This is a genomic window from Neisseria zalophi (assembly GCF_008807015.1).
In the GTDB taxonomy this organism is placed as follows: Bacteria; Pseudomonadota; Gammaproteobacteria; order Burkholderiales; family Neisseriaceae; genus Neisseria; species Neisseria zalophi.
In genome coordinates, this window is sequence record NZ_CP031700.1 from 807144 (window position 1) to 864814 (window position 57671).

At 43.5% G+C, this 57671-nt stretch carries 50 protein-coding genes (2 of these 50 cut by a window edge); 11 read left to right on the forward strand and 39 right to left on the reverse strand.

The window, feature by feature from the left end:
• From rpoD to D0T92_RS03740, 9 genes are all read right to left on the reverse strand, one after another.
• A protein-coding gene (gene rpoD, locus D0T92_RS03700) for an RNA polymerase sigma factor RpoD (protein ID WP_151050330.1) crosses the window boundary here: on the reverse strand, window positions 1-1770 show its 5' portion. The gene continues 207 nt to the left of window position 1, outside the view; 1770 of the gene's 1977 nt are visible here — the first part of the coding sequence; its start codon is at window positions 1768-1770; its stop codon lies beyond the left edge, outside the window.
• A gap of 129 nt (window positions 1771-1899) precedes the next feature.
• Entirely contained in the window at window positions 1900-3675 is a 1776-nt protein-coding gene (gene dnaG, locus D0T92_RS03705) for a DNA primase (protein ID WP_151050332.1), read from the reverse strand.
• Between the two features lie 124 nt (window positions 3676-3799).
• A complete protein-coding gene (locus tag D0T92_RS03710; RefSeq protein WP_151050334.1) occupies window positions 3800-4246 on the reverse strand; it encodes a GatB/YqeY domain-containing protein in 447 nt (148 codons plus the stop codon).
• Between the two features lie 199 nt (window positions 4247-4445).
• Window positions 4446-4658, reverse strand: coding sequence for a 30S ribosomal protein S21 (gene rpsU / locus D0T92_RS03715; protein WP_151050336.1), 213 nt, complete (start codon window positions 4656-4658; stop codon window positions 4446-4448).
• 393 nt (window positions 4659-5051) lie between these two features.
• Window positions 5052-5822 (reverse strand): peptidyl-prolyl cis-trans isomerase, encoded by a 771-nt coding sequence (locus D0T92_RS03720; RefSeq protein ID WP_151052959.1) that lies wholly within the window; start codon window positions 5820-5822, stop codon window positions 5052-5054.
• A 21-nt stretch (window positions 5823-5843) separates the two neighbouring features.
• The gene (locus D0T92_RS03725; RefSeq protein WP_151050338.1) at window positions 5844-6719 is read right to left on the reverse strand and encodes a peptidylprolyl isomerase; all 876 of its coding nucleotides are present in this window, start codon (window positions 6717-6719) and stop codon (window positions 5844-5846) included.
• A 48-nt stretch (window positions 6720-6767) separates the two neighbouring features.
• A complete protein-coding gene (locus tag D0T92_RS03730) occupies window positions 6768-7037 on the reverse strand; it encodes a BolA family protein (protein ID WP_151050340.1) in 270 nt (89 codons plus the stop codon).
• A 1-nt stretch (window position 7038) separates the two neighbouring features.
• On the reverse strand, window positions 7039-7329 hold the full coding sequence (locus D0T92_RS03735; RefSeq protein WP_151050342.1) for a YciI family protein: 291 nt from the start codon (window positions 7327-7329) through the stop codon (window positions 7039-7041).
• A 7-nt stretch (window positions 7330-7336) separates the two neighbouring features.
• Entirely contained in the window at window positions 7337-7870 is a 534-nt protein-coding gene (locus tag D0T92_RS03740; RefSeq protein WP_151050344.1) for a septation protein A, read from the reverse strand.
• Between the two features lie 289 nt (window positions 7871-8159).
• Between D0T92_RS03740 and D0T92_RS03745 the strand changes: the two genes are divergently transcribed.
• Entirely contained in the window at window positions 8160-10718 is a 2559-nt protein-coding gene (locus tag D0T92_RS03745) for a FimV/HubP family polar landmark protein (RefSeq protein ID WP_151050346.1), read from the forward strand.
• A gap of 123 nt (window positions 10719-10841) precedes the next feature.
• Here D0T92_RS03745 and D0T92_RS03750 read toward each other — a convergent pair whose 3' ends face one another.
• Window positions 10842-11648, reverse strand: a complete 807-nt coding sequence (locus D0T92_RS03750; protein WP_151050348.1) for an RNA methyltransferase — start codon at window positions 11646-11648, stop codon at window positions 10842-10844.
• A 185-nt stretch (window positions 11649-11833) separates the two neighbouring features.
• On the opposite strand from D0T92_RS03750, the gene D0T92_RS03755 reads away from it, so the two are divergent.
• Window positions 11834-12622: an inositol monophosphatase family protein gene (locus D0T92_RS03755; RefSeq protein ID WP_151050350.1), complete on the forward strand. Its 789-nt coding sequence runs from the start codon at window positions 11834-11836 to the stop codon at window positions 12620-12622.
• 78 nt (window positions 12623-12700) lie between these two features.
• Here the strand turns inward: D0T92_RS03755 and D0T92_RS03760 are convergent, their stop codons facing one another.
• From D0T92_RS03760 to sdhC, 16 genes are all read right to left on the reverse strand, one after another.
• Complete coding sequence (locus D0T92_RS03760; protein ID WP_151050352.1) at window positions 12701-13561, reverse strand: IS3 family transposase; 861 nt, start codon at window positions 13559-13561, stop codon at window positions 12701-12703.
• Window positions 13501-13848, reverse strand: coding sequence for a helix-turn-helix domain-containing protein (locus D0T92_RS03765; RefSeq protein ID WP_151049971.1), 348 nt, complete (start codon window positions 13846-13848; stop codon window positions 13501-13503). The genes D0T92_RS03760 and D0T92_RS03765 overlap by 61 nt, the downstream gene beginning before the upstream one ends.
• Before the next feature lie 79 nt (window positions 13849-13927).
• Complete coding sequence (locus D0T92_RS03770; protein WP_151050354.1) at window positions 13928-16387, reverse strand: heavy metal translocating P-type ATPase; 2460 nt, start codon at window positions 16385-16387, stop codon at window positions 13928-13930.
• A 686-nt stretch (window positions 16388-17073) separates the two neighbouring features.
• The gene (locus D0T92_RS03775; protein ID WP_191963664.1) at window positions 17074-18672 is read right to left on the reverse strand and encodes a peptide chain release factor 3; all 1599 of its coding nucleotides are present in this window, start codon (window positions 18670-18672) and stop codon (window positions 17074-17076) included.
• Window positions 18673-18890: 218 nt separating this feature from the next.
• Entirely contained in the window at window positions 18891-19331 is a 441-nt protein-coding gene (locus tag D0T92_RS03780; protein WP_151050358.1) for a DNA polymerase III subunit chi, read from the reverse strand.
• A gap of 128 nt (window positions 19332-19459) precedes the next feature.
• Complete coding sequence (gene serS / locus D0T92_RS03785; protein WP_151050360.1) at window positions 19460-20752, reverse strand: serine--tRNA ligase; 1293 nt, start codon at window positions 20750-20752, stop codon at window positions 19460-19462.
• Between the two features lie 236 nt (window positions 20753-20988).
• The gene (lpdA, locus tag D0T92_RS03790) at window positions 20989-22419 is read right to left on the reverse strand and encodes a dihydrolipoyl dehydrogenase (RefSeq protein WP_151050362.1); all 1431 of its coding nucleotides are present in this window, start codon (window positions 22417-22419) and stop codon (window positions 20989-20991) included.
• Between the two features lie 198 nt (window positions 22420-22617).
• Entirely contained in the window at window positions 22618-22881 is a 264-nt protein-coding gene (locus D0T92_RS03795; protein ID WP_151050365.1) for a hypothetical protein, read from the reverse strand.
• A gap of 106 nt (window positions 22882-22987) precedes the next feature.
• Window positions 22988-24181, reverse strand: coding sequence for a 2-oxoglutarate dehydrogenase complex dihydrolipoyllysine-residue succinyltransferase (gene odhB, locus D0T92_RS03800; RefSeq protein ID WP_151050367.1), 1194 nt, complete (start codon window positions 24179-24181; stop codon window positions 22988-22990).
• Between the two features lie 68 nt (window positions 24182-24249).
• On the reverse strand, window positions 24250-27090 hold the full coding sequence (locus D0T92_RS03805; protein ID WP_151050369.1) for a 2-oxoglutarate dehydrogenase E1 component: 2841 nt from the start codon (window positions 27088-27090) through the stop codon (window positions 24250-24252).
• 212 nt (window positions 27091-27302) lie between these two features.
• Window positions 27303-28586 (reverse strand): citrate synthase, encoded by a 1284-nt coding sequence (gltA, locus tag D0T92_RS03810; RefSeq protein ID WP_151050371.1) that lies wholly within the window; start codon window positions 28584-28586, stop codon window positions 27303-27305.
• Window positions 28587-28674: 88 nt separating this feature from the next.
• Window positions 28675-28923: an FAD assembly factor SdhE gene (locus D0T92_RS03815; RefSeq protein WP_151050373.1), complete on the reverse strand. Its 249-nt coding sequence runs from the start codon at window positions 28921-28923 to the stop codon at window positions 28675-28677.
• A 2-nt stretch (window positions 28924-28925) separates the two neighbouring features.
• Window positions 28926-29633 (reverse strand): succinate dehydrogenase iron-sulfur subunit, encoded by a 708-nt coding sequence (locus tag D0T92_RS03820; RefSeq protein WP_151050375.1) that lies wholly within the window; start codon window positions 29631-29633, stop codon window positions 28926-28928.
• Window positions 29634-29654: 21 nt separating this feature from the next.
• Complete coding sequence (sdhA, locus tag D0T92_RS03825; RefSeq protein ID WP_151050377.1) at window positions 29655-31418, reverse strand: succinate dehydrogenase flavoprotein subunit; 1764 nt, start codon at window positions 31416-31418, stop codon at window positions 29655-29657.
• Complete coding sequence (gene sdhD / locus D0T92_RS03830) at window positions 31415-31762, reverse strand: succinate dehydrogenase, hydrophobic membrane anchor protein (RefSeq protein WP_151050381.1); 348 nt, start codon at window positions 31760-31762, stop codon at window positions 31415-31417. Before sdhD ends, sdhA begins: the two co-directional genes overlap by 4 nt.
• Window positions 31756-32133, reverse strand: a complete 378-nt coding sequence (sdhC, locus tag D0T92_RS03835; protein ID WP_151050384.1) for a succinate dehydrogenase, cytochrome b556 subunit — start codon at window positions 32131-32133, stop codon at window positions 31756-31758. Before sdhC ends, sdhD begins: the two co-directional genes overlap by 7 nt.
• 571 nt (window positions 32134-32704) lie before the next feature.
• Between sdhC and D0T92_RS03840 the strand changes: the two genes are divergently transcribed.
• The gene (locus D0T92_RS03840; RefSeq protein WP_151050386.1) at window positions 32705-33685 is read left to right on the forward strand and encodes a malate dehydrogenase; all 981 of its coding nucleotides are present in this window, start codon (window positions 32705-32707) and stop codon (window positions 33683-33685) included.
• A gap of 122 nt (window positions 33686-33807) precedes the next feature.
• On the opposite strand, the gene D0T92_RS03845 is transcribed toward D0T92_RS03840, so the two are convergent.
• The 13 genes from D0T92_RS03845 to D0T92_RS03900 all read right to left on the reverse strand — a co-directional run bounded on the left by D0T92_RS03845 (window position 33808) and on the right by D0T92_RS03900 (window position 45077).
• Window positions 33808-34482, reverse strand: a complete 675-nt coding sequence (locus D0T92_RS03845; RefSeq protein ID WP_151050388.1) for a tetratricopeptide repeat protein — start codon at window positions 34480-34482, stop codon at window positions 33808-33810.
• Between the two features lie 7 nt (window positions 34483-34489).
• Window positions 34490-34891: a cytochrome c-type biogenesis protein gene (locus D0T92_RS03850; RefSeq protein ID WP_151050391.1), complete on the reverse strand. Its 402-nt coding sequence runs from the start codon at window positions 34889-34891 to the stop codon at window positions 34490-34492.
• Window positions 34884-35303, reverse strand: coding sequence for a DsbE family thiol:disulfide interchange protein (locus D0T92_RS03855; RefSeq protein WP_263641694.1), 420 nt, complete (start codon window positions 35301-35303; stop codon window positions 34884-34886). The genes D0T92_RS03850 and D0T92_RS03855 overlap by 8 nt, the downstream gene beginning before the upstream one ends.
• 125 nt (window positions 35304-35428) lie before the next feature.
• Complete coding sequence (locus tag D0T92_RS03860; RefSeq protein WP_151050394.1) at window positions 35429-37330, reverse strand: heme lyase CcmF/NrfE family subunit; 1902 nt, start codon at window positions 37328-37330, stop codon at window positions 35429-35431.
• Between the two features lie 241 nt (window positions 37331-37571).
• A complete protein-coding gene (ccmE, locus tag D0T92_RS03865) occupies window positions 37572-38078 on the reverse strand; it encodes a cytochrome c maturation protein CcmE (protein ID WP_151050396.1) in 507 nt (168 codons plus the stop codon).
• Window positions 38030-38176 carry a heme exporter protein CcmD gene (gene ccmD, locus D0T92_RS11340; RefSeq protein ID WP_191963665.1) on the reverse strand — a complete coding sequence of 49 codons (147 nt, stop codon included), beginning with the start codon at window positions 38174-38176 and terminating at the stop codon, window positions 38030-38032. The genes ccmE and ccmD overlap by 49 nt, the downstream gene beginning before the upstream one ends.
• Window positions 38176-38913: a heme ABC transporter permease CcmC gene (ccmC, locus tag D0T92_RS03870; RefSeq protein ID WP_151050398.1), complete on the reverse strand. Its 738-nt coding sequence runs from the start codon at window positions 38911-38913 to the stop codon at window positions 38176-38178. Before ccmC ends, ccmD begins: the two co-directional genes overlap by 1 nt.
• A gap of 34 nt (window positions 38914-38947) precedes the next feature.
• Window positions 38948-39616 (reverse strand): heme exporter protein CcmB, encoded by a 669-nt coding sequence (locus tag D0T92_RS03875; RefSeq protein WP_151050400.1) that lies wholly within the window; start codon window positions 39614-39616, stop codon window positions 38948-38950.
• Complete coding sequence (gene ccmA / locus D0T92_RS03880) at window positions 39613-40248, reverse strand: heme ABC exporter ATP-binding protein CcmA (RefSeq protein WP_151050402.1); 636 nt, start codon at window positions 40246-40248, stop codon at window positions 39613-39615. Before ccmA ends, D0T92_RS03875 begins: the two co-directional genes overlap by 4 nt.
• Complete coding sequence (gene torD / locus D0T92_RS03885; protein ID WP_151050404.1) at window positions 40249-40908, reverse strand: molecular chaperone TorD; 660 nt, start codon at window positions 40906-40908, stop codon at window positions 40249-40251.
• Window positions 40909-41072: 164 nt separating this feature from the next.
• On the reverse strand, window positions 41073-43613 hold the full coding sequence (gene torA / locus D0T92_RS03890) for a trimethylamine-N-oxide reductase TorA (RefSeq protein ID WP_151050406.1): 2541 nt from the start codon (window positions 43611-43613) through the stop codon (window positions 41073-41075).
• A 15-nt stretch (window positions 43614-43628) separates the two neighbouring features.
• Window positions 43629-44861, reverse strand: coding sequence for a pentaheme c-type cytochrome TorC (gene torC / locus D0T92_RS03895; RefSeq protein ID WP_151050408.1), 1233 nt, complete (start codon window positions 44859-44861; stop codon window positions 43629-43631).
• Between the two features lie 54 nt (window positions 44862-44915).
• On the reverse strand, window positions 44916-45077 hold the full coding sequence (locus D0T92_RS03900; protein WP_151050410.1) for a periplasmic nitrate reductase, NapE protein: 162 nt from the start codon (window positions 45075-45077) through the stop codon (window positions 44916-44918).
• Window positions 45078-45847: 770 nt separating this feature from the next.
• Between D0T92_RS03900 and gltB the strand changes: the two genes are divergently transcribed.
• From gltB to D0T92_RS03940, 8 genes are all read left to right on the forward strand, one after another.
• On the forward strand, window positions 45848-50311 hold the full coding sequence (gene gltB / locus D0T92_RS03905) for a glutamate synthase large subunit (protein WP_225315134.1): 4464 nt from the start codon (window positions 45848-45850) through the stop codon (window positions 50309-50311).
• Between the two features lie 78 nt (window positions 50312-50389).
• Window positions 50390-51817, forward strand: a complete 1428-nt coding sequence (locus D0T92_RS03910; protein ID WP_151050413.1) for an FAD-dependent oxidoreductase — start codon at window positions 50390-50392, stop codon at window positions 51815-51817.
• Between the two features lie 120 nt (window positions 51818-51937).
• Entirely contained in the window at window positions 51938-53356 is a 1419-nt protein-coding gene (glnA, locus tag D0T92_RS03915) for a type I glutamate--ammonia ligase (protein WP_151050415.1), read from the forward strand.
• Between the two features lie 403 nt (window positions 53357-53759).
• Window positions 53760-54365: a lytic transglycosylase domain-containing protein gene (locus D0T92_RS03920; RefSeq protein ID WP_151050417.1), complete on the forward strand. Its 606-nt coding sequence runs from the start codon at window positions 53760-53762 to the stop codon at window positions 54363-54365.
• Between the two features lie 85 nt (window positions 54366-54450).
• On the forward strand, window positions 54451-54795 hold the full coding sequence (locus tag D0T92_RS03925; protein WP_151050419.1) for a hypothetical protein: 345 nt from the start codon (window positions 54451-54453) through the stop codon (window positions 54793-54795).
• Between the two features lie 11 nt (window positions 54796-54806).
• On the forward strand, window positions 54807-55205 hold the full coding sequence (locus tag D0T92_RS03930; RefSeq protein ID WP_151050421.1) for a VirB3 family type IV secretion system protein: 399 nt from the start codon (window positions 54807-54809) through the stop codon (window positions 55203-55205).
• A complete protein-coding gene (locus D0T92_RS03935; protein WP_151050423.1) occupies window positions 55147-57567 on the forward strand; it encodes a VirB4 family type IV secretion/conjugal transfer ATPase in 2421 nt (806 codons plus the stop codon). Before D0T92_RS03930 ends, D0T92_RS03935 begins: the two co-directional genes overlap by 59 nt.
• 87 nt (window positions 57568-57654) lie before the next feature.
• Window positions 57655-57671 carry the beginning of a type IV secretion system protein gene (locus D0T92_RS03940; RefSeq protein ID WP_151050425.1) on the forward strand. 649 nt of this gene lie beyond the right edge of the window, so the window shows 17 of its 666 coding nt (coding positions 1-17); it begins with the start codon at window positions 57655-57657; its stop codon lies beyond the right edge, outside the window.

Consider the following 57671-nt stretch of genomic DNA (forward strand, 5'->3'; position numbering starts at 1 on the left):
TAGGCTTTCCAGCACTTCTTTGGTTACTTCGTGCAGGCTGGAATACATCGCGGCATCTGCCGGCGCAATATTGTTGAGGTCTTCGATAAAGTCGCCCAAATGCGAATCGTCGTCATCGCCGATAGGGGTTTCCATCGAAATCGGCTCTTTAGCGATTTTCATGATTTTGCGGATTTTATCTTCGGGCATTTCCATCAGTTCGGCCAATTTGGCAGAATCGGGATCCTCTCCGTTTTCTTGCAGATACTGGCGCGAAATACGGTTCATTTTATTGATGGTTTCAATCATGTGAACCGGAATACGGATGGTACGTGCTTGGTCGGCAATCGAGCGGGTAATGGCTTGGCGTATCCACCAAGTGGCATAGGTTGAAAACTTATAGCCGCGGCGGTATTCGAATTTATCTACCGCTTTCATCAGGCCGATATTGCCTTCTTGAATCAAGTCTAGGAATTGCAGGCCGCGGTTGGTGTATTTCTTGGCAATAGAAATTACCAGACGCAGGTTGGCCTGAATCATTTCTTGTTTGGCAGCAGCGGTTTCTTTTTCGCTGATGACCATGTTTTTATTGATTTCTTTCAGTTCTTCAATGGAAATGCGGGTTTCAGTTTCCATTTCGGCAAGTGCGGTTTGTTTTTCAACAATGGCATGGCGGAAACGGTCGAGAGCATCGCTCCATACTTTGCCTTTGGCAATTTCTTCTTCAACCCAATTTAGATTGGTGATTTGCGGTAAGAAGTAGTGGATGAAATAGTCTCTATCCATGTGGACGCGGTCTAAGCAGATATCACGTATTTCACGCTCCATTTTGCGGATATTGTCCACTTTTTCACGCAGGCTGTTGCTCAGGCTTTCGATTTGGCGTGTGCCGAAGCGTACTTCCAATAGTTTGGATGCAATGGCATCGCGGTATTTGAGGTAGTCTTCATGGCGGCTGTCGTGTTTGGACAGTGCGGCAATCATTTTGTCGTAGTCTGCTTGGATAAGGTCAAAGTGATCCAATACTTTTTGCCTTAATTCGGCAAGATTGGTTGCGGCGATGGCTTCGGCGCTTTCTTCTTCCTCTTCATCGTCGCTGTCATCATCGCTGTCGTCGCTATCGTCATCATCGGAAACATTGCTGTCGGCAGTTGAGGAGGACGACGCGGTTTCCAAGTGTCCTAATCCCAATTCATTCAGTAAAACTTCATTAGGATCAATAATGGCTTCGACCACTTCGTCAACCTTGATTTCATCTTCACGGATGCGTTGGATGAGTTCGAGGATTTCGGCAATTGATCCCGGGCAGGCGGAAATGGCCTGAACCATGTTTTTCAGGGCATTTTCGATTTTTTTGGCGATAATGATTTCGTCTTCGCGCGTGAGCAGGTCAACCTGTCCCATTTCGCGCATATACATACGCACGGGGTCGGTGGTGCGGCCGAATTCGCTGTCTACGCTGGATAAGGCGGCTTCGGCTTCGGCAACGGCATCGTCGTCGGTAATGGCGGCGGTGTTGTCGCTCATCAGCATTTCTTCAGCATCGGGCGCCTGTTCGGTCACTTGGATGCCCAAGCCGGCAATCATGCTGACAATATTGTCGATTTGTTCGGCATCCGACATATCGTCGGGTAAGGCATCGTTAATTTCTGAATAGGTAATATAGCCGCGCTCTTTACCCATAATAATGAGCTGACGTAAACGGGCCCGCTGTTCTTCGAGGGTCAGCGGGCGGGAATCGTCTTGCTCTTCATATTCGTTATCGCGGTTATCAGTATTTTGGTTAGACATAAAAATGGATCTCGTTTGAAAACGGTTTAATGGGGGAGGCCGTCTGAAACAATAAAAGGGTATTCTGCGGAACAGTATGTGATTCTTCGCAGCAAGGTTGGGTTTTCAGACGGCACACCTTTTTAATATTTAGGGTTTGGCCGGTGTTAGTAAAACCAGCAGTAGTTTTTTTTCACTTTCGCTCAGACTACCATGCTGGTTTTTTTCTTTTAAAATTTCAATTTGGGCGTATTTTAACTCATTTAACAACTTTTTCATGCCGATTCTGAAATTTTCACAATCTTCCGCACTATCGCTCTCTAATGCCTCCGGCTCTTTCATGGCATTTTGGAAGATGCGGTTAACAGTGCTTTCATAGGGCGTACCGCGCATGTGTTCTAAAATTTGTGCACTACCCGGTATCTTCGGCTGGTTTTTAATCATTTCGGCAAGATTGGCCAAACAGGCAAAATCACCGGTTAGGGTCAGATATTCGGGTATTTCTATATATGCTGCCCATGACGGATTTATCAAGAGGCTTCGTATCTGTCTTTCTGCCAATGTAGACATTTTCGGTTGTTTAAAGGTTTCTTTCGGCAGTTTGTAGCTTTTTTGTTTGGCTTGGCGTTTCGGTATTTCTTCACCTAATAAACGTGCCAAGTTTTCAGAATCAATGCCGACCAGTTCGCTTAATTGTTGTTTGAGCAGAAAAGCCAAAGCAGGGGCTTTGATTTGTGCCAATAAGGGGGAGCTGGTTTTGATTAATTCTGCTTTACCTTCTTGTGTGTTTAGGTTGAGGCCGTCTGAAAGAGCATCCCAAAAATAGGCTGATAAAGGCTTGCTTTGGTTTAACAGGGCATCTTCAAATTGTGCTTTGCCGTAGGCGCGTATATAGCTGTCGGGGTCGTGCTCTTCGGGTAGAAATAAAAAATGCAGGGCTTTATCGTCTTTGAGTTGGGGCAGGGAGTTTTCCAGTGCCCGCCATGCGGCTTTGCGCCCGGCACGGTCGCCGTCGAAACAGAAATAAATGCTGTCGGTTTGGCGCATCAATATTTTAACGTGATCGGCGGTGGTGGCCGTGCCGAGTGCGGCAACGCTGTATCCAATGCCGAATTGCGCCAGTGCGACCACGTCCATATAACCTTCGACCACTAAAATGCGTTGGGCGTCTTTAATGGCGGCACGGCCTTCGTGTAGGCCGTAGAGGTTTTTGCCTTTATCAAACAAGGGGGTTTCAGGTGAATTAAGGTATTTGGGCTCGCCTTTATCCAATACCCGCCCACCAAAACCGATGACTTGTCCGCGTTGGTTTCGGATAGGGAACATAATACGGTCGCGGAAACGGTCGTAATATTTGCCGTCTTTTTCAATCACCATGCCGCTTTCGACTAACGGCGTGTTGGGGTACGGCTGGAAAACTTGTGCCAAAGGCTGCCAACTGTCGGGCGCGTAGCCCAAGCCGTAATGCTCGATAATTTCCGCACTTAATCCGCGTTTTGCCAAATATTGGTTTGCGCGTGTATCTTGTTTCAGACGGCCTGCATAGAAAACTGCGGCGGCTTCGGTGGTTTCTTCCAGTGTTTGCTGTTTCTTTTTGCGTTCCGCCCGCTCTTGCGGGTTTTCCTGTCGGCCGGCGGTACGCGGTACGGTCATGCCGACACGGTCGGCCAAATATTGTACGGCTTCGGTAAAACTCAAACCCTGATATTCCATAATGAAACCAATAGCCGAACCGTGGGCACCGCAACCGAAACAGTGGTAAAACTGTTTTTGCGGGCTTACCGAAAAAGACGGTGACTTTTCTTTGTGAAAAGGGCAGCAAGCCATATAGTTTGCACCGCCTTTTTTGAGCGGAACATGTTCGTCGATAATATCGACGATATCGACTTTAGCCAGCAGTTCGTCTATAAATTCACTGGGTATCATGGTGTTTTACATTAGAGGCCGTCTGAAAAATCATATAGCCCTATTCCATAGTATGGCTATAAACAACAAATATAGAGCCAGTTATGGGAGTAGTAAATTTATCGGCTATTGATTCTTCAAATTATCAGGCAGTTAGCACGGCTTTGAGGATTTTATTAACTTGCCCCATATCGGCTTTACCTGCCAAGCGGGTTTTGAGTAGGCCCATTACTTTGCCCATATCCGACATGCCTGAAGCGCCGGTTTCGGCTACTGCCGAAGTGACGGCGGCACGGATTTCGTCTTCCGACATCATTTGCGGCAAATAGTGTTTCAATACTTCGATTTCGGCATTTTCTTTATCCGCCAGATCGGCTCTGCCGGCTTCGGTATAAATTTTTGCGCTGTCATTCCGCTGTTTGACCATTTTGGTAATAATGGCAATCACTTTGGTGTCGTCCGCTTCGGTACGTTCGTCAACTTCAAATTGTTTGATGGCAGCATTAATCAGGCGGATGGTGGAAAGTTTGACACTCTCTTTGGCGCGCATTGCTGCTTTCATATCTTCGGTTAATTGTGCTTTCAGGCTCATGGTGATATCGCTTTAAAAAGTGAGAGATATTATGTGAATGGTGCTATTTTGGTAAAAAACAAGCGTCAAGCTGTCTATATTGCCGGGTTTGTCAGTAATTATTTATGGGTGCTAAAACCGATTCGATTGAAAAATGCCAAAACACCGTAAAGCAATGGCTTTACGGTGCATACTGCGTCTATTTAATAAAAGTATTAAATTAATAGTATTTCGGCGGCAGTTGTTGGCTGCGTAGGCGTTTTTGCAAACGTTTTACAGCAGCTGCTTTTTTACGTTTACGCTCGGTTGTTGGTTTTTCGTAAGCTTCGCGGGCACGTAATTCAGTCAACAGACCGGTTTTTTCAACAGCACGTTTGAAACGGCGCATAGCAACTTCAAAAGGTTCATTTTCTTTAACACGAATTGCAGGCATTGAACTTCCTTTAATCATTAAATGTATATAAATTAGGCTTCATGCCGTCTCGAAAAGCAATATGCAATATTTCAGACGGCTTCAATAGGTTTTTATTGTATCACTGTTTGCTCTGATGGCTTGGTCGGATACCCACCGTGATGAAAACATCACCTCCTGACAAACGCGGATAAGTTTCTTTAAAATGGTTACCGCAAAATATATTCAGCCGCATAGCTGAAAAATGAATTTTTTGATTATCTTATTCATGGCTTTTTTTGTCAACAAAACCTTCGGGTTTTTCATTGATTCGAATATTACTTATCGAAAGCAGTGGGTAAGGTTATCGGTCTTTAGTCGAATGAAAGGCCGTTTGAAAAAGTTTCAGACGGCCTTATATTATGAAGCTATATTTTACTGTTGAACTTCAATACCATTGTCTTTCAGCAAGGTTTCAATTTGTTGCTGTACTCTTTGCTGTTTGAGTTGTTGGGCAACTAAATCTCGAACCTGATTAAATGGTTGTGCATCCGGGTTACGTTCTGCGGCGGCAAGTTTGAATAGATAAAATTGGCCATTCATTGCCACTGGATCGGCAGTAATTTGACCTCGTGTCATTTTATTCACAATACCAGCCAATTCAGGAGGAAGCATTTGGGGAGGAATAAACTGATCCATTTGCTGTTGGTCAGGATTCGGATAGCGTTTCATTAAATCATCAAAGGATAAGCCTTTTAATAATAATTCCTGCGCTTTACGGGCTTCATCTTGTGTTGCAAAACCTACTTGTTGGAGTTTTACGAGACGGGTCTGTTGGTCATAAAACGTCCGCAAGTCGGCTTCACTGACTTCTGTATTGTTTTCAAGGTAACGTACATATTGTCCTGCATAAAACTCGGCTTCTGCATTTTTAAATTGGCTTTGAACTTCAGGAAGTTTTTCCAAACCTAATTTAAAAGCTTCGTTTTTTAGCATTTCAACAGTTTGAAGATGGGTAGTCACGTTTTTGCGTAATGTTTCCCCATCGGGTCTTTCGGCGGCAGGTAATGCATCCGCCCGTTGTAGTTCTTGTGCAACCATGCTGTCAATACGGGCACGATCAATTTCGGGAGGGGTTCCTGCTGCCAATAGTCCGGTAGTGGTTAAAGCAACAGCTAAAGCTGTAAATATATATGTTTTTTTCATCATAGCTAACATTCTTTTCGCTTAGTTGGCTGGTTTGATATCGGCTTTACGGAGTAGTGTTTCAACAGCTTGGTCGATACGTTCAGCTTGCAATTGGTTGCCTAGTCCGTTTTTGGCAGCTTCATAAGAAGGGATTTTTGCTGCACGTTTGTCATTAATATAAAACACACCGAATAAACCATTGCCATCTTCTAGCGGAGAAGCTGTATAACCACCTTTATTTAATTGGCGGATTGCTGCATATATGACAGGCGCGCCTTGTTCCAGATCTTTCAAATTAACATAATCTTCGTTTACGCCACCGTTTTGTTTGCTTTCCGGATCAATAGAATATTGGGTTGCAACGGTTTTGAAGCTTTTTTTGGCTTTTAAATCAGCAATGGCTTTTTCCGCATCAGAACGGCTGCGGGTAATGATTTCGCCTAATTGTACTTCATAGCTTCCTTGATAAAATTTCTTGAAATCATTATAAGCAGTTTGAAGGTCTTTTTCGCTAATCGGATTAGTACGTAGTGTGTGTGCAATGAAAGCACGGTTAAGCATTTCATTTTCAAAACCCGCCCATTGTTGTTTGAATGTGGCTTGTTTGTCGGCCCCATCTTTTTTTGCAGCAGCGCGTGCGTCTGCTATGGCTTTTTTGTATTCGGCAGATTGGTCTAATTTTAAGCGTTTTGCTTCTTGTGCAACCACGGTTGTCATAATCTGGCGCTCAGTTAGTTCTTGACGAAGCGCAGGGCTGTCTGGAATTTGTGGGTTTTGGCTTTGTAAAATTTTGACTTGTCCGTCAATTTCGGTACTGTCGATTTTGGCACCGTTGACGGTAACTAGGGTTTTTGCCCATAAGCTGCCTGATATTAAAGTGGTTAACAAGGCTAACGCAAAATAAGATTTTTTCATGGTTTTCTCAGTATAAATAAAAGGTTAGTTTGGGGATGCTAAGGTAAGTTAATGGAAGTATTCTTCAGGGGTGGCGGCTTTGATACTTAATGCATGTATCAGGCCGTCTGAAAATAAATCTTGAAGCATATCTTTAATTAAACGTTGACGGTTAAGACGGCTAACGCCGTCGAATGCTTCGCTAACGATAAGTAAGGCGTAATGACCGCCTCCGGTATTGCCGGCATGACCGGCGTGAAGATGGCTGTCATCACGATATTCGAAGTGTATAGGATTGAGTTCTGCTAATCTTGCCTCAATGGTTTTTTGCATATCCATTTTACTTAAAAACCGCCTTAAAAGGTTTAATCAAAATTTCATCATAAACACCGGCATCTACATAAGGGTCTTGCTCGGCCCATGCTTGTGCATCATCTAATGATGCAAACTGGGCGATGATTAAGCTGCCTGAAACCCGTTCAGGGTTGTCAGGTAAAGGATTGGGGCCCGCTGTTAACAAACGGCCTTCCGCCTGTAGGTTTTCTAGACGCTTGAGATGTTCAGAGCGTGCGCTCATTCGTGCTTCATGTACATCTTCGCCATCTGTGGCCAATAACATAAAATATTCCATAAATAATCTAATCCTTCTGGGGTAAATGGCGACTTAAATAAATACCTTGTGCCAATGCAAAAAGAATCATCAAGCCGGTTGAACCGAATAGTTTGTAATTTACCCATTGTGCTTCTGAAAGCATATAGGCCGCAGCAAGGTTGGCTAAGCCCATAAAAATTAAAAAAAGCACCCAGGCAATAGTAAGCCGGCGCCAAACATGGTCTTCAAGTTCAATTTCTTTACCCAGCATTGCTTTTAAGCCATTTTTCTTCCAAAACAAGCTACCACCTAAAGCTAATGCGCCAGCCCAAAATAGTAATGTCGGTTTCCACATGATAAAACGTTTATCATGTAGCAATATGGTTGCCCCCCCTAAAACCGTAATCAATATAAGGCTGACCCATTGCATGGTATCTAATTTTTTGTATTTCAGCCAAATAACAGCGGCTTGAATAATACCGACAATCAAAGCCACAGCCGTGGCCCAAATAATATTTTTAGTAACCGTATAAGTAATAAAAAACAAAATAACGGCGATGAAATCACTTAATATTTTCATCTGCGTATATTATCCCGATTATTTCTAATTGCTCAATAATACAGTGAGACGAACTCTTTTGCATCATTTATGTCAATCAACATAAAAAATAGGCAGGCTATCTTAAAAATAAGCCGATTGTCTGATTTTTTACAAAGAGGATGCCAAGAGTGGTTATAAAGTTGCAATTTCCAGCTTGTTATTTACATAAATTAGCAGATTTGCTTGGCAGGGTAGGCTATTCGCATATATGATGCAGCCTGTATACTAAAAGGCAGTTGGACTGCAAAACTTGGACAGGGGATATAATTTGAAAAACAATCATAAAATCAAACTAATCGCGGCTTCCGTAGCTTTCAGTACATCATTATCGGCCATGGGCGGTTTGGGTGGTCTGAGTGTTCAATCGAATCTTGGCGAGCCTTTTTCCGGTTCTGTTACGGTAACAGGTGAGGAAGCTCAAATATTATTGAATGGCGGCAGTGCTTCCCTTTCAAACAATAACTTGCGGACCAGTGTTAGAAAATCAGGTGATAATGCCGTTATCAGCATTCGTTCGAATGCACCAGTTAATGACCCTGTTTTGGTTTTCCAAGTCGGTGTAGGTGCACAATCACGTCAATACACCGCCATTATTGATCCGCCTGATTATTCTGCAGGGAAGGGTTCGAGTTCAAATAATACTAATACTGAAAAAGCTGTTGTTGCAGATAAAACAGGTGAACGTCCGCAAGAACAGCGTAGTTCATCTGCTCAAGCAAATTTAAGAGATAAAAAAGCACAAGAGCAAGCGAAAACTACACGTCAGAAATCAGCAGTTGTTATCCAGGCAGATAAAAAACGTAATGCTCGAAATACACAAGCTGTATCAGATAATAATCAAAAAGTATTATCTGGGGACTATACTGTTCGCCATGGCGAAACATTGACCTCTATTGCAGAGAAAGTACGCCCGAGCGGATTGAGTACTCATGACACGATTAATGCGTTGGTTGCTGCTAACCCTAAACTCTTTCCAAATCAAAATCCTAACCTTATTAATGCCGGTAAGGTTTTAAGTATTCCTTCTGCGCAGGAATTAAAGCGCCTTGCACAACAGCCAGTAGCTACCGGTGAAGTGAAAGAGTCTTTGCCATCTAAGCCAGAGCAGGTTGAAAAAACAGTATCTGCTTCAGCAGAAGCTACCGACCAGTCAGTAGAAACGCCTTCAGTTACCGTTGAGAATAAGACACCTAACGAAACACAAGATACAACAGTGATTGCCAGTGCGCCTGTTAATACTGCTTCAGAAGTGTCTGAGATGGCGAGTGAGGCTGTTGCAGAAGTATCTACCGAAGAGACTGCTTCGCAATCTCAACAAATAGTACCCACAGATACCGTACAGGAAGAACAGCCTGCTTCTTCTGATGAAGATAGTGGTTGGTGGCGCTGGTTGTTATTTGCTGGTATTGCTGCTATTGCCTTATGGTTGTTATTGAAAGCGGTCGGCAAGAAAAAGCAAACACCAGATGTGGTTTTTGCGGATGATGTGGAAGTAGAAGATGATATTGTTTTAGATAATGATATCAGCCAAGACAGTAATATTTTTACAGATACCGCCAAGAGTCATGAAAAAGAAGTGTCTTCGGTAGGTTCTGAAGTAGCAAAAGATAATACCGGATCGGCGACCAAAGCTGCATTGGTGACAACTGCCACCGCTACTGCTGCTGATGCCACATCTAAATCGGATGACACATTGAATGTGGAAGATGATTTTGATGATGATATCTTCTTTACTGAAACCGAGGTGGTTCCGGTAGAAAAATCAGGTCAGGATTTCAATTTGGATTTGGGTGCTATTGATAAAGAGCAAGGAGCCATTGTTTCTAGTTCTTTAACCCAAGACGAAGAGACTCGAAAACGTCAAAATGCTGACTGGGACAAAATTGAATCCACAGAAAGCGTATACGAGCCAGACCCTGAAAGTGAATATCAGCATATTGCTGTTGAGTTTGATGCGAATGCTAACAAAGCTGATAAACCTGAATCGGGTGCCGAAGAACAAACGGATATCAATCTTGATACTGAAACAGTAGAAGCTGATTCAGTTGAAGCACCTAAAGATGGTTTACAACCATTAGTTGAGTCAGCTCAAAAACCGGTTGAACTTGAATATGAACAACCTGCTACTGAGATAAGTGGAACGACGGATACGCTTTCAGAAGATAATACATCTGATATTACAACGGATAGAGCAGACACCACTTCATTTGCTGAAAGTAGTACGCCTATTACAGCAGATCAAGATGACAATGCACTTGAATTTGAAATAGTAGGCGACCAAACATCTGAAAATGTGTCAGTGCAAACTGCGCAGCAGGCAGAAGAAGATGTAGAAACACCGTTGGAGTTTGATATTGCTGAAACATCAGCAGCATCAGATAGTGCACAGATTGATAATACATTTGAAAAAGCTGATATTCATAATGAATCGATTGAAGATGCCAACTTAGCTGCTTCAACACAAGATACCGTACAAGTGGCTAAAGATGATTTAGGTTGGACACCGGATCAGCAAGAAGAGGGCATTTCTTTCCAAGATTCTGAAGATTTAAGTAAGCCGATTGAGTTGGCTACCGCTGAGGATACAGAAACCATCGAGTGGGAAAGTATCAGCGTTGATGAGGAAGATAGCCAAAGTGATGATGGATTCATTTCCGAATCTGTAGGTATGACTGCACCGCTTGAAGCTAAATATGAATTGGCGCAAATGTATATGGAGATTGGTGATCCTGATGCAGCACGTGAAACGCTTCAAGAACTTTTAGAAGAATCAAGCGGGGATATTTTGGAAAAAACCAAAGAAATGCTTGCCGAACTGAATAAATAGTTTTGAGAGTGTAATAAAAAAATGCCGTCTGAAGACGGCATTTTTTGTTGCTCATAATAAACGGCAAATAATGAAATTTAACATTTAAGATATATTAAATTTTTGATATTTCATTTGTAAGCTTTATTTTTTCAACTGGCGTTTCACGGTATTAAAAAATCCCCTAAGAATATCAATATCCTCTTGTTGCGTATTGGCACTGAAAAAGAGATTTTGCATACGCCGCATTAGTCGATCACTGTTGCGTCGGTTGAAAAAGCCGACATCATTCATCACACTTTCCATGTGGTTAACCATGCCGAGAATTTGATTGTGTGTTGCCGGATTATTTTCTTGTTCTAAATGCGTCATCGGCATATCGGTTTGACTGAATAATTCATAACATACCACTTGCACGGCTTGTGCCAGATTCAGGGAAAAGTATTCGGGGTTTCCATTAATCGTCATCAATCTATTACAGTTTTGCACTTCTTCTATACTCAAACCAAATGTTTCGTTACCGAACACTAAAGCGACCTGATGGCCGTCTGAAGCGGCTTGAAGCAGCTCCGGAACCAATTGGTGTGGTGTTTGTAGGGGAGCGGTTAACTCACGTTTACGGCTGGTTAGTGCGCAGCTCAAAGTGGTTTCTGCCAAAGCTTCTTTTAGTGATCCGACAATACGGGCGTTTTGAAGAACGTCCGCAGCACCGGATGCCAGCACAAAGCTCTCTTCTGGCAGTTTAAATTTTTCCGGTTGTTCAGCATCAAAAACCGGTGGTTGTTCGGTCATTGGTGTGGCGATTAATTGCGGTGCGACCAGCGTTAGACGGTGTAATCCCATGGTTTTCATGGCGCGTGCAGCCGAACCAATATTGGCCGGATGGCTGGTTCGGGTTAAAACAATGTGGATGTTATCAAGATAGGCAGGTAAAGTAGGTATGGGGCTCATGTTTTATTTTCGTAACAAGGGTATAATAATAGCTTGATATTTTTTCAGATGACTTATTCGGATTGTGTTCGAAAAACAGCATTTAAAGCCAAAGGCCGTCTGAAAAGCTCTTTAACAACATTGGAAACAGCGTAAACACTGTGTTTTTACGTTAAGACTTATTGTACCTGATTAGAAAGAATGCCATGAACCCGATTTTAAATACTGCTTTTAAAGCTGCCCGTAAAGCAGGCGATATGATGATTCGCGCCGCCAATAATCTGAATGCGGTAAAAACCGACAGCAAAGCGTTTAATGATTTTGTTTCCGATGTTGATCGTACGGCAGAAGCCATTTTGGTTGATGCATTGAAAGAGGCTTATCCGCATCATAGAATTCTGGCTGAAGAAAGCGGCGCTCATGGTAAAACAACAGCGGAATACGAATGGATTATTGATCCGCTGGATGGTACAACCAACTATCTGCACGGTCATCCGCAATATGCGATTTCTATGGCGCTCCGTCATAAAGGTGTTTTGCAGGAAGCATTAGTTTACGCGCCTGAGCGTAATGATTTATACATGGCTTCTCGCGGGCAGGGCGCATTGTTGAATGACCGCCGTATCCGGGTTTCTAATCGTATTGAGTTAAACCGCTGTTTGATCGGCACGGGTTTTCCAGTGGTTGATCAGAGTATGATGGATACTTATCTGGCTATTTTAAAAGATTTTTTAGCAAAAACTGCAGGCGGTCGCCGTGAGGGTGCTGCTGCTTTGGATTTGTGTGCCGTGGCCTGTGGGCGCTTGGATGGCTTTTTTGAATTTAACCTTAAGCCGTGGGATATTGCGGCGGGTGCGTTGATGGTTCAGGAAGCAGGCGGCATTGTAACGGATATGCAGGGCAATGAGCATTGGCTGGAAAGCGGCGATATTGTTGCAGGTAATCCGAAAGTGTTGGGTCAGATGTTGCAAATTATTGCACCGCATGTGAAATAAAATACGTATTTAAAGTTTAAAAAGGCCGTCTGAATAATTGATCTGACCCCCAAATCTTGGACAAACATAAAAGCCTTTTCAGGCTGCCTTTTCGAGCTGGGTTCTGTATGCCACAGGACTCAGCTTTTTCAATTTCAAACTACATCTGTCATGATTGTAGTATCGTATATAGTCATCTATTGTCTGCATCAGCTCTGTTGTCGAAAGTTTGCCTTCTTGATAAAAGCATTCCGTCTTCAGTATCGCAAAGAAGCTTTCCATCGGTGCATTGTCCCAACAATTGCCTTTACGCGACATACTCTTCACTATGCCGTGTTCCGCCAACGTGCGGCGGTAAGCTTCCGTACGGTATAGCACACCTTGATCGGAATGCAGCAGCACTTTATCTGCCTTTGTCAGTTTGCAGACCGCATCATTCAGCATTCTTTCCACCATCTCGCTGTTCGGGCGACGGCTCATCGCATAAGCGACGATTTCGCGGTTAAATACATCCAATATCGGTGACAGATACAGTTTACCATTGCTGCACTTGAATTCGGTGGCATCTGTCAGCCATTTCTCATTGGGTTTTTGCGCCTCAAAGCGGCGGTTCAGAATATTATCCGACGGTTCTCCCATTGCCGGATGGCGGTAGGCTTTTTTCGGACGCACTTTGGCTTTCAATTGCAGCAGTTTCATCAAACGGGCAACCTTTTTCTTATTCCATGACAAAGTGGCGGCAATCCGCCTGTATCCGTAACGCCCTTGATGGCGGGCATAAACTTCGGCAACGGTAGCTTTGTCCTGTTCGTCCGGATCGGGTCGGCCGTGGTGGTAATAAAAGCTGCTTTTGGGCAGTGCAGCACTGTGCAGCAGGTATTTAAGCGGATGTTTTGCCCTCAGTGCTTGGACGGCTTCGCTTTTTTGGCGACCGCTTCTTTCTGCCTGAGGGCTTTTAATTCCTTTAGATAGTCGTTCTCCGCCCGCATATAGCGCAACTCTTCGATTAGTTCCGCCTGTGTTTTTTCGTGGTCGGGTTTATCGACGATAAAGGGGTTTTTGCGTTTGATGATCATAATGGCCTGCGGATGCTCAAGTGCGCGGATGCCGCCTTGGTTGTATGCGGCTATCCAACGGCGTAAATGGGTACGGGAAATATTAAAGTGATCGGCAGTACGCTGTTGGCTGCGTACGCGCTGATAATATTGTACGGCTTGGTATTTAAAGTCTAATGTATATTTGCTCATAAGAAAACTGCACCTTAATGGGTTGGAGGAGTGTCCAACTTTTGGGGTGCAGTTCATAATATTCAGACGGCCTTTTTGTTTACTTTCTTTTTAATAATCTTAGAGCATTGGCAACGACGATAATCGAGCTGAAACTCATGCCGGCCGCTGCTATCCATGGTGTGACATAGCCGAAAACAGCCAAAGGCACAACGATAATATTATAGACCCCCGCCCAAACCAGATTTTGGCGGATAATCATTCGGGTACGGCGTGCCTGCTCGATCATTTTAGGCAGCACGCGCATATCTTCGTTTAATAAAATAACGTCGGCACCGTCACGGGCTACATCCGCACCGCCGGATACCGCCACCGATACATCGGCTTGTGCTAAAACTGGGGCATCGTTAATACCGTCGCCAACCATCAGAACCGTACATTGTTGGTGCTGGAGTGTGTCTACATAAGCGAGTTTGTCTTCGGGTGAAGCTTCGGCTCGATAGATATCCAATGCCAATTCTTCGGCTAAATGCCGTACGGTTTCGGTGCGGTCACCACTGAGCAGGTGCAGGCGCATACCTTGGGATTTTAAAGCCGACAGCATTTCGGCAATACCGTCTTTCACTTCGTCTTCTAATAAAAAGGCCGTCTGAAAACCTTGGCTGTTGCCGAGATAGACAATGCTGCCGTTGTGTTGGATATCGGCCTGTTCGGGTGGATTTCCGGCAATTTCGGCAACAAAATCGGCTTTGCCCAAGGCCCAGATATCGGTTTCGCCATGAATATTGAGTTGTGCGCGCACACCGCTGCCGACATGGTTTATCCGCTGTTCCGCTATCGGATGGGCCATCTCGTTTTCCGGCAAAATCTGTTGTGCGTAGGCTAGAATGGCCTTGGCTATCGGATGTTCCGATTGGCTTTCGAGCATTTGTGCGGCCATAACGGCATCTTCTTCGTTCAGATGGCCTAAAGAAACGGTTTGGATAACGGATAAGGTACCTTTGGTCAGCGTACCGGTTTTATCGAATACAACATCATTGATTTGCGCTAAGGCTTCCAAACTGCCGCTACCGGATACTAAGATGCCGTCTGAAGCCAAGCTGCCGGTAGAGGCGGCTAACGCGGCGGGGGTGGCTAGGGAAAGCGCGCATGGGCAGGTGATAACCAAGAGCGAAACCGTGATCCATAATGCCGTTACCGGATCCGCATAAATGGCCCAGCCGATAAAAACGGGAATAGCGAGTATTAACAAGCTCGAAATAAATGATGCAGCATAGCGGTCGGCCAGCTCGGCCAATTTCGGTTTTTGTGCCAGAGCACGGTCGAGCAATTTGACGATATGTGATAAGCGGGTATTGTTGCCGATTTGTTCGGTGCGGATAATCAACGGGCTTAATGTGTTTAAGGTGCCGGCAACCACTTGATCACCTTGTTTTTTCGATACGGGCAGGCTTTCTCCGGTTAGCATGGCTTCGTTGACTTCGCTTTCCCCCGACAATACTTCTCCATCAATAGGGATTACCTCGCCCGGATAAACGGCTACGGTATCGCCGACGGCCAACTGCACAACCGCAGCTTCCCGAACCTGTTCACTTTCCGGATAATCGGGCAGACGGTGGCAGAATGCCGGTATCAGTTTTACCAGTCTTTCCGCCGCATCGCCTGCTTTATGCCGCGCCACCTGTTCCATATAACGGCCGGCCAGCAAAAAGAAGATAAACATTGCCACCGATTCGAAATACATACCTTGCCCCGAATCGCTGATTAAGCTGTACACTCCGGCAATAAAAGTGAGGGTAATCGCCAGTGCAACCGGTGTATCCATACCGGTACGGCGGTTTTTGATATCGCGCCGCATACCTTTATAAAACGGAACCGCCGAATAAAACATAGCGGGTAAGACCATTAGGAATGCGCCCCAATGTAACAGGCTTAAAAACAACGGCTCGATTTCATCGCTGTAAAGATAAGTGGGTATGGCAAACATCATGGTTTGCATCATGGATAGTCCGGCCACGGCCAAACGGATTAATGACTGCTTACGTTCCGCCTGTATCTGCTCTTCCATTTTTTGAGCATCGTAAGGAACGGCGGTATAACCAGTTTGTTGAATCAGCAGCAAAATGGAGGAAAGCGACAGTTTAACCGAGTCCCAAGCGATACGTACGCGACGGGTACTGTAATTTAAGTCGGCTCTTACTATGCCATCAGTGCGTAGCAACCGTTGTTCAATCAGCCAAACACAGGCGGCGCAAGTGATGCCGCCGAGCATCAATACCGCTTCACGCTCACCATCGGCACTTTGTTCGACAAATTCTGCCTGTACTTCGGGTAAGTCATAGAGTTTTAAACGGTCTAAAATTTCTTGCGGGGGCAGGGCGGCTTTTTCGGCATCGGCGGTACGCTGTTTATAGTAGTTTCCCAATCCCGCATCAATAATACTTTGTGCCACTGCTTGGCAGCCGGCACAACAAGTATCGTGTGATTCGTTTTCATAAATCACCGGAAAAGAAAGATTGTCGGGCACATCAAGCCCGCAATGGAAACATGTTTTTTTCATGGCAGCGATTGTACGCGCACGACTTTTAAGGGGCAACGGAAAAGAAAAGTAGTAGGCGTAAGCAGAGGATTATACTGATCAATGGTTAAAAAATTAAATATTAATGCATACAATTTATTACGTAAATTTACAACATAATTTTACTGGAAATAATTTTAACATCAAATTTTTAAACAAAGTTCTTTTAAAAAAAAATTGATTACCATATAATATTTCCCATAATATGATTTTTTCATTAAAAAAAATTAACAAATAAAACACATTTAAAAACGTTTTTCACTTGGAGTAAATATGATTGATCGTCTGATGCCGATTTTTGCTTTAATTGGGGTGCTTTCTACATTTTGCTATGCAGGTTTGGCGGTATGGGCTGTATATAGCAATATTAACGAACTCAAGAAAAAACGAAACCACTCAAAACATCATACGATCAAGGGCTCCCTAGATTGTTGGCTGAGATAATATCTGTTGCAGATAACTTTAAATAACTATTATTTATTTTTTAGTTAGAACAGTATTGATTTTATTGGGTTATCGGGAATCCAATGGGGGGATTGTTTCTCGGTATCAATAATATTATCGGTATACTTATTTACGAGGCTGTATAGATGTTTGTAAATGAATATCGGGCGGTTATAGAAATCAATCTGTAACCGCCCGATATTTTTTTCAATTAAAGGCTTCGATTAGGCATTTAAGTTGACGGAGTGCTCGCGCGTTTCATGGAAAACAATATCGGGCCAGCGTTCTTGCGTTAGGCTCAGATTAACCCGATTGGGTGCCAAATAAGCCAGATTGCCGCCGGCATCTACGGATAGGTTGTTGGCATTGGCTTTTTCAAATTCGGCCAGTTTCTTCTTATCGCTGCAGGAAACCCAACGTGCCGACCAAATGGCTGCATTGTCGAATACAGCTTCTACACCATATTCTGCTGCCAGTCGGGAGGTAACGACTTCAAATTGCAAAACACCGACCGCACCTAAAATCAAATCCGAACCGTTGTGTGGTTTGAAAACCTGTACGGCACCTTCTTCGCCCAGTTGCTGCAAGCCTTTTTGGAGTTGTTTCATTTTCAACGGGTTTTTAATACGCACGCTACGGAACAATTCGGGGGCAAAGAATGGAATGCCGGTAAAGGCCAGTGTTTCGCCTTCGGAGAAACTGTCGCCGATTTGGATATTGCCATGATTCGGAATACCGATAATATCGCCGGCGTAGGCTTCTTCAACCAATTCCCGATCATGCGACATAAAAGTCACCACACTGGAAGCAGCAATTTCACGATTGATACGCAAATGTTTTATTTTCATACCGCGTTCGAATTTGCCTGAACAAACGCGTAAAAACGCGATACGGTCGCGGTGTTTCGGATCCATATTGGCTTGAATTTTAAACACGAAGCCGCTGAACTGGTTTTCATCGGGGGAAACCATGCGCACGGTGGCATCACGGTTTTGCGGAGCAGGCGCCCAGTCGATAAGGGAATTAAGAATTTCTTGAATGCCGAAATTATTAATCGCCGAGCCGAAGAATACGGGGGTTAATTCGCCGGATAGAAATTCTTCGAGTGAAAATTCATTAGAAGCCGCCTGAACCAGTTCGATTTCCGCGCGCAGGTTTTCCATATCAAGCGGAAACAGTTCGTCTAGGCGCGGGTTATCAAGGCCTTGAATCACTTCAAATTCGTGCGGTAGTTTTTCGCCGCCGGCATCGAATAAATACACTTCGTCATTTAATATATGGTAAACACCCTTGAAGTTTTTCCCCATACCGATCGGCCAGGTAACCGGTGCACAGCGGATATTGAGGATGTTTTCCACTTCGTCGAGCAGCTCAAGCGAATCGCGTACTTCACGGTCGTATTTATTCATAAACGTCACAATCGGCGTATTGCGCAAACGGCAGACGTTTAATAACTTGATGGTTTGTGCTTCCACACCTTTGGCCGCGTCGATGACCATTAAGGCGCTGTCTACAGCGGTAAGCACGCGGTAGGTATCTTCGGAGAAGTCTTGGTGCCCGGGGGTGTCGAGCAGGTTGACGATATGGTCTTTATAGTCGAACTGCATCACAGATGAGGCGACGGAAATGCCGCGTTGTTTTTCGATTTCCATCCAGTCTGATGTGGCGAACTTCCCGGTTTTTTTCCCTTTGACGGTACCGGCACTTTGAATGGCGCCGGAGAATAACAATAGTTTTTCGGTGAGCGTGGTTTTACCGGCATCGGGGTGGGAAATAATGGCAAATGTACGGCGGCGGCGTACTTCTTCTAGAATATGGGACATAATGACTCTTCGTTGGAATAATGGTTTTCAGACGGCCTAAGCAGTATGCTATCGTTTTTACTTTGCTTGGTTCGCGGCGCTGTTGTCATGAGGATTTACAGCTTATTTTTTCATAGACCGTCTGAATAAGAAAGAGGGCGGATTGTACAAAAAAATGCTTGGTTTTTCAATGTTTAGAAAGCATTAAGGCCGTCTGAAAAAAAATTGAGCTGCCTGTTTCAGGCTTTCCCCTGCATATTGTGATGTTCGATTTGAAAGCCTTTTTGCCGATAGGCTTTAAAGCGTTCGCGGGCTTCGGCCAACTCTTCCAAATCGTTGCCGACAATTTCCAATACTCTGGTAGGCAAAACGGCAGCATCACACCAAAAATCGGGCGAGTAATTCAGCACAACGGTTTGTTCGGGCACTGTCGGCACCTCATTTCCGCCTGCCAACACCAAAGGCACATGCTGCGGAAAACTTTCGTTGGATAACCATATTTCATGCGCTAAAAAACTTTCTGCTTCAAATTGCCACAAAGCGGTATCGAATTGTGACACAGCTTCGGCAGATTCTACCCACAATAAAACCGGTGTACGGCCTTGTGTGGCACGGGCAGCCAAACGGCAGACGAAAGCAGCCGGGTCGGCAACATGGGTATAAAACGTGGCTTGAGGCATATTGGTTTAGTGTGTTTGTTGGGCAGGGCGCTATGATTGGCGATTATTACGATAAACAAAAGCTGTTAAATAGCATCATAGTTTTCAGACGGCCTTATGCGATAGCACAAAGGCCGTTTGAAACAGGGTTATGGTTTTAATACGCTGATGCCGCCCATATACGGTTGCAATGCGGCAGGGATATTGATGCTGCCGTCGGCATTTTGATGGTTTTCTAAAACTGCGACCAAGGTGCGCCCTACTGCCAAGCCGGAGCCGTTGAGGGTGTGTACCAAGCGGTTTTTGCCGTTTTCATCTTTAAAACGTGCTTTCATACGGCGGGCTTGGAAATCTTCACAGTTGGAACAGCTGGAAATTTCGCGGTAGGTATTTTGTGCGGGCACCCAAACTTCCAAGTCGTAGGTTTTGGCCGCGCCAAAGCCCATATCGCCGGTACAGAGGGTAATCACACGGTAGGGCAGTTCTAAAAGTTGTAGGATTTTTTCGGCATGGCCGACCATTTCCTCCAAAGCGTCATAAGATTGATCGGGGTGAACGATTTGTACCATTTCCACTTTATCAAACTGATGTTGACGGATTAAACCGCGTACGTCTTTCCCATAAGCACCGGCTTCGGAACGGAAACAGGGGGAATGCGCCGTGAGTTTGAGCGGTAGGTTTTCAGACGGCACAATGCTGTCGGCAACGGTGTTGGTTAAGGTTACTTCGGCAGTGGGAATCAGATATTGCGTGGTTTTGCTTTCGTCGCCGCCACGGGTAACGTGAAACAGGTCTTCACCGAATTTTGGCAGTTGGCCGGTGCCGAATAGGGTGCTGTCGTTGACAATATAAGGTGTGTAGCATTCGGTATAGCCGTGTTGCGTGGTGTGGGTATCCAACATAAATTGGGCTAATGCACGGTGTAAGCGGGCAATGCCGCCTTTCATCACGGTGAAACGTGCGCCGGAAAGCTGGGCGCCGGTTTCAAAATCCAAACCTAATGGCGCGCCCAAATCAACATGGTCTTTGATATCAAAATCGAAGTTTTTCGGGGTGCCGTTTTTGCGGACTTCTACATTTTCGGTTTCGTCGGCACCGATAGGAACGCTTTCGTGTGGCAGATTAGGGATAGTAGCCAGCCATGAATCCAATTCTGCCTGAATGGCCTCATATTTCGCTGCGGTTTGTTCCAGATCAGTTTTAATTTTTGCAACCTGAGCCATCACTTGTTCGGCTTCTTCATGTTTGCCTTGCCCTTTGAGCATGCCGATTTTTTTAGATTCGCTATTGCGGGCTGCTTGTAATTCTTCAGTGTTTACTTGGAGTTGTTTGCGCTCATTTTCTAATTTTTCGAAACGGGCTGTATCAAATTCATAACCGCGTGCTGCCAGACGGGCGGCAACGTTGGCGGTATGGTTACGGAGTTGCTGGATATCTAACATAGATTTTTTCTCAAGCTGATGAATAAAATAATAATGGTGCTATTGTAAACCAAAATCAGTGCTTTCAGGCCGTCTGAAAATGGATATTAAAAGGGAATATTATCGGATTATTTTTTATTGGCAGAAAACAAGATATTGCAAAAAGTATTTTGAGAGATATTAAGGTATAGCATCAGTATAAAAAACGCTCCGGCTATAGCTGACCGGAGCGTATGTTTTAGTTCGCAGCAAATAACTTAGCCGTGTAAAGCACGTTTATCAACAGCTAAAGCAGCTTCATGCAAGACTTCGGATAAGGTCGGATGGGCGTGAACAATGCGGGCGATATCTTCGCTGCTCGCGCTGAACTCTAAGCTCATCACACCTTCTGCAACCAATTCGGAAACAATCGGGCCGATCATGTGAATACCTAAAATACGGTCGGTTTTGGCGCAGGCCAATACTTTTACCGTACCTTTGGCTTTGCCCAAGCCTAAAGCGCGACCGTTGGCAGCGAAGCCTGAAGTCCCTTTTTTGTATTCCACGCCTTCGGCTTTCAATTGCTCTTCGGTTTTGCCTACCCATGCGATTTCGGGATCGGTATAAATCACAAAAGGAATGTTGTTGAAGTCTAAATGGGGTTTTTGGCCGGCAATACGTTCGGCAACGGCAACACCTTCATCACTGGCTTTGTGTGCCAACATCGGGCCGCGTACTACGTCACCGATGGCCCATACGTTGGGCAGGTTGGTGCGGCATTCGTCATCCACTTTAATAAAGCCGCGTTCGTCTTTTTCCAAACCAACTGCTTCGGCATTCAAACCTTCGGTATTGGGGATGCGGCCGATAGAAACAATTAATTTATCGAATGTTTCCGTTTTGGTTTCGCCGCCTACTTCATAAGATACGGATACATTTTTTTTGGTGCTTTTAATTTCATTGATTTTTACACCCAACTCAATCGCCAAGCCTTGCTCTTTAGTGAAGACTTTAAAGGCTTCTTTGGCAATTTGTTGATCGGCAGCGGCCAAAAAGGTTGGTAATGCTTCAAGAATGGTGACTTCCGAACCGAGACGGTTCCATACGGAACCCATTTCCAAACCAATTACACCCGAACCGATCACACCAAGTTTTTTCGGTACGGCAGTTAAGTTTAAAGCACCTTCGTTGTCGAGAACATTAACGTTATCAATGTCAATTAAAGGTAACGGACGTGGCACGGAACCGGTAGCAATAATCACATGCTTGGCTTCGACAACAGATTTATTACCTTTATCGTCAACTTCAACCTGCCATAAATCACCATTGCGGCCTTTAAGAGAACCTTTGCCAAACAGGCTTTCCACTTTGTTTTTTTGGAAGAGGAATTTAATACCGCCAGTTAATTTGGTTACGATAGCATCTTTACGCTCAATCATTTTTGCAGCATTGAATTTTACGCTGCCGACTGTAATACCGTGTTCGGCAAAGTCATGTTGTGCAGCGTGAAAATGTTCTGAAGATTGCAGCAATGCTTTAGAAGGAATACAACCTACATTCAGACAGGTACCACCGAGTGCGGGTGCATCACCAGCTTTATTAACACCTGCATCAATACAAACGGTTTTAAAACCTAATTGTGCGGCACGGATGGCGGCAATATAACCGCCGGGGCCGGCACCGATAACGACTACGTCGAATTGTGACATTTTTAATCCTTTTCTTTGTGTTGTTTGTCCGTCAGGTAACATGCGTGAAAACATCTGGTTTTCAAGGTTATGGACGGATAATCATTTATTTCCATTATGCATTACCAGGCATGCCGTTTGCTATTTATGATTTCAACCTTTCATAGTAGGTTGTAGGGGCAGCTCATATATATGTGTATAGCAAAGTTTTCAGACGGTTTACCGTTTATTACGGCATGAATATGGTTGATAATTTTTGGCCAGTTGTTTGTTTGCTTTATTATGCACTCTAATAATGGCATTAGGGTGCGTTTTGCATAAAGTATCACGAACCAGTGGAATACCGGCTTGATTACTGCCCAATTCAATACGTTTATTCAATAAACGCCCCTTTTGGTCATACGCAGAAACCAAATATTCTTCATTAGCGGTTGCTGCGCAGGCACTCAGCATACATGCTGATAAAATCAGAAAGTATTTCATGTTTTCCCTTATTCATTTGTATTTTTTATATGGATAATGAGTTTCAGACGGCATTCATATTCAATGAATAAACAGGCCGTCTGAAACTTTGCACTTGTCGTTTGAATTATAAATCAAGAAGCAGGCGGGCAGGATCTTCAAGCAGATCTTTAATCGCAACCAATGTTAATACTGCTTCGCGACCATCAATAATACGGTGGTCGTAAGACAGTGCCAGATACATCATCGGACGCACAACAACTTGGCCGTTTTCTACAACCGCACGCTCTTTAGTAGCGTGCATGCCGAGAATGGCAGATTGAGGTGGGTTGATAATCGGGGTAGACATCATTGAGCCAAAAGTACCGCCGTTGGTGATGCTGAATGTACCGCCGGTAAGGTCTTCTAAAGCGATTTTGCCGTCTTTGGCTTTTGATGCATAATCGATAATGGCTTTTTCAATGTCGGCAATGCTCATTTGATCAGCATCACGAAGGATGGGTACAACCAATCCGCGCGGGCTGCCGATGGCAATACCGATATCGAAATAACCGTGGTAAACGATATCGTTGCCGTCAACAGAGGCGTTCACAATCGGATATTTTTTCAGTGCGGCTACGGTAGCTTTAACAAAGAAAGACATAAAGCCCAGTTTGACACCATGCTCTTTTTCAAATTTTTCTTTGTATTTTGCACGTAAGTCCATAACCGGTTTCATGTTAACTTCGTTAAAAGTGGTTAGGATGGCGTTTTCTTGTTGTGATGCCAATAGGCGTTCGGCGACACGTGCGCGCAGGCGGCTCATCGGTACGCGTTGTTCTGGGCGTTCACCAGCAGGAATCGGTGCAGCAGGTGCGGCTGCTTTAGCTGCAGTACCGGCATTTTGTACGTCTTCTTTCAATACACGTCCGCCACGTCCTGAACCTTGAACATTATTCACATCCACGCCTTTTTCTGCAGCCAGTTTAGCGGCAGCGGGCATTGCAACACCGGCTTGGGCATTGCTGCTAGGTGCCGGAGCAGATTCTGCTTTAGGTGTTTCTGCTGGTGTTTCAGCAGGTGCTGCAGAAGCTTCGGCTTTTGCTTCGGTGTCGATTTTTGCCAGCAATTGTTCTGCAACAACGGTCTCACCATCTTGGGCAATAATTTCTACAACCACACCTGCTTGTGGTGCAGGTACTTCTAAAACAACTTTGTCTGTTTCGATATCAATCAGAATCTCATCGCGTTCTACATATTCACCGACTTTTTTGTGCCAAGACATTAATGTGCCTTCAGACACGCTTTCAGACAACATAGGTACTTTTACTTCTATAATCATTTTATTCTCCGAGTGGTTTTGGGCCGTCTGAAAATAATGCATGAAATATTCAGACGGCCTGAAGGTTGTTAGTTTTGGTTGAATGACATTGCATCTTCAACAAGCTGCTTCAGTTGGGCAGCGTGTTTGCTCAAATAACCAACCGCTGGTGAGGCACTGGCGGGGCGGCCTGCATAGCTGAGTTTTTGTTTGTCATCCAATATTTTTTCGATACGGTGGCGTAATTGATGGAAAGCACCTTGGTTACGCGGCTCTTCTTGAGCCCACATAATATCGTGGGCATTCGGGTATTTTGCCAATTCTGCTTGTAACTCTTCGTATGGGAACGGATACATTTGCTCCACACGAATGATGGCAATATCTTTTTCCAGCTTGCGTTCGGCTCGCCCGGCTGCCAAGTCGTAATAAACCTGACCGGCACATAAGATAACCCGTTTAACCCCCTTGCCGTTGGTTCGTTTGACCGTATCCGGAATAACCGGGCGGAATGTAGAACCTTCGGTAAAGTTTTCCAAAGCGCTCATAGAGTCTTTGAAGCGTAATAATCGTTTAGATAAGAAGATAACCAATGGTTTACGATAAGAACGCAATGCTTGTCTACGCAAAATATGGAAGATTTGTGATGCTTCAGACGGCATAATAATTTGCATATTTTGCTCGGAACACAATTGCAACCAACGTTCTAAACGTGCTGATGAGTGTTCCGGACCTTGGCCGTCATAACCGTGTGGCAAAATGGTAGTCAAACCACATAAACGACCCCATTTAGTCTCACCGGAAGAGATGAATTGGTCGATTACAACTTGTGCACCATTGGCGAAGTCACCAAATTGTGCTTCCCAAATAGTCAATTTGTCTGGAGCAGAACATGCATAACCATATTCATAAGCCATAACGGCTTCTTCATTCAAAATGGAATCGATAACCAAGAAAGAAGCTTGATTTTCAGACATGTTGCGCAAAGGCACATAAGCACCGTCATCTGATCTTTCGCGCTTTTGATCGTGCAGAACAGCATGGCGGTGTGAGAATGTACCGCGACCGGAGTCTTCACCGGAAATGCGAACACCGGTACCGTTTGTTACTAAAGCTGCATAAGCCAATGTTTCTGCCATACCCCAGTCAATAGGTTGTGAACCGGTTGCCATGGCTTTACGGGCTTCAAGTACGCGTTTGGCGGTATTGTGTAGAGCAAAGCCTTCGGGCACTGCTGTAAATTTGTCGGCCAGTCGTTTGATATCGGCAGCAGGCAAACCACTTTCTACTTGTTCGCGCCAGTCTTGGCCTTGGTATTTAGACCAATCTACGCGATGTTTGCTTTCATAATCAGTCAGACGGGTTTGTTCGACATGTTCGCCTTTATCAAGCGCATCACGGTAAGTTTGAATAAAGCCTTCAGCTTCATCTGCTTTTATAACACCTTCAGCTACCAATTGCTCTGCGTAAAGTGCACGCGCACCCGGATGTTTAGCAACTGATTTATACATCATAGGTTGTGTTAATGTGGGGTCATCGCCTTCGTTATGCCCCAATTTGCGGTAACAAACCAAATCAATCACAACGTCTTTATTAAATTGCTTACGGTAGTCCAAGGCAGCTTTTACTACGAAGCAGACGGCTTCAGGATCATCACCGTTAACGTGGAAAATAGGAGCATCCACCATTTTGGCAATATCTGTACAGTAAACAGTTGAGCGTACGTCTCGGCTATCAGATGTTGTAAAACCGATTTGGTTGTTGATAACGATATGTACGGTACCACCGGTTGAGTAACCACGTGTTTTAGAAAGGTTGAATGTTGCTTGGTTAACACCTAAGCCGATAAATGCAGAGTCACCATGAATCAAAACAGGCAATACTTGTTCTTGTCCGTTATCACCTCTACGGCGTTGTTTTGCACGTGTAGAGCCTTCTACAACGGGGTTAACAATTTCGAGATGAGACGGGTTAAATGCTAAAGTGACATGGATGGCACCATCCGGCGTAGCAATATCTGAACTGAAACCCATATGGTATTTCACGTCACCGCTAGGTAGGGTTGCTGCGGCACGACCCTCAAACTCAGCAAATAAATCACCCGGCTGTTTACCTAATGTATTAACCAATACATTCAGACGGCCACGGTGCGCCATGCCGATAATGACTTCTTCAATACCGTCTTTAGCGGCGTTTTGTACCAGATAGTTAAGGCCGGCAATGGAGCTTTCACCACCTTCGACGGAAAAGCGTTTTTGACCGACATATTTGGTATGCAGATAACGTTCTAAAGTTTCAGCGGCTGTGAGCTGTTTGAGAATATACCGCTTTTCATCGGTACTAAATTTGGGTGTAGACAATGTACGTTCGAAATAGTCACGAATCCAACGACGTTCTTCGGTATTGGCGATATGCATATATTCGATACCGATATGTCCGCAATAGGTTTGCTTCAATTTGCTGATAATATCAGCTAATGTCAATTTTCCACTATTGGCAAAATCACCTTCACCAATGCTAAATTGAACAGCCATATCAGAAGCATCTAAACCATGGAACTGAGGATCTAATGCATCAATATTGCGTGGTGGCATGCGTTTGAGCGGATCAAGCTGTGCTGCACCTACACCTTGAATCCTATAAGCAGAGATGAGACGTAATACACCAACTTGCTTTTTAAGCATACTTTCATCTAAACCGCCTGATACTGCCGAGATCGCTCTTCGTTTTGCCAGATTGGCAAAAGATTCTTGAATAGGGTGGTGTGCAATATCTTTTTCAACGAAACCGGGTTGTGCGGCAAGTTCCGCAAAATATTGTTTCCAGTTGTCTTCAACAGAATCAGGGTTATTCAAATAACTTTCGTATAGTTCTTCAATATATGGTGCGTTGGATCCAAATAGATACGAGAAATTAAGCTTTTCTTCCATCATAGGGTTTGCCCTTTGCTTATAAAATTAAAGAGTAGAATTTACTATTCTCAAGACACCATTAAATGAATGTCTTTCGAGATATGTTTATTCTACTCTTTGCATTTTGAGTTCGCTAATATTTCCTAATTTGATTTTGCGAAGTAATAAAGTTACAAGCTAATCAAGTTCTGCAAATAATGTTAATTATATATTATTTGCAGAAATATTAGTTATCAGCGCTTGTCTACATCTACAAAATCACGGCGTGTGGGGCCTGTATAAAGTTGACGTGGACGGCCGATTTTTTGGTTAGGATCACTGATCATTTCATGCCAATGTGAAATCCAACCTACAGTTCTGGCTAAAGCGAAGATTACAGTGAACATAGATACAGGAATACCCAGTGCTGATAAAACAATGCCTGAGTAGAAGTCTACATTCGGATAGAGCTTGCGTTCAACGAAATAAGGATCGTTCAAGGCAATTTTTTCCAATTCCATAGCCAGTTTGAATTGTGGATCATTTTCTAATCCCAATTCTTTCAGCACTTCATAGCAGGTTTCACGCATAATACTGGCACGAGGATCCATATTGCGATATACACGGTGTCCGAAGCCCATTAGGCGGTATTTGCGTTCTTTTACGCCTTCCATGAAAGAGGCTACATTAGAAACATCACCGATTTCATCTAACATTTTCAACACAGCTTCATTGGCACCACCGTGTGCGGGACCCCATAAGCTGGCAATACCAGCAGCAATACATGCAAACGGATTTGCTCCCGAAGAGCCAGCTAAGCGTACGGTTGAAGTTGAAGCATTTTGTTCGTGGTCTGCATGCAAAATGAAAATACGGTCTAATGCTTTAACCAATACTGGATTGGGTTCGTATTCTTCACAAGGCGTTGCAAACATCATGTGCATGAAATTTGCGGTGTAAGAAAGATCATTGCGCGGGAAGTTGAATGGCAAACCGTTTGAATAACGGTAGCACATAGCAGCAATAGTCGGGATTTTTGAAATCAAACGATAAACGGCTACTTTACGGTGTTCTGGATTGGTAATATCTAAACTGTCTTGATAGAAAGCAGCTAATGCGCCTACTACACCCACCATCATGGCCATGGGGTGGGCATCGCGTCGGAAGCCTCTAAAGAACCAAGTAAGTTGTTCGTGAACCATGGTATGACGAGATACGGTGTGTTCGAACTTGGCTTTTTCTTCTGCTGTCGGCAGCTCGCCGTAAATTAACAAATAGCAGGTTTCCAGATAATCACTATTTTCTGCTAATTGTTCAATTGGATAGCCACGGTAATAAAGTTGGCCTTTTTCACCATCAATAAACGTGATTTTTGATTCACAGCTAGCGGTTGATACAAAGCCGGGATCAAATGTAAACATTCCCGACCCTTTGGTAAAAGTACGGATGTCTACTACATCATTTCCCAAAGTACCTTCAAGTACCGGTAACTCCAATTCTTCTTTGCCTTCAATATTTAATTTTATAGTTTTAGACATCTCTTGCTCCTTTATTTTGATTTAAATAAAACCCGGCATATTCATGCTACACAAATTGCCGCAGTTGTTTTCAGACGGCTTAAATAACTTAAGCACGTCTTATTTTTTCCAAAATTGGAAGAAAACGGCTATCTTTCGCTTCTTCTTTTTGGTTGACCAGAGCCAAGAACTCTTGATCAGGCAATTCTAAAATATCTACGAAGATAGATAGTTCATCATCACTAAGATTGTCAAATTCTTTGGTCATAAATCTTTTGAGTACAATGTCAAGCTCAAGCAGCCCTCGGCGTGTCTGGTAATGTATCTTGCGTTTGGCAGCATCATCAAAAACAGGCATATTTAAACCGCTCGTTTTAACATAATCTCTTTAATCTTACCTATCGCACGGGTAGGATTCAAGTGTTTAGGGCAAACATCGACACAATTCATAATAGTGTGACAACGGAATAGTCGATACGGATCGTTTAAATCGTCTAAACGTTCGTTGGTAATAGTGTCACGGCTGTCTGCTATAAAGCGATATGCATTTAATAAACCTGAAGGGCCGACAAATTTATCAGGGTTCCACCAGAAAGAAGGACAGGCGGTTGAGCAACAAGCACATAAAATGCATTCATATAAGCCGTCCAGTTCTTTACGGTCTTCTTGTGTTTGCAAACGCTCACGACCATCCGGAGTCGGTGCATCATTGACCATATAAGGTTTGATAGAATGATATTGCTTGAAAAACTGAGTCATGTCGACAATTAAGTCGCGAATAACCGGTAATCCGGGTAAAGGGCGTAATTTAATCGGCTGTTTTAAGCTTCGTATGTCGGTGAGACAAGCTAAGCCGTTTTTCCCATTAATATTCATACCGTCTGAACCGCAAATACCTTCACGGCAGGAGCGTCGGAATGAAATACTGTCATCCATTGCTTTCAGTTTGACAAGCGCATCAAGTAATTTGACATCACTTGGTTCGATTTCTAATTCGTAATCCTTCATGTAAGGCTTCGCATCTACATCAGGATTGTAGCGGTACACTTGAAAACGTATTTTTTCCATGTGTTGTGTTCCTTATATTTTTTAGTAAACGCGTTTGGCTGGTTCGATATAATCGACCGTCAATGGTTTTGTATGTACAGGTTTGTAGTCTAAGCTGTTGTTTGCTGTATAAAATAGGGAGTGTTTCATCCAGTTTTCATCATCACGTTCGGGATGGTCGTCGGAAGCATGTGCGCCACGGGATTCTTTGCGTGCTTCTGCTGCTATTAAAGTGGCTTTTGCTACTTCAATCAAATTATCCAATTCCAATGCTTCGATACGTGCTGTGTTCCAAACTTGGCTCTTGTCTGCAATTTCTGTATTTTTAATACGTTCTGCAAGATTTAGAACCTTATCAACACCTTCTTTTAGAATGGCATCAGTACGGAATACACCTGCATGTAATTGGACGGTTTTTTGTAATTCTCGGCGGAGGTCATCTACATTCTCACCGTTTGTTTGATTGTTTAAACGATCCAAACGTTGTCTAGTAAGTTCACCGGCATTGTTGGGCAGTGGTTTCCAGTCATCCTGTTGTTTTATATATTCAATCATACTGTCACCAGCTGATTTGCCGAATACAACTAAGTCTAATAGAGAATTGGTGCCGAGTCGGTTTGCACCATGTACAGATGCACAAGCACACTCGCCGGCAGCATATAGGCCATTAACGACCGCCTCAGGGTTGCCATCTTTAGGTACAACGACTTCGCCGAGGTAGTTAGTTGGTATGCCACCCATCATGTAGTGAGTTGTCGGTACAACAGGAATAGGATCTTTAATAGGGTCTATACCTGCAAACTGAATAGAGATTTCGCGGATGCCAGGTAATTTCTCCATAATCTTTTCGGCACCGATATGATCGATTTTGAGCAGTACATGGTCTTTATTCTTGCCGCAGCCTCTGCCTTCATAGATTTCCATTGCCATCGCACGTGACACTACGTCGCGTGAGGCTAAGTCTTTTACGGTAGGAGCATAACGTTCCATAAAACGTTCGCCATCACGGTTTAATAGAATACCACCTTCGCCGCGTACACCTTCGGTAATCAATACGCCTGCACCTGCAACACCTGTTGGGTGGAATTGCCAGAATTCCATATCTTCTAAAGGAATGCCTGCACGGGCACAAATACCTAGGCCGTCACCTGTATTCATAAATGCGTTGGTGGATGACGCATAAATACGGCCGGCACCACCGGTTGCAAATAAGACAGCTTTTGCATGGAAAATATAAATATCACCGGTTTCCATTTCCATTGCGGTTACACCGATTACATCTCCATTATCATCGCGAATCAGATCAAGAGCAGTCCATTCCACAAAAAATTGTGTATTTGCACGTACGTTTTGTTGATATAAGGTGTGTAACATGGCATGACCAGTACGGTCGGCAACGGCACAAGCACGTTCTACAGCACGTTTGCCGTGTTCAGCAGTGTGACCACCGAATGGGCGTTGATAGATTTTACCGCTTTCTACGCGGTCAAACGGCATACCCATATGTTCTAGTTCGATAACTGCCTCAGGAGCACGGCGACACATAAATTCAATAGCATCTTGATCACCAAGCCAGTCGGAACCTTTAACTGTGTCATACATGTGCCAATCCCAGCGATCTTCTTGAACGTTGCCCAATGAAGCAGAGATTCCGCCTTGTGCCGCAACGGTATGAGAACGGGTTGGAAAAACTTTAGATAAAACAGCAGTATTTAAACCAGATTTAGATAGTTGTAATGCTGCGCGCAAACCTGCGCCACCACCGCCTACAATAACGGCATCAAACTTACGAATAGGAAAACTCATACAATACCCCAAATTACTTTAACTGAATAAACCAGACATCCTACCAACCAAACTATGGTTGCTACCTGAAGGAATAACCTTAAACCGAAAGACTTGATGTAATCCATCCACAAATCACGGATGCCTACCCAAGCATGGAGGAATAAGGCAATGAAAGTAAGTTGGGTAAGTGTTTTTACCCATGTTTGTGAAAAAAATGCTTGCCAGGATTCATAATCACCAGGTAAGGCAAGTAAAAAAATAATAAAAGCAACGGTGTAGATAAGCATGATCACCGCTGTTGCGCGTTGCATTGCCCAATCTCGCAAACCATAATGGGCACCGGCTAATTTACGGTCTACCATAGCCATACTCCTATTACGACAGTCAGAACCAAAGCTATAACAAATACAATTTGAGCAGTTTTGCGTGCTGTTTGAAGCTCTAAACCTTTATGGGCATCCAAAAGAAGGAAGCGGATACCTGCACAAGCATGGTGTAGATAAGCCCATAGTAAACCAATTAAAAGCAGTTTAACTAAAGGATTGGAGATGATTGAACGGTAGGTCTCAAAATCAGTTTCACTGCTTAAAGTACCACCAAGGAAATACAGTAACAGCGGTAGCGTCGCAAATAAAAGGACGCCGCTGATGCGGTGGAGAATAGAAACAATCCCGGGTATCGGTAGTCTGATATTGGGGATTTCAAGGAATACAGGGCGCTGTTTCGTCTGCATTTGAATATCCTCTTTACACAATATTTTTCTCAAAAAATTAACTCAAAACTCAAAACAAGATGATTTCATGTTTGTAAACTACAGTCGATTACATGAAATACGTCAAGGCGTAATTTACATGGTTTATAACTGATTGACCAGTCTTTTGTTATAGCTTTTTAATGAAATTTAACAAGTAGTCTGATAGTTTGAAGATAAATCCCCAGCTAGAAAAGGATTGCATGGAAGTTGTGGTTGTGTGGTTTAAAGATGGAATAGTAGTTTTTTAAAGTAGCCTACAGAGATATTATTTTTTGAGTTTTCATTGTAATACTATATTCAGCATTTTATATATTTGAAATTTTGTCTAATTTGTCTAAAAATAAAATTAAATTCTGATAAAAATGTCGACAAAGTTCTATTGCCTGCTTTTTTAAATTTGGTATGATATTGGGTGTCAGAGTGAATACATTTTTATTTATTTTGAATAAAATTTATTTTTAAGTTGTTGATTTTTATTGACTTAATTTTATAAATTTTTATTGATAGTAGTTTTAATAGCTTATTAATAATCCTTCAGGAGAATTTTGGTATGAAATCCCCCATTCGTGTTGCTGTAACCGGTGCTGCCGGTCAAATTGGCTATGCATTATTATTCCGTATTGCCAGTGGAGAAATGTTAGGTAAAGATCAACCGGTTATTTTACAATTACTCGACTTACCTCAAGCGCAAAATGCTGTAAAAGGCGTGATGATGGAGTTGCAAGATTGTGCATTTCCGCTTCTTGCCGATATGTTTACGACTGATGATCCTGAAGTAGCATTTAAAGATGCGCAGATTGCTATTTTGGTTGGTTCACGGCCACGTAGCAAAGGTATGGAGCGTGCCGATTTGTTACTTGCCAATGCTGAGATTTTCACTAAGCAAGGTGCAGCACTCAATAAAGTTGCCGACCGTAATGTGAAAGTATTGGTTGTAGGTAATCCTGCCAATACAAATGCCTATATTGCTATGAAATCTGCCCCTGATTTACCTGCTAAAAACTTTACGGCCATGTTGCGATTAGACCATAACCGCGCGTTGAGCCAAATTGCTGAAAAAACCGGTAAGGCTGTTGCTGATATTGAAAAATTATGCGTATGGGGTAATCACTCGCCAACCATGTATGCAGATTATCGTTTTGCTACCATTAACGGCGAACGTGTTCAGGATATGATTAATGATCAACAATGGAATGCGGAAGTATTCTTGCCGACTGTTGGTAAACGTGGTGCAGCTATTATTGAGGCTCGCGGATTGTCTTCAGCTGCGTCTGCTGCAAACGCAGCTATTGATCATATTCATGACTGGGTATTGGGCACGAATGGTAAATGGGTAACAATGGGCATTCCTTCTGATGGTTCATACGGTATTCCCGAAGGTACTATGTTTGGTTTCCCGGTAACATGTGAAAATGGTGAATATAAATTGGTTGAAGGCTTAGAAATTGACGACTTTAGCCAAGAACGTATTAATCTGACTTTGAAAGAGTTAGAAGAAGAGAAGGCCGGTGTTGCTCACCTCTTGTCTTAATTCTATCTTATCTTTAAATTTAGCCGTTTGATATTCTGAGAATGGCAAACAAAACGACCAAAGCTCATTATTAGCTTTGGTCGTTTTATTTTAAGAATAATAAGTTTTAATAAAATTCAAAGTTAGTTTGGGTGGGAAACTTTATTTTCAGACGGCAATGTTAACATTTTTTCTGCATCTGCTATTTGTGCTTCAACCCATTCTTTATCATTTTCTTCAAGTTTGGATAAGGGAATCTTTTTCCATAAATCAATGGCTTTTTTATATTGTTGCTTTTGATATGCGGAACCTCCTGACAACATTAAAGCATCGGGATGATTGGGCTCTATTTTCAATGCTTGAGATAGTAATTCATCCGGCTTGCCTTCAAAACTACCATGCCATACGGCTAGTGTACCTGCAAATAAAGATAATTCCTGTGGATCATTTTTTACTCGCTCCCATGCTTTACCAAAAGCTGCTACGGATTGATCATAGCGCCCCATTGCACGATAACTGTGTGCTAGCATAATTTGGTAATCTAAATTATTGGGATCTGCTGCTGCTTTTTTTTCTAATGTTGTCACTGCATTAACAAATTGTTCCACATCACCATTTTCAGAAAATTGCTTGCTGGGGTCAGCTCCTAGCGGATTGCCTAATAATAGATAACCACCGGTGGCTGTAGCCATAAGTAATGGGAAAATAGCCAAGCCTATATTAAGTTTACGTCCACTGGTACGGCTCCAGCTGATATAAATGATTGCTGCTACAACCAAAACAATGGCGAGCATAATAAGTAAGGTTTTAATGTTCATTTATTAATCAATTCTTTTCATTTGTATTAGAGGGTGCAAATCTGGCTTTTCGCCAAACAGCAAAAGCCAGAGCAAACATGACGACAATAGGAAACAGCCATAAAATTACGGTTTTCCAATTAAATGGCGGATCATAGCTGACAAAATCTCCATAACGGCTGACAAGGTATTCGTGAATTTCTTCATTACTTTTTTGCTCTTTGATTTGAATGGCAATTTCGCGGCGTAAGTCATCTGCTAAGCCAGCGCGTGAGTCGGCAATAGATTCATTTTGACAAACCAAACAGCGGTATTGTTGGCTTAAACGGTATAGTCTTTCTTGCTCTTCTGGTTGTAGTTCAGGCGGACTTTGTGCCAATAAACTACCGCTTAAACTGAATAGCAAACATATTTTAAGAAGTTTATTCATTTTCTAATTTCTCAATAAGAGGCAGTAGTTTATTTTGATAATCTTCGGGGTTTAGAGCTCCTGTATAGCGGTAGGCAATCTTGCCGTTTTTATCAATAATAAAAGTTTCAGGTACACCATAAATGCCTAGATCAATTCCTGTAATACCGGTTTGGTCGACTGCCGAATATTGGTAAGGATTACCGCCCATATCAACCAGCCATTGCTGTGCGGCAACATTATTATCTTTATAGTTCAAACCAATGAGTGAGGCCGATTGATTTTTGCTCAAAGCTAAAAGCATGTCATGTTCTTGGCGGCAAGCGACACACCAAGAGGCCCAAACATTCAATAACCAAACTTTACCTTGATATTGATTGGGTGTAATGCTTCGATTGGCGTCATGTAAATCGGGTAAATTAAATGCCGGCATAGGCTTGCCTATAAGATTGGAAGGTAATTTACGAGGGTCTTTCTGCAAGCCTAAAAAAAAGACGGCTAATAAGATTATTAATATGGCTAATGGCCAAAAACGTAAGGCTTTTTTCATACTTTTCTCTATTTTTTTCGATCCAATAATACTAAGCTGCCACCTAGTACCATAAGTAGGCAGCCTGCCCACATCCAATTCATTAAAGGCTTGACATATACTCGTATCAGCCATGGGGATACCGCAGCATCACTTCCCTGCATTTCTCCCAGAGAAACATAAATATCACGTAAAAAACCATGTTGAATAGCAGCTTCGGTCATGGGCTCTCCTCCTGAAAGATATTGACGCTTTTCAGGTTTCAATACAGTGCTGTTGCCATTACTTGTGTCTAAGCGGAAATGGCCGACCATGGCGACATAGTTTTCGGCAGTTTTACCTTCTAGATGTGCAAATGTTAGTTTATGGCCGACAACTTCAATGCTGCCATGTGGCTCGATAACAATATCACGTGCTGTATCATAATAAGAAACAGCGGCTGCGCCTATAGCAAATATTGCGACACCTATATGAGCGGCGGTCATGCCCCAGCGGCGTAACGGTTGTCGGAAGTGTCTGCGTATAAGGTCATAAATATGACTGAACATCATTGACCACGCCGCACTCATCAATAAAAACGGTATGGTTTTCCACTCACCCAAGTTAAAGATGCAAACTGCTGATATAGAAATGCCACAGGCACAGCATATTAGCCATTCCCAACGTATTTTTTGCCAAACACTTTTTTGCCAACCAATGCGTGCGGAAGGTAGTAAAACAATTAAAAGCCCTAGCCAAATAGGTAGCATCACTTTATTGAAATAGGGCGCGCCGACAGAAAACTTGCCGATTTGGAGTACATCGGCCAAAAGTGGAAAGAGTGTGCCGAGTAAAACCGTTACACAGCCCGTGATCAATAAAATATTATTGGCAAGTAATAAGGTTTCACGGGAAAGTAGTGTAAAACCACCTTGTCGATGCAATGTGGGTGAACGGTAACTATATACTGCTAAAGAAAAACCAAGTACTGCAGCAAGATAAACCAGCATGGCAATACCGCGCGAAGGGTCGCTGGCAAAGGCGTGTACGGAAACCAATACACCTGAGCGCACCAAAAACATACCGACTAAGGATAAGGAAAAAGTACTGATGGCGAGCAGTACCGTCCAATGGCGAAATAGGCCGCGCTTTTCAGATACCATTAAAGAATGCAGTAATGCAGTGCCGGCCAGCCATGGCATAAAGGAAGCATTTTCTACAGGATCCCAAAACCACCAACCACCCCAGCCCAGTTCGCTATAAGCCCACATACTGCCAAATACGATACCCAATGTCAGGCATATCCATGCTGCTAATGTCCAACGGCGGGCAATTTTAGCCCAAAGCCCCTCGTCAAACTCATTGGCGAGTAACACCGCTAAAGTTAGTGCAAATACCACAGAGAAACCGACATAGCCTAGATATAGCATAGGCGGATGAGCGGCGAGACCAGGATGTTGTAGTAAAGGGTTCAAGTCGGCACCGTCTGCTGCGGCAGGTAAGTGCCGGATAAAGGGGTTGGATGTAAATAATACAAATAAGTTAAAACCAGAGGCGGCTGCTAGTAAAACACCTAATGTATAGCTTTGTACTTTCGTGCTTAGTTTTTTTAAATCAATTAAAAAAGCCGATAGCCAAAAATAAGATAACAGCAACCATAGCAATAAAGAACCTTCATGGCCTCCCCATACGGCGGCAACTTTATAGAACATTGGCAGTTGCCGATTACTATGTGCTGCTACATATTGCACACTGAAATCACTGGTAATAAATGCATAAATTAAGGTGGCAAAAGCAGCTAACACCAATATTGCTGTCAGCCAGGATAGGGTTTTTACAAGCGATAATATAGCTGTATGGTTTTTATTCCCGCCATAAAAACCGCCGGCACAACCGAATAATGCGGTTAATGCAGCAAGAATAAGGCAAAAGTGGCCGATTTCTACCCACATAGTGAGGTGTGTCCTTTTATAATATCCTGCACAGTTTAAATGTGCAGGTTTAGGTTGTTTAGTATTGAGGCAATAAAGAATATTGGCTCATTGCTTATTTAGTCGGATATATAGTATTAATTTGTTTAGAATATTTATTTTAAATATGTACTATTTTTTTATATTGAAATAATCTGTCTTTCAGACGGCCTATATGGATGCGATACCTATAAAGATAATCTGAATAGGCTTTATGTTGGTTTTATTGTTGCAAGCTCGGCATGCTCTGTGGCTCTTGGTTTGCTCCGTTAGGCATAGCCCCTTCCATTCCCGGCGGCATATAGTTTTCGTCATGTTTAGCCAGGATAGTGGTGGCATGGAATAACTTGCCATCCCAGCTGCCATCTGCTACGGCTCCCTTTCCCTCTTTAAATAAATCAGGTAGAGAGCCTTGGTAAATAACGGGTATTGTGGTTTGACCATCACTGAGATTGAAAGAGATATCAACACCATTGGTACTGCGTTTCAAACTTCCTGCTTGCACCATACCACCGATACGTAAATGCTTTTGACCGGCTGCCGTGCCATCGGCAACTTGAGTCGTAGTATAGAAAAACACGAGATTATCGCGTAAAGCTTGAACGACAAAAAAAGCAATCAAGGCTAATACCACCAGTGACGCTGCTGCCCAAAGCATTCTTTTCTGATAAGCCCGTGCCATCATTTTTCTCCGTTTTGTTTGTGCCATAAAGCACGTAAATGCAGCCATTCAATAGCCAATGCCAACAAGGTGATACCGATACATAGCCAAACAAATAAGCCATCACCACCCATAGTGATAAAATCTTTAAATGATTGCCAATACATTAGTGAATCTCCTGTTTGGTCGCTAATAAGCCTCTATCCCGTAATAGCCAACGTGTACGCCATAAAACTATGGCAATGCAATACAACCACAATGCGAAGGTGGCACACATTAGGGCTGCAAACATAGTTTGATGCATGCTGATACCGGAGTTAAACGAGATAGAGGCTCCTTGGTGCAGCGTATTCCACCATACGACTGAAAAATAAATAATCGGTACGTTCACTGCGCCAACTATGGCTAGTAGCGAGCCGGCTTGTGCAGCACGTTTTTCATTATCAATACTGCCAACTAAAGCTACATAACCGGCATATAGAAAAAACAGTAATAACATGCTGGTGAGTCTTGCATCCCAAACCCAGTAAGTACCCCATGTGGGTTTGCCCCATAATGCACCGCTCAATAAAGATAAAAAAGCCATCAACAAACCAGTGGGTGCCAATGCTTGGGTGAGTAGTGCAGAGACACGGGTTCGCCAAATTAAATATATTAGCGACCAAAAAGCCATTGCCAGATAAATAATCATAGCTAGCCAGCTGGTTGGTACATGAATATATATGATGCGGTAATGGTTGCCTTGTACTGCGTCTGAGGGGGCGATTAGAAAGCCTAAAATAAAAGCTGCTACTGCCAGTATGGCCGCAATCATGAATAAGGGTTTAACCAATTTGGCTGCCAATGCATCAAAGCGTGGAGGGCTGGCTAAACTGCGTAGTTTCTTGGAGCGTGGTTCATTCATTTTTTTCAGACGGCCTCAGCCATATATTATTAAGTTAAGACACAGACCAACGTATAGCGGCTGCGGTAACAATGGGTAGAAAAAATAAGGCGGCCAACATCACAGCTGCCAGCAAGTACCAATCAGCAGCATGGTTACGCCCCAGTGCCAGCATGGCAAAAATTAGGGCGGGCACAGCCAGAGGCAGATAAATCAAAGCTGGCAATACGTGAGCATTGCGTAGGCCTAGAGTTAATGCTGCAGATAACGCTCCTAATGAGGATAAAACAGGTGCCAACATCAACATTGCCAATGCAGTGCGTAGTGTCATTGCGATATCAAATTGATATTGGATCGCCATAATTGGTGCGAGTAGTGCCACTAATAAGCCTGATACTGATGTATGTGCCATTACTTTGGCATAAACAAACCAAAGTGGGGAGGCGGGTAATAATAGCAAATCAATAAGTGAGCCATCTTGATAATCATCATTAAAAAACAAGTTAAACATCAACATATTTGATAACAAGGCACAAACCGGAATCACGGCCTGACCGACAGTTTGAAGCAGTTCCGGCTCAGGATTTAAGCCCAGAGGAAACAGCGCCGTAACTTGAATAAAAAATATGGCTGTCAATATCATCGTATTACGGTTTCGTATCAACAGTGTTATCTCTCGTCGGATTAATGACCGCCACAGTTTCCAGATGTTGATGCTTGTCATACCGTATTATCCAGATTGATTTCACGGTGTATCCGTAATAATGAAGGAGGCTGGAAATGGCTGGTCAGTATTACGGATCCTCCGCTGTCAATATGGCGATTAATAGCTTGTGCCAGTAAATTTTGGGCATTGCTGTCAAGTGCATCGAAAGGCTCGTCCATCAACCATACGGGGCGATAAGGCAGTAAGCTGAGGCGAAGGAGTGCAGCACGGCGTTTTTGGCCTTGTGAAAGTGTACTTGCTTTTTGGTCAAGCATGTCTTGCAAACCCCATATTTCGGCATAATGATGCAGTTGCTCCGTTTTATAAGAGTGTTGTGCCAAAGCTAAGGCGGATTGCAAGTTTTCTTTTATGGTCCACATTTCTTTTAATGCTGTTTGATAAGCACAGTAATGCCAAAGGGTATGCAGCTCAGGGTTGCTGGTGTTTAAAGGCTGGCCATGCCAACGTATTTCACCATCTTCCGGTGGAAGCAAACCACAAATTGTTAAGAGTAGGGAAGTTTTGCCACCGCCATTTCGACCGCGTAACCAAATACATTCGCCTTTATTTAAAGTACAGTCGAAGCCTTGATATAACTGTTTGCGACCACGCTGAACAGTTAAATTGCATACTTCTAGCACTGCTGTCATTTATTGTTCGTCCAAGTAATTTGCATCTGCTTCAACAAATGCTACAAGCAGGGCTGCCAGTGCAGGATAAACATCAGTTTTTACCATAATTTGCTGTGTTCGTTTGGCCCATATCGGCAACCAAACCAGCAAGGCTTCCCGAATAAATAATGCCTGATTTTTAGCTTCTACTTCAGGTTGGTTGGTGGTAGCTGTTTGAGCAATCCAATGTGATAACAACGAAAGAAAAACAGCTAAATGATCGGCAGGCTCCTTAAATTGCTTATTGAGTTGTAGGCGGTTTTCTTTTAAAAACTGTCGCATTTTCAATTCGGCATCACCATATAGGCGTTTATTTTCTTCAAGGTACCAAGAAGCATAAGGTGTGGCACATATATCTGCTTGTAATAAGAATAGGGTGGTAAAGTCAGCAGCCAATTCCAAACGTGCATCAGGCAGTGTGAGTGCTTGAGACAAGGCCGTCTGAAAACGTTGGCTTTCTTGTTCCAAGCCGCAAGCAGCTAAGGTCTGCCACAATGTAGAGGCATTTTCTTGAGTGTAATGTTCTAAATCCTGGTTACTCCGCTCTAAGGCAAGCCAATCTGCAAACCAAGCGTAGAGTGAAGAGCGCTGAGCGGAGACGTTGGGAAATGTTGTTTTAAAATTAATTGTTGTGTCCATAAAGGTTATATATCGGGTAAAAGTAAGATTTGAATACACAGAAACGGATTTCTATGTTGTTTCTTAATCAACAAAAAAGCAAAACTGCGCCTATACCGATTTTACTCCGGCATTTGCGCAGTGCCTGACGATTGTTTATCTAATGCCCGTATTAATCTCCTTGATTAAACCGGATTACGTTGGCGAGGGATAGGTTTTCCATCCACCGTAACTTCTTGTGGACCACCGAAAGAAGTTACCGCCGGCGCACGTCCGGTAAACTTTTCAATTTCCACTAAACAGGTATTCGCACTTGGCCCTTGCGCAAGTTCGGATGTACGAATATCAATAGTCAATGTGTTCGGATCGCCGTAAGTATCTAATGCACCGACTTCAGGGCCGGTCGGGCCGTACCATGCACCTTCATGAATCCTGACTACATTAGGCGGGAAATTATCGGAAATATGAGCACCCGCCAACAGTTGGCCGCGGTCATTAAATACGCGAACTAAATCACCGTGTTTGATGCCCCGTTTTTTGGCATCGGCAGGTGAAATATAAACTGGCTCTCTATCTTTGATAGTATAGGTCGCGCGCCGGCTTTCTGATTCACAGGTTTGTGAGTGTAGGCGTGTATCCGGATGGGTTGATTGCAACCATAACGGATATTTATCAGAGCCTTTACCTCCTAAGGAGCGCTCGGTTTTTTCCATCCAGATCGGATGGCCTTTACAATCGCTCAAATTAAATGATGCTAATTTACGGCTATAAATTTCAATAAATCCGGAAGGCGTACCCAAGGCATTGACTTCAGGGTCTTCTCGGAAGTCGGCATGGCGTACCCAAGGTTTACCTTTCGGAAACAGGACATAGCCTTTTTTCCAAAACTCTGCAAATGGAGGCATCGGAAACTCTTTACGTACATTATCGGCACGGCATTCTTCATAGAGATACTCCACCCACTGCATTTCATTCATTGAGCGGCTATATTCTTCCTCACGCCCCATACGTTTACAGAAGTTGTACCAAATATCAAAGTCTGAGCGTGAATGATATAGGGGGTCAACCAGTTTTTGCATGGCAATAACGCCGCGGTTGCTATAAGAACCGTATGCATCAATATCATTGCGCTCGTAAGGTGTACATGCAGGTAGCACCAAGTCAGCGAATCGGCAAGTTGCCGTCCAGTTGTAATCTACGGCTACCACGGTCTCAAGTTGTAAATAAGCTTCTTTCATGCGGTTACGCTGTTGATGGCGATGCCACTGATTACAACCTGAAAATATAGCCATTTTGTAGGGTGGCAGTTTTACTTGATGGCCGTTGAAATGAATTTCTTTACCCGGTTCCAGTAGTGCATCAATAACACGGGCAACCGGCATAGTTGAGCTGTATCCCTTATAATCTGTATTGTCATAACGGGGCTTGCGACCGGTATCTAAATTTAGAGGGAATGCGCCCGGCATAGATGCACCGCTAGAAGATACGCCGACAGAACTATAATGATGTGAATAGCTGATGCCGCCGCCAGGCAAGCCGATTTGTCCCAGCATGGAGGCTAAAATAGCTGCCATCCAATAAGGTTGCTCACCATGCTCTTGGCGTTGAATCGCCCAACCTACCATAATCTGTGTGCGGTTTTTGGCCATTAAACGGGCAAGTTCACGGATTTTTGCTGCCGGAACGCCGCAGATTTTTTCTGCCCATTCGGGTGTTTTTTCGACTTTGTCTTCTGTTTCGCCTTTTAAATAAGGCAGAAAGTCTTCAAAGCCCAAAGTATAAGTTTGGATAAACTCTTTATCGTAGAGATTTTCTTTCCATAGAGTGTGTGCCAAGGCAAGCATTAGGGCCACATCTGTTTGCGGGTTAACATAGAAATGCTCACATTCTAAGAAATTCTGTGTTTTGCTCTTCACCGGATCGATACAGATAACCCGTATAGATTTATCTGCTACTTTTTTCTTAAGTTCGTCCAAGTAGGCAAATGCTTCATGTGTTTCGGTATTCCAACCTACTTGTAAGTTTTTAACCGGATCGTTTGCCCACATGACAATAACTTTAGATTCATCAAGAATGTATTCCCATGATGTGCCTTGGGAATAAACCTCGGTAGAACCTAAAACATAGGGAAGGATAACTTGTCCAGCTCCTGTAGAGTAATCGCCTGCCGTGCCGACACTGCGGCCGTGCATGCCGACAGCGCGCAACATGTGGTTGCCGCAGCTGTGTACTTGCCCTACAGAGCGCCAACCCACATTGCCGGTGTGTAGTGCCCATGGTCCGTAAGTTTTTTGGATACGCTCTAGTTCTGAGTAGAGGATATCTAACGCTTCATCCCAACTTACTCTGACAAAACGGTTATCACCCCGTTCGGCTCGGTTGCTGTTTTGTTTTTTTCGATACCAATCCAAGCGTACCATTGGATAACGTACGCGCGAAGGACTGTAAATAACATCTAAGGTACCTTGTAGAATATCAGTCGGATGCTTATCAAATTCAAATGGTTTGATTTCCAATACTCTGTCTGCTTCTACACGTGCACGGAATGCACCCCAATGTGCCCCGGAGATTTTCCAACCAGCCATGTCCTTGGCATCAGGATTTAGATTAATTTCATCGCTGGCTTGTACGATTCGGGAAGCCATTAGCCAAGCTGACGGTACGGCAACTGAAGCACCCAAAGCAGCCAGACTGCTCAAAAATTGACGTCTTGTAACGTTTGCCATAGTCGTTTTCCTTTTTTAATGTTCTGAGGCAGCTTTATCAACAGAATTTGAGTGGTTGCCTTTAAAGTCGGAAGAATGGGTTTGCAGATATTTCAATACCAATTTGGCGGTATCGTCGTCCATGTTGGTAAAACCTACCATGCCTGCGAATAATCCCGGCCATTGGTTTGCATCATGCCCTGATTCAGCCGGCTGGCGATGGCATACGCTACAGCTTTGAGAATAGCTGGAACGTGCCACATCCCAAATAGCTTCCGGACTGGTAACCAAATTACCTTTTTCCACCCAACCGGTAACGGTGACATGTTGCCACTCTAATCCGGTCAACTCGTCGACTTTGCTTTCTAATACTTTGACTATATTGGTATCTTTTGCTACTTCTTTATTCAGAATAGCATTGGTAATATTTAAACCGAAATTACCATATAAAACTCGTGCAAAGCCTTTGTTTTTACGCCACATTGTTAACTCAACTTGAATAGTGTCACCTTTGTTTTGTAAGACTTTTACTGGAGTGGCCATTTCGATAGAACCGATTTTTTGGGTCATGGCTTCGTCTGCAAACAAGTCTTGTGGTACTACGCTATAGTAACTTTCGCCACTGCTAGGTTTGACACCGTGGGCAACGGATATCAAAGTATCAAATGCAGGATTACGGGCGCCTTTCATATCGGGCAGTTGGTGTGCAATACCTTTGTGGCATTCAACACAACTAACATTATTTTGAGCAGCCTGACGCATAGCCATTTGTGAGGTAACACGCATTTTAGAGAAATCCATGCTGTTGTAATCATGGCAATTTCTACACTCTTTGGAATTGTTGGCTTTAAAACGCGCCCATTCGCGCTGTGCTAATACGATACGGTGCTCCAAGAATTTTTCACGTGTACCGATAGTGCCGATAATTTGGCCAAGCACTTCTCGAGAAGCTTGCATTTTTCTGGCAACTTTATCAGTAAAATTGTGTGGAACATGGCAATCAGGGCAGCGTGCACGCACACCTGTCCGGTTCTTCCAGTGAACAGTTTTTTGCAGTTCCGGTAGTAGGTTATCGTTCATGCTATGGCATGACAGGCAGAATTCTTCTTGGTTGGTTTGTTCCATGCCATAATTAAAACTTCCCCAAAATAGTGCGCCGGCGATAAAACCACCGGTAACTAAAATACCTAAGCCTATTTTGGTTGCTGGTTGAGTGAATAAGCGGTAAAGCCAAATAAAAAAGCTTTTTATCCATTTGAAGATTTTCATTGTTATCGTCTTTGTATGAGTGGTAGCTGATAGGGTAGTGTTATATTTGTTAAATTACTTTGGTGGGCCCCACCACAATATTTGACCTATCCAAACTAAAAAACCATAAGCACAAATCATAAAAAATGCAGCGACAGGTAATCCTACGAATGCAAGCAGTAAAAAACGCTTCCATTCATTTTTGGTACCTGTTGCCGGTGGGTTAATGTTGGACATTTTGTTTCCCTACAGTTAGTTTAAAAAATAAACGGATGAATAATGGTGGCTACTATAACAAGATAGGCTGTTATATGGATTGATGTGAATCAATGTAAATTTATTTATTGACTAAGATTTTTATTTTAAAAAAATTAAAAATATGATAGATATAACTGTTTTTTATATCTTCTATGAAATTTTTTGATAAAAAGGAAACGTGCAATTATAGCTTATATTTTATGAAATAAGTAAATTAAAATAGGTTATTTCAAAGCTTTTATTTATGCTTATCAAGTATTGTTTTAAGTGGATGTGATAATTAAATGAAACCAAGCCTGAATTGCAGTAATTATATTTTGTCTTGGCTTTGCATTCGAGTGTAATAACAGGTTATATTACAAAGATGTCGATTTGATCTATGTTAAAAAATAACCAGTTTATTTTTTAACATTAGAAAGTAAACGAATGGGTATAAAATTGTATTTATAAAAATAAATAAATAAAATCAATATATTATATAAATATTTTTTTGTAAAAGAAATATTTTTGCATACTAAAAACTTAGATGTTTAAACAAAATTGTCAACAATTATATTGCGAATTGTTGACAATTTTGTTTAAATAGAAGTAAAAGTTATTGTACGGCTAACGATTGAGTATATTAAACGAGTTACAGATCTGATATTTTCAAGTAATTTGTCACAATTATTATTTATCCCCATTCTATACCGTCATTTATCTAAAATTATTATCTAATTATTACAATTACATTCAGTAGGAACACTAATATGAATATGCTCTATGACCGTTCATTAGAAAAAGAAAATTGCGGCTTCGGTCTGATTGCCAATATTGATGGCATTCAAAGCCATAAAGTTGTCCGGAATGCCATTTTGGGGTTGTCGCGTATGCAACACCGTGGCGCAATTCTTTCCGATGGTAAAACCGGTGATGGTTGCGGCGTTTCTTTGCAAATGCCGGAATCATTTTTTCGCACTGTGGCAGAAGAGACAGGGATTTCATTGGCGCAAAAATTTGCCGTAGGGCAGATTTTCTTGCCGAAAGACAATGAAAAAGCACAAGAGTATATTGATATTATCAATGAAGAGCTGACTCGTGAAACTTTAAGTATAGCAGCATGGCGTGATGTGCCGACTAATCCTTCGGTATTGGGTTCGATTGCGTTGGCGGATATGCCTCAGATTAAGCAGGTGTTGGTAAATGCGCCGAGCGGTTGGCGTACTCAGGATTTACAACGCCGTTTATTTGTAACGCGTCGCCGTATTGAAAAACGTATTGACCATCCGGATTTTTATATCTGTAGTTTATCTAATCAAACCATTGTTTATAAAGGTTTGTGTATGCCGAAAGATTTGCCTAAGTTTTATTTGGACTTGGGCGACTTGCGTATGCAATCGGCTATCTGTCTTTTTCACCAACGCTTTTCTACGAATACTCAGCCACGCTGGAAACTGGCCCAGCCTTTCCGCTATTTGGCGCATAACGGTGAAATCAATACGATTTCCGGTAACCGTGCTTGGGCGCGTGCCCGTGCTTACAAATATCATACTCCGCTGATTCCTGATTTACAGACGGCTGCACCGTTTGTGAATGAAAGCGGTTCGGATTCCAGCTCGTTGGATAATATGTTGGAAGTCTTTGTAAGCGGCGGTATGGATTTATTCCGTGCCATGCGTCTGTTGGTGCCGCCTGCATGGCAGCAAAATCCGGATATGGATGATGATTTGCGTGCATTCTATGACTTTAACTCCATGCATATGGAGCCTTGGGACGGCCCGGCCGGTATCGTGCTTTCAGACGGCCGTTATGCTGCCTGTAACTTAGACCGTAATGGTTTGCGTCCTGCGCGTTATGTCATTACTCAAGATCGTTTGATTACAATTGCTTCGGAAGTCGGTATTTGGGATTACGCACCCGATGAGGTTGTGGAGAAAGGCCGTGTCGGTCCGGGTCAGTTATTGGTGATCGATACCAAAAACGGCAAGTTATTACATTCTGACGAAATTAATAATGAATTACGTGCCCGCCATCCGTATCGTACATGGTTAGAGAAAAACGTTAAACGTTTGATTCCTTTTGAGCAGTTGCCGGATAACGAAGTCGGTGAAGCCTCTATGACTGCGGATATGTTAACTGTCTATCAGAAGCAGTTTCTCTATGATCGTGAGGAGTTGGAAAATATTGTGCGCGTATTGGGCGAAGACGGTCAAGAAGCGGTTGGCTCAATGGGGGATGATACATCTTTTGCCGTCTTGTCTGAGCGTTCTAGGCTGACTTTTGATTATTTCCGCCAGTATTTTGCACAGGTTACCAACCCGCCGATTGATCCTTTGCGGGAGGCGCATGTGATGAGCCTTGCGACCAGTATCGGTAGGGAAATGAGTGTGTTTTTTGAAGCGGAAGGCATGTCACATCGTGTGAATTTCAAATCTCCGATATTGCTTTATTCGGATATGCAGCAAATGCTGTCTCTGCCCCAAGAGTATTATAAACATACTGTATTAGATGCTACCTATGCACCTGAAGCGGATTTGAAAGATGCCATCGAAGCATTGTGCGATCAGGCCGAACAGGCTGCGCGTGAAGGTACGGTATTGTTGGTGGTTTCCGATAGAAATATCGCCAAAGACCGCCAGCCGATACCGTCTGCGCTTGCAGTAGGCGCAATACAGAACCGGTTGGTTAACGCTAATTTGCGTTGTGATGCCAATATTATCGTAGAAACCGCTGAAACACGGAACCCGCATCATTTTGCCGTATTGATCGGGTTGGGTGCGACGGCCGTTTATCCTTATTTGGCTTATGAAAGCTTGGCGCACATGGTCAATACCGGTGTGATTACCAAGCCTTTGCGGGTCGTTATGTCTAATTTCCGTAACGGCATCAATAAAGGCCTGTATAAAATCATGTCGAAAATGGGTATTTCCTGCGTATCGTCTTATCGCTGTGCGCGTCTGTTTGAAGTGGTCGGCATGAACAGCGAAATTGTGGATATGTGTTTCCCCGGCATTACCAGCCGTGTGGAAGGTGCTTCGTTTACCGATTTGCATGAGCAAATTTCTGCTACCCGCAAACGGGCATGGCGCCGTAGCCAAGATGTTGATGCGGGCGGCTTGCTTAAATTCAAACCGCAGGGCGAATATCATGCTTACAATCCTGATGTGGTGAACACCTTACAGGCAGCGGTGAATAGTGGGGATTATGGTAAATACCGCCTTTACCGCGATGCTGTGAATAATCGTCCGGTAACCACCATTCGCGATATGTTGCGGTTAAAAACCGAAACTGCTACACCGATTTCGATTGATCAGGTTGAGCCGTCTGAAAATCTGTATAAGCGTTTTGACAGTGCCGCTATGTCTATCGGTGCATTAAGCCCTGAAGCGCATGAGTCTTTGGCCATGGCGATGAACCGTTTGGGCGGCTATTCCAACTCTGGTGAGGGTGGGGAAGATCCTAAACGTTACGGCACCGATAAAGTATCGCGTATCAAACAGGTTGCGTCCGGCCGTTTTGGTGTCACTCCGGCTTATCTGATGAGTGCCGATGTGATTCAGATTAAAGTGGCACAAGGGGCAAAACCGGGTGAGGGCGGTCAGCTGCCCGGTGATAAAGTAACCCCGTATATTGCGCAATTGCGCTATGCGGTGCCGGGTTCTACCTTGATTTCACCGCCGCCGCATCATGATATTTATTCGATTGAAGATTTGGCTCAGCTGATTTTCGATTTGAAACAAATCAATCCTAAAGCCTTGATTTCGGTGAAACTGGTTTCATTGCCCGGGGTCGGCACTATTGCTACCGGTGTGGCCAAAGCCTATGCCGATTTGATTACCATTGCCGGCTATGACGGCGGTACGGGTGCTTCGCCTTTATCTAGTGTGAAATACTGCGGTTCGCCATGGGAATTGGGTTTGGCAGAAGCGCAACAGGCATTGGTGGAAAATAACCTGCGCCATAAAGTCCGTTTACAGGTGGACGGTGGTTTAAAAACCGGCTTGGATATTGTCAAAGCCGCTATTCTCGGTGCGGAAAGCTTCGGTTTCGGTACCGGCCCGATGGTGGCATTAGGTTGCCGTTATCTGCGTATCTGCCATTTGAATAACTGCGCGACCGGTATCGCAACCCAAGATGATACCCTGCGTAGTCAGCATTATCACGGTACTGTTGATAAAGCGATGAATTATTTTAAATTTATTGCTCAAGATGTACGTGAGATTATGGCTGAACTCGGTGTGGAAAAACTCACCGACCTAATTGGCCGAACCGAACTTCTGGAAATTATCGAAGGGAAAACAAGCAAACAACGTGGTTTGGATTTAAATAAACTGTTGTATTCGCCAAAAGTACCGGATGGCAGTGCACGTTATTGTATGCAAAACAATACGCCGTTTGATAAAGGCCGTCTGAATAAAGAAATTATGCAGACCGCGCAAACAGCACTGGAGAGCGGCGATAGTGCTGATATGAGTTTTAATATTTCAAACCTTGACCGTTCGGTTGGTGCCACCTTATCCGGATTGATTGCCAAGCAACACGGCAACCGCGGACAAGCAGGGCAGGAATTCAATATCAGCTTGAACGGCACCGCCGGACAGAGTCTCGGCGTATGGCTTGCCGGTGGGGTAACTTTGAATTTGACCGGTGATGCCAACGACTATGTAGGCAAAGGTATGGCAGGCGGTTGTATTGTTATCAAGCCGCATATCGGTGTGGCCTTTAAAGCCGAAGATGCCGCTATTGCAGGCAATACCTGTCTTTATGGTGCAACCGGCGGCGAACTCTTTGCTTCGGGTCGTGCCGGCGAACGTTTTGCTGTGAGAAATTCAGGTGCCTTGGCGGTTGTGGAAGGCATTGGTGACAATGGTTGCGAATATATGACCGGCGGTGTGGTAACGGTATTGGGTAAAACCGGTATTAACTTCGGTGCGGGTATGACCGGCGGCTTTGCTTATGTGTTGGATGTGGATGGTCGTTTCCAAGGCCGTATCAACGGCGAATTGGTGGAAGGCTTGAGTATTGTTGATCTGCCTACCCATCAGGAGCATTTGCGCGGTTTGATTGAACGCCATGTCGAATTGACCCACAGCCGTCTTGGCGAGCGTATTCTTGGTGATTGGGAAAATCATGTCGGCAAATTCGTGTTGGTGAAACCCAAAGCCAACGATGTGAATGCCCTTCTAGGCCATAAACGGCGTACCGTTATGGAGCTTCGAGAAGTGACCGCATAAGTTTTTCAGACGGCCTGTCGGCTATGAGAGAGGCCGTCTGAAAACAGAAATAAACAATAAAATAAAAGGAACCCAACCATGTCCCGCGAGAATGTATATCAATTTATCGATCTGCCGCGTGTTGACCCGCCTAAAATTCCCCTTGATACACGTAAAACAACATTTGTAGAAATTTATCAGTCATTTACCGAAACACAAGCGCAATCACAGGCGGATCGCTGCTTGGAGTGCGGTAATCCCTATTGCCAAAGTAAATGCCCTTTGCATAACAATATTCCAAACTGGCTGCGCCTTGCCAATGAAGGCCGTATTATTGAAGCTGCCGAACTGGCACATTCGACCAACAGTCTGCCGGAGGTTTGCGGCCGTGTATGCCCGCAAGACAGATTATGTGAAGGCGATTGCACGCTGAATGCAGAGTTTGGCGCGGTAACCATTGGTAATGTAGAAAAATACATTACCGAAAAAGCCTTTGAAATGGGTTGGAAACCGCAGGTTCGCGATGTACCCAAAACTGGTAAAAAAGTGGCGGTGGTCGGTTCCGGACCCGCAGGTTTGGGTTGTGCCGATGTGCTGATTAGAAACGGTGTGGATGTTACCGTTTTTGAACGTCAGCAGGAAATCGGCGGATTGCTCACCTTCGGTATCCCGTCGTTTAAGCTGGAAAAAAGCGTGATGAGCCGCCGCCGTGAGATGTTTAGTGATATGGGTGTTGAGTTCAAACTCGGCGTTGATATCGGTAAAGACATACAACTAAATGATTTGGTAGACGAATACGATGCGGTATTTTTAGGTGTCGGTACTTATCAGGGCATGAAAGCGGGTATTGATGGTGAAAATGCTGAGGGTGTATATTCTGCATTGCCGTTTTTAATCGGCAATACCCAAAAACTGCTTAATTTTGATGCGCCCGATTATGTCAGCATGGAAGGCAGGCGTGTGGTTGTATTGGGTGGCGGTGATACCGCGATGGACTGTGTACGTACATCTGTACGCCAAGGTGCTGCCGAAGTTACTTGTGTGTATCGTCGTGATGCGGCTAATATGCCGGGCAGTAAAAAAGAATATACCAATGCCAAAGAAGAGGGCGTGGGCTTTCAGTTTAATGCCCAACCAGTTGAAATAGAAGCTGAACCACTGGCTGTGCATACCAATGAAGCAGGCCGTGTTTGCGGTATTAAAATTGTCAAAACCCGTATGGGTGAAGCGGATGCGAATGGCCGCCGTCGTGCCGAAATCATCGAAGGCAGCGAAGAAGTGATTCCTTGTGATGCTGTTATCGTGGCATTCGGTTTTGCCCCTCACGCAATGCCGTGGCTGGCCGATATCGGTGTTAATATTGATGATAAAGGCCGTATTGCGGCACAGGGTAGTTTGAAACAGCAAACAGCCAATCCGAAAGTATTTGCCGGCGGCGATATTACGCGTGGTTCGGATTTGGTGGTAACCGCTATCGCCGAAGGGCGGGATGCGGCAGAAAGTATGATGGATTTTTTAGATGTATAGCATGGTAGTTAGATATAACCTATGTTGAGGCCGTCTGAAAACTTACAGCGGTTTATCATAATTCCGGCTCGTCCAATCTTATTGATTTCTCAATTGACATTTCTGATATAGGAGAAAAAAATGTCTGTAAAAAATGTAGTTAAACTAATCGAAGACAACGAAATCCGTTTTGTTGATTTGCGCTTTACCGATACCAAAGGTAAACAGCATCACTTCACCATTCCGGCACGTGTTGTTTTGGACGACCCTGAAGAATGGTTTGAAAACGGTCAAGCTTTTGACGGTTCTTCTATCGGCGGCTGGAAAGGTATTCAGGCTTCCGATATGCAATTGCGCCCCGATGCATCTACTGCCTATATCGATCCGTTTTATGATGATGCTACGGTTGTGATGACCTGTGACGTGATTGATCCTTCTAATGGCCAAGGATACGACAGAGACCCGCGCTCTATCGCACGTCGTGCCGAAGCTTATTTGAAATCTTCCGGTATCGGCGATACGGCATTTTTCGGCCCCGAACCCGAGTTTTTCGTATTCGACGGCATCGAATTTGAAACCCATATGCATAAAGCACGTTTTGCCATTACTTCCGAAAGCGGTGCATGGAGCAGCGGTAAACATTTGGACGGCCAAAACACCGGCCACCGTGCTACGGTTAAAGGAGGTTATTCACCGGTTGCCCCTGTTGATGCCGGTCAGGATTTGCGTTCTGCTATGTCGAGCATACTGGAAGAAATCGGCATTCCCGTTGAGGTGCATCATGGCGAAGTGGCTACCGGTTCGCAAATGGAAATCGGTACCCGTTTCAATACTTTGCTGAAACGTGCCGACTGGACGCAAGATTTGAAATATGTGGTTTTAAATGTTGCCCATAACTTCGGTAAAACCGCGACCTTTATGCCTAAACCGCTGATGGGCGACAATGGTAGCGGTATGCATGTTCACCAATCTATTTGGAAAGACGGCCAAAACCTGTTTGCCGGTGACGGCTATGCCGGTTTGTCTGATATGGCGCTTTATTACATCGGCGGTATTATCAAACACGCCCGTGCATTGAATGCCATTACCAATCCGTCAACCAACTCATACAAACGTTTGGTTCCGCATTTCGAAGCGCCGACCAAATTGGCTTATTCTGCTAAAAACCGTTCGGCTTCTATTCGGATTCCGTTTGTGAACAGCAGCAAAGCACGCCGTATTGAAGCGCGCTTCCCCGATCCGATGGCAAACCCTTACTTGTGTTTTGCCGCCTTGTTGATGGCCGGCTTGGACGGTATTCAAAACAAAATCCATCCGGGTGATCCTGCCGATAAAAACCTGTATGACCTGCCGCCGGAAGAAGATGCTTTGGTACCGACCGTTTGTGCCTCTTTAGAAGAAGCGTTGGCCGCATTGAAAGCCGATCACGACTTCCTGACCCGTGGCGGTGTGTTCAGCCAAGATTGGGTAAACAGCTACATTGCCTTCAAAGAAGAAGATGTGAAACGTATCCGTATGGCGCCGCATCCGTTGGAATTTGAAATGTACTATTCACTGTAATGGACAGTAAAAAGTAAAATCATAGAATCGTTTTTTTGATTTTATAATGATAAAGAAGCACCCCGAATATTAATGGTTCGGGGTGTTTTTTATTGAGAATCGTGCCGATAGTAGACAATAGCAAATGAAAAAGCAGGCATAGCTCACTGCTATGCCTGCTTTTTTGAATTTTGGTGGGTCCGGTGGGGATCGAACCCACGACCAAGGGATTATGAGTCTTGGTATATAAAATATAACTAATTGTTTTTAAATATAAGTGAAGCCTGCAACTACAGTCATATACAGTTTATTTTAAATATAAACTGTCACAAATTTGTCACAATCGAAAAACGAAATCTTAAGCCTGCCTTTTCATAAGGTACGTTTAATATTTCGTTTTTTTTCTACTTAGGAAATATATCAAATGAAAAAATATTTATATGTATTGCTTTTCGCTTCAACGGTAGCTAGTGCCGCTCCGTATTCCCAATATAAAGCACTTGTTGAAAAGCATGCTGCTGCACAAGGGTTAGATGCAAACTTGGTGTGGGCCGTAATAGCCCGTGAAAGTGGAGGCAACCGTTATGCGCTATCAAAAAAAAATGCACGAGGATTAATGCAAGTTATACCACCCACAGCAGCAAGAATGGGCGTTAATCCAAAACATCTTTATAGCCCTGAACATAATATTATAGCTGGTACGCGCTACTTGAAATTTTTAAGTAACCGCTATAACGGAAATCTCGACTTGATACTTGCCGGCTATAACGCGGGTGAGGGGGCGGTTGATAAATACAAAGGAATACCTCCTTACCGTGAAACACAAAACTACGTCAGGTTGGTTCGTAAACGTTATGCACAGTTAAGTGGCAACTCTAATTACGCACCTTCTTCATCTGATGCAACGGCAATTCGTGCATCTTATCAAGTTAAACCTGTCGTTAAAAATAGGCTTGTGTCTGATGAACATAAAATGTCTGAAGTAACTACGAAAAAATTCGCTGAGTGGGATGTTTTTCAAGAATTTTAATACACCAATGTGTAATTGAGTTCCGGCGTAAAGCCGGTTTTTTTGTACCTGCCGCCGTTAAGCGGCTTTTTTTTAAGGAAATAAAATGACTAAATCAAATCAAGTATCAGTTTCTAAAGCATTGCCATCAAATAGTATAAATAAATTTTGGTATATGCTTCCTGTTTTGATGTTCGGCTTGTTGTTTGCTATTGATGCACAAGCGGCAGGCGGTGGATTAAGTAAATTAACGGCCGAAGGTAAGGAGTGGGATAAGGCTATTTATGGCTTTATTGGTGTATGTGCCACCATCTTCTTGCTTTTTAAAGGTGTTCAGATTTGGGCAAACAAAGGTAGCTGGGGAGACTTCGGTGAGGCCTGCCTGAAGGTTATTGTTGTGGCGGCCGTTCCTACTTTAGCAACCTATTTGTGGTCTTTGTATGGTTCGTAAGAGGTGGATATATGAGTAACGACATCATAGATGTGGATGATGAGTTACCAGCATACCGGGGTCTTGAGCGAACGGCGACTTTTGCCGGTATGCCAATGGTTCCGGTTGTAATGGTAACGGCCATTCCACTCGTTGTAGCGATGATTCTGCTACCTTTCTTCAAAGTGAAAGCATTTTTAGTTTTGCTTTTTTCTTTGCCCTGTTTGGCTTTTATTTACACGCAAACGCAGCAAGACGATCAGGCCTTGCGTATTATAGGCTTGTCCACGTTAAGTGCATTACGCCGCCGTAATTATCGACTGTTTGGGAAAACCAATACGATTTTAGGCAGCAAATACGGAAGACAGAGAAATGATTATCAACGATTATTTGAACAAAGTGTTGAAAAAACAGAGAGGACAGGAAGATAGCCTACCGCGTTATAAACAGCACATTAGTAAAAACGTTGTTTTGATGGAAAATAACCGGGTTGCTTTTACCATCCGCCTTGAAGGGACACACTTTGAAGGTGTGGATGATTCAAGTATTGTTGTTCAATATCTAAATTTGAATAAAACATTAGCAGCTTTAGGAAAAGATAAAAGCAGCCGCCTTGGCCTTTGGTTTACTCATCATCACAAAAAAATCGACTTCGGCCGCCATTATGATTTTCGCACTACTTTCACTCGCAATTTTGCGGATAAGTATATGGATAAATTTAAAAAAACGGATTATTTTGAAAATATCTACTACATAACGGCTATCCTTCGATATGAAGATATGGATGATGCGGTAGAAGAGGCTGAAGAGTTGATTGAAAAACTAATGGAGTACCTGCAAGGATACGATCCCTATGTACTGAAAGCTTACTACAACGAATCGGGAATATTGTTCTCAGAGTTTTATGAGTTTATCGGTATGTTATCCAACGGTACCTATGAACCTATTCCTATGGGAACAGCAAATGCTTATCGCACCATTCCTTCGGCAGACCTTCACTTTGGCTCAGAACTTTTGGAAATGCGCTGTTCAGACAAAACACGTTATGCTACTTTGTATGATTTGAAAGAGTTTGGTCAGACAAAAGCAAAAATCATGGTTAATACATTAGCCTTGCCATGTGAATTCATTTTTACTCAAAGCTTGACTTATATCCGTCCTGCCAAAATGATGAAGCAAATTGATGACCAACTAAATAAGTTGGAATCAGTAGGAGATATGGCTGAAAGCCAGCACCTTGAGTTACTCGAAGCCAAAGGGCATTTGGCTGCCGGAGATTTAATGTTTGGAGAATATCACGGTGCTTTAGTCGTTTTTGGGGATACACCCAAAAAAGCTTACTCAAACGGGCAAACCGTAGCCGCCCGCTTCTTAAGTTCAGGCGGTTTTCGTTTTATTCGGGCATCACTTTCGGCTGAATTTACTTTTTTCAGCCAATTTCCAGGAGCAAATACCAAACCTAGACCGTTTCCTAAAGCTACAACCAATATTGCTGCTTCATTTCCCATGTTTAATTACGAACATGGAAAAAGCCGTGGCAATCCATTAGGCGACGGATCAGCGGTGATGCCTCTTAAAACTGCAGGTGATACGCTTTACGACTTCAATTTCCACTATACAGATCCAAATGAAGCGGTGACAAAGGGAGAGTATCCAGCCGGTCATACCCTATTAATGGGGAAAACAGGTACAGGTAAAACAACTGCCCAAACTGCCTTATTAAGTTTTGCCGAACGTTTTGATCCATATATTTTTGCGATGGATAAAGATAAAGGCATGGAGATCTTCATTCGTGCCATTGGAGGTACTTATTTTCCTATTGATGCGGGAATTCCGACTGGTCTTAATCCATTCCAATGGCCCGACTCACCCAAATTGCGTGATTTCTTATACGATTTAGTCGGTTCGTGTGTTCGTCAGCAAAATAAGGAAAATACAGCAGAAGAGCAGAAACAGATTCAAATGGCGGTAGATACCGTTATGAATTTGGATTTTAAACACCGGCGTATGGGCGCGTTGTTACATTCTATAGCCCCTAGTACTGAAGACAACAGCTTGTTTACTCGACTCGAAGTTTGGTGCGGAAAGGGTCGTTTTGCGTGGTGCTTAGATAATCCTCAAAATCAGTTCAATCCTGATGAGTTTTACCGTGTAGGATTTGATTTGACGGATATTTTAAAACCTGATTATCGACCAACGGAACCTATTCTCGCTTGTATGTTTTACATGAAAAACATCATGCTAGAGCGAGTAGCAAAAAATCGCGGTATTTTGGCTACCGTAATTGAAGAGTTCTGGTTACCAGCAAAATACCCGACCACACAAGAATTTATTGTTGATGGATTGAAAACGGATCGTAAATTAGGTGGTTTCCTGGTGCTTGTAACACAATCCCCAAAGGATACTATCAATTCGCCCATTTTTGATACTGTGGTGGAGCAAACAGTTACCAAAGTTCTTTTGCCTAATCCATCTGCCGAGTATGAAGCTAATTACCAGCGTCTTGGATTAACAGAAAAAGAATTTTACGAACTAAAACGACTAGGTGAGAAATCTAGACAGTTTTTGGTTAAACAGAACCTTTGCAGTTCGATCGCTACACTTAACCTTTCGGGGATGAGTGATGAAATCGCGGTATTGTCAGGCAATGCGGCAAACGTTCATATCATGCACAAGGCAATTAAACTTTGCGCTAGTGAACATCCTGATGTATGGCTGCCAGTGTTTCATGAAATGAGGAAGGAGGCGAAAGCCGAAAAAGAGAAACAAGATATGCAGCATCATGCTGTATAAGTAAACCAATGTAAGGCCGTCTGTTAATTTCAGACGGCCTTACTCTTATTTACCGTATTATGCGTTTTTTCCACAGGAGAAAATCTTATGACCTTACGCAATTT

Excerpts from the sequence above, each read along its gene's own strand:
- dnaG (WP_151050332.1), bottom strand. The coding sequence starts at position 3,675 with ATGATACCCAGTGAATTTATAGACGAACTGCTGGCTAAAGTCGATATC.
- D0T92_RS03710 (WP_151050334.1), bottom strand. The coding sequence starts at position 4,246 with ATGAGCCTGAAAGCACAATTAACCGAAGATATGAAAGCAGCAATGCGC.
- rpsU (WP_151050336.1), bottom strand. The coding sequence starts at position 4,658 with ATGCCTGCAATTCGTGTTAAAGAAAATGAACCTTTTGAAGTTGCTATG.
- D0T92_RS03720 (WP_151052959.1), bottom strand. The coding sequence starts at position 5,822 with ATGAAAAAAACATATATATTTACAGCTTTAGCTGTTGCTTTAACCACT.
- D0T92_RS03725 (WP_151050338.1), bottom strand. The coding sequence starts at position 6,719 with ATGAAAAAATCTTATTTTGCGTTAGCCTTGTTAACCACTTTAATATCA.
- D0T92_RS03730 (WP_151050340.1), bottom strand. The coding sequence starts at position 7,037 with ATGGATATGCAAAAAACCATTGAGGCAAGATTAGCAGAACTCAATCCT.
- D0T92_RS03735 (WP_151050342.1), bottom strand. The coding sequence starts at position 7,329 with ATGGAATATTTTATGTTATTGGCCACAGATGGCGAAGATGTACATGAA.
- D0T92_RS03740 (WP_151050344.1), bottom strand. The coding sequence starts at position 7,870 with ATGAAAATATTAAGTGATTTCATCGCCGTTATTTTGTTTTTTATTACT.
- D0T92_RS03750 (WP_151050348.1), bottom strand. The coding sequence starts at position 11,648 with ATGAGCCCCATACCTACTTTACCTGCCTATCTTGATAACATCCACATT.
- D0T92_RS03755 (WP_151050350.1), top strand. The coding sequence starts at position 11,834 with ATGAACCCGATTTTAAATACTGCTTTTAAAGCTGCCCGTAAAGCAGGC.
- D0T92_RS03765 (WP_151049971.1), bottom strand. The coding sequence starts at position 13,848 with ATGAGCAAATATACATTAGACTTTAAATACCAAGCCGTACAATATTAT.
- D0T92_RS03770 (WP_151050354.1), bottom strand. The coding sequence starts at position 16,387 with ATGAAAAAAACATGTTTCCATTGCGGGCTTGATGTGCCCGACAATCTT.
- D0T92_RS03775 (WP_191963664.1), bottom strand. The coding sequence starts at position 18,672 with ATGTCCCATATTCTAGAAGAAGTACGCCGCCGCCGTACATTTGCCATT.
- D0T92_RS03780 (WP_151050358.1), bottom strand. The coding sequence starts at position 19,331 with ATGCCTCAAGCCACGTTTTATACCCATGTTGCCGACCCGGCTGCTTTC.
- serS (WP_151050360.1), bottom strand. The coding sequence starts at position 20,752 with ATGTTAGATATCCAGCAACTCCGTAACCATACCGCCAACGTTGCCGCC.
- lpdA (WP_151050362.1), bottom strand. The coding sequence starts at position 22,419 with ATGTCACAATTCGACGTAGTCGTTATCGGTGCCGGCCCCGGCGGTTAT.
- D0T92_RS03795 (WP_151050365.1), bottom strand. The coding sequence starts at position 22,881 with ATGAAATACTTTCTGATTTTATCAGCATGTATGCTGAGTGCCTGCGCA.
- odhB (WP_151050367.1), bottom strand. The coding sequence starts at position 24,181 with ATGATTATAGAAGTAAAAGTACCTATGTTGTCTGAAAGCGTGTCTGAA.
- D0T92_RS03805 (WP_151050369.1), bottom strand. The coding sequence starts at position 27,090 with ATGATGGAAGAAAAGCTTAATTTCTCGTATCTATTTGGATCCAACGCA.
- gltA (WP_151050371.1), bottom strand. The coding sequence starts at position 28,586 with ATGTCTAAAACTATAAAATTAAATATTGAAGGCAAAGAAGAATTGGAG.
- D0T92_RS03815 (WP_151050373.1), bottom strand. The coding sequence starts at position 28,923 with ATGCCTGTTTTTGATGATGCTGCCAAACGCAAGATACATTACCAGACA.
- D0T92_RS03820 (WP_151050375.1), bottom strand. The coding sequence starts at position 29,633 with ATGGAAAAAATACGTTTTCAAGTGTACCGCTACAATCCTGATGTAGAT.
- sdhA (WP_151050377.1), bottom strand. The coding sequence starts at position 31,418 with ATGAGTTTTCCTATTCGTAAGTTTGATGCCGTTATTGTAGGCGGTGGT.
- sdhD (WP_151050381.1), bottom strand. The coding sequence starts at position 31,762 with ATGGTAGACCGTAAATTAGCCGGTGCCCATTATGGTTTGCGAGATTGG.
- sdhC (WP_151050384.1), bottom strand. The coding sequence starts at position 32,133 with ATGCAGACGAAACAGCGCCCTGTATTCCTTGAAATCCCCAATATCAGA.
- D0T92_RS03840 (WP_151050386.1), top strand. The coding sequence starts at position 32,705 with ATGAAATCCCCCATTCGTGTTGCTGTAACCGGTGCTGCCGGTCAAATT.
- D0T92_RS03845 (WP_151050388.1), bottom strand. The coding sequence starts at position 34,482 with ATGAACATTAAAACCTTACTTATTATGCTCGCCATTGTTTTGGTTGTA.
- D0T92_RS03850 (WP_151050391.1), bottom strand. The coding sequence starts at position 34,891 with ATGAATAAACTTCTTAAAATATGTTTGCTATTCAGTTTAAGCGGTAGT.
- D0T92_RS03855 (WP_263641694.1), bottom strand. The coding sequence starts at position 35,303 with ATGCCGGCATTTAATTTACCCGATTTACATGACGCCAATCGAAGCATT.
- D0T92_RS03860 (WP_151050394.1), bottom strand. The coding sequence starts at position 37,330 with ATGTGGGTAGAAATCGGCCACTTTTGCCTTATTCTTGCTGCATTAACC.
- ccmE (WP_151050396.1), bottom strand. The coding sequence starts at position 38,078 with ATGGCTGCATTTACGTGCTTTATGGCACAAACAAAACGGAGAAAAATG.
- ccmD (WP_191963665.1), bottom strand. The coding sequence starts at position 38,176 with ATGTATTGGCAATCATTTAAAGATTTTATCACTATGGGTGGTGATGGC.
- ccmC (WP_151050398.1), bottom strand. The coding sequence starts at position 38,913 with ATGAATGAACCACGCTCCAAGAAACTACGCAGTTTAGCCAGCCCTCCA.
- D0T92_RS03875 (WP_151050400.1), bottom strand. The coding sequence starts at position 39,616 with ATGACAAGCATCAACATCTGGAAACTGTGGCGGTCATTAATCCGACGA.
- ccmA (WP_151050402.1), bottom strand. The coding sequence starts at position 40,248 with ATGACAGCAGTGCTAGAAGTATGCAATTTAACTGTTCAGCGTGGTCGC.
- torD (WP_151050404.1), bottom strand. The coding sequence starts at position 40,908 with ATGGACACAACAATTAATTTTAAAACAACATTTCCCAACGTCTCCGCT.
- torA (WP_151050406.1), bottom strand. The coding sequence starts at position 43,613 with ATGGCAAACGTTACAAGACGTCAATTTTTGAGCAGTCTGGCTGCTTTG.
- torC (WP_151050408.1), bottom strand. The coding sequence starts at position 44,861 with ATGAAAATCTTCAAATGGATAAAAAGCTTTTTTATTTGGCTTTACCGC.
- D0T92_RS03900 (WP_151050410.1), bottom strand. The coding sequence starts at position 45,077 with ATGTCCAACATTAACCCACCGGCAACAGGTACCAAAAATGAATGGAAG.
- gltB (WP_225315134.1), top strand. The coding sequence starts at position 45,848 with ATGAATATGCTCTATGACCGTTCATTAGAAAAAGAAAATTGCGGCTTC.
- D0T92_RS03910 (WP_151050413.1), top strand. The coding sequence starts at position 50,390 with ATGTCCCGCGAGAATGTATATCAATTTATCGATCTGCCGCGTGTTGAC.
- glnA (WP_151050415.1), top strand. The coding sequence starts at position 51,938 with ATGTCTGTAAAAAATGTAGTTAAACTAATCGAAGACAACGAAATCCGT.
- D0T92_RS03920 (WP_151050417.1), top strand. The coding sequence starts at position 53,760 with ATGAAAAAATATTTATATGTATTGCTTTTCGCTTCAACGGTAGCTAGT.
- D0T92_RS03925 (WP_151050419.1), top strand. The coding sequence starts at position 54,451 with ATGACTAAATCAAATCAAGTATCAGTTTCTAAAGCATTGCCATCAAAT.
- D0T92_RS03930 (WP_151050421.1), top strand. The coding sequence starts at position 54,807 with ATGAGTAACGACATCATAGATGTGGATGATGAGTTACCAGCATACCGG.
- D0T92_RS03935 (WP_151050423.1), top strand. The coding sequence starts at position 55,147 with ATGATTATCAACGATTATTTGAACAAAGTGTTGAAAAAACAGAGAGGA.